Below are 57671 nucleotides of genomic sequence, written 5' to 3'. Positions count from 1 at the left end.
GTAGAGCATGAGAGGTGAATTAACAGGGACTCTCTCACCTTAAACCTTGACATTAATGTTAATGTCAAGGTTTATAATGATTTTGAAACGCAAAGGGGCGCTGAGGGAAGCGCAGAGGTACGCAAAGTAAAATCTTTGTATATGTTATTGGAGCGTTTTTAAAGAGGGGGATGTGGGTAAATGAGACTATTTAACTGTTACGTTTAAAATTGCACTAGGAGAAAAAATCTATGCTAAAGCGAATATATATTGATAACTTTCGCGGCTTGGTAAATTTTGAGATGAATTTTGACTCGATTAACCTGTTTCTTGGTGGGAATGGAACAGGTAAATCAACAGTTTTTGAGGTTTTGCGGAAAATTAAAACTTTTGTAAATGGTGACGAAAAAGTAGAAGGGATTTTTAAATCTGCTGACTGTACTCGCTGGCAGACTTTGCAAGTTCAGCGTTTTGAGCTAGAAATTGCTGGAAATGGTGGTAGTTATAAATATGAATTTGCTATTAGACATAATCAAGATAAGAGTCATGTTGAATATGAGCATCTCTGGTTTAATAATCAAGCTTTGCTGAAGTCTGAGGGTGGCGAAGTTCAACTTTTTAGCGATGATTATGAAGAGGTCGCAAAAGCTCCATTTCCTTCACCATTAGGATCTTTCCTATGGTTATTTACGGGAGATAGTGACAGTACAAAGTTGGCCTGGTTCACAAAACGTATGCAGCGATTCATTATTGTACAAATTATTCCTAGTCTTATGCTTGAGGGCAGTGAAAAGGAAGAAATTCATCTAACTTCGAGAATGGAAAATTTTGTTTCTTGGTATCGCTACATTTCCCAAGATCAGGGTAAAGTTGCTGAACTGATGAACATTCTAAAAAATATATTAGATGGGTTTGTAAGTTTTAAATTTGAACAGTTCAGTGAAAATTATCGAACTCTAAAATTAAGATTTTCAACAGATAAAGATAAAACAAACATTCGTAAGCCTGATGAGAAAATAGCAATCTTCGTGCCCAAAAGAAATATCGAAACTTGGATACATTATTTACGAACAGGAGAAGTTGTTGAAGAAGAAGCAGAAAAATCCAAATATCCAAAATTCCCTAAAAATGAGGCAATTTGTAAACCCGGTGTTGAACAATTAGCAAACCAATGTTCTCAAGGGAGTTTAGATGAAAAGGCACCGCCATCTCTTCAAGCGGCTTGTGAAGAGTTACAAAGACTTTTACCGTTATTAAATAACTTATGAATGCTGGTTGCTTAACTATTAAAGAACTTACCGATGCAGTTGGCGGCGGTTTAACTCCGCGCATGGTGCGACATTACCATCAATTGGGACTGCTACCGCAACCAGTGCGATCGCGCAGCAATTACCGTCTCTACACCAAAAAAGATGTTCTCAGATTGCAACGGATTGTCGCACTCAAGCAGCAAGGGTTTCAGCTAAACCATATCCGTCAGATTTTGGAGGTGGAACCAGAAGCCGAAACAACTGTTAACCTCATGGGACAACTTCAGCAGCAATATCGGGCGGTGATGCAACAAATTTCCCAATTGCGGCAAACTGCATCAGCATTAGAAGGATTATTGGGGCGCGATCGCCATTGTCAAATTATCCAGGCGGAAGTTTTGGCGCAACTCAAGTTACTCGATGTCGAAACTCAAGCCGGATTGGGGGGATTGGAAAATCTCTGGAGTGGCTTGGATGCCGAAATTCATACCCACTCGGAAGCTTTTACCGAATCGCTACAACGTTTACTACCTGATTTGTCTAACCGTTCGGAAATTGAACAGCACTTAATTTCTCAATTGGTTTTGGCTTCTGGCGATGTCAGTTTGGTATCCTTTATCAAATTGAGTCGAGGTGCGATCGCAGCTAGTCGAGAAGCCCTATCTTCAAGTTGTCAAATTGTAGTCGATACCCAAACGGTTGCTGCTGCTTTGGATCAAACCCGATTACTTCACTTGGGATGCCACATTGAAACCTTAATTGATAACCCCCATATTACCACTGCTACAGAGGCGGAACTTGCATTTTGGCAACATCGAGAATGGCGAGAAAAATTGCAGCAAGTAAGTCAGGGTTGCGTGCTGGTAGTTGGTTATGCTCCCTCAGTACTTCTGGAAGCATCAATTGCGATCGCTAACCAGAAAATTCAGCCCGCATTAGTAATTGGAATGCCCATTGGCTTTAGCCATGCTCCCGCAGCCAAGCGACAACTGATGCAACAAGCGATACCTTATATTACAGTTGAAGGGACTTTGGGAGGTGGCGCTTTAGCTGCAACTGCCCTAAATGCCTTGGTGGAGTCACTGATTGATAAGCCAGATTGTCATTGTTATCTCAAAGATGTAGTAGATTCTGCTGAGTACTGAACAATGAGTACTCAGTTCAGGGACAATTGTTGCAAATCCCTTAGACAGGAGGATACTCACTACTCAACACTGGCTCAGAACTCAGCACTACTGAAAATAATATTGTTAAATAATATTGAATTTGCTACACTTTACCAGTTTTAGTTATTCAATAATTCATAATTGCGGGCGGGACTAACTTGGTATAAGTTGCAATTTGACACTCCCTGGTTTAAAGATACAGGGATTCTTGGTTCAACGAGACCACTTAAACTAGATTCCTTGCGTTATCTAGCCCAGAGGTGGGACTCTCCACAAGCGTTAACTTTCCGAGTGCCCCTCGGTAGTTGCATTGCTGCAAGTCCTGTTTAGCTTGAAACAATTTGTTTCACAATTCTGAGTCGTCTAGCTCCTATGAATCTTTTACTTACTGCTAGGAGGAAACTAGAAAAATGCAGTAGAACCGCATAGATGAGGCAGTGCGGTCTTAGGGTTTCCCCAAGTAGAGCAACTGCCGTTCAGTTTTCAAGGTTCAGATTGCCGCTAGGCAGTTGGGTTTTTATACAGGTTGATTACCTTTCCTGTTATGCTCATTTTAACGCACAAAGACTACAATTAGTCGGACAATTAAGAATATAAATTATCATGCTATACAACCTACAGCGAAGTATAAATCAACGTAAGTGCGTTAGAAGTAATTAGAACTAAAGATAACTCAGATGTATAATTAGCGCGTCTCCTCCATAATCTTTAAAAAGAGAGCGACTTAGGATTGGCAGGCTTTCTATTTTTTACTTTAATCAAGGGCATATGTGGCAACAAGAAAAAAAAGATACTTCAATAGTCAGGCTGGTATTATGGGTTGCCTTAGCTACGACCCCGATCGCAGCAACTCTGGTGGGATCTGCACCGATGCTGGCACAATCTAAACCTGAAGCTCCCTCTTTTTCGCTGCCGCAAACGGTGCAGAATGGGACGACAGTGCGGATTGACGGTTCAAGTAGCTTGGCCCCAATCAACCAAAGCCTGAAAGAAAGTTTTGAAAAACAGTTTTCTGGCACAAAGGTTGAAATTGCTGCTAACGGCACTGATACGGCACTGAAAGATTTATTAGATGGCAAAATTGACATAGCAGCAATCGGGCGTGGATTGACACCAGCAGAAAAAGCCCAAGGACTAGAGCAAGTTCGCTTGCGCCGTGAGAAAATTGCGATCGTGGTTGGTGCAGATAATCCTTTCAAACAAAGCTTGACCAGTAGACAATTCGCCCGTATTTTCCGGGGAACAATTACAAATTGGTCACAACTGGGAGGGACTCCAGGGAAGATTCGGGTAATCGATCGCCCGAACACGAGCGATACTCGTGAGACTTTCCGTGCTTATCCAGCCTTCAAGGGTGCTAACTTTACTACAGGAAGCAATGCTACCCAACTAACTGAGGATAATACCGCAGAAATCGTCAAACAACTAGGCAAAGACGGCATCAGCTATGTGTTAGCTAATCAGGTGTCAAAGTTAAAAGATGTGCGAGTTCTGCAATTACATCAAACCTTGCCAAGCGATCCTAAATATCCTTTCTCGCAACCTTTAGTTTACGTTTACAAAAAAAATCCCAGCTTAACCACAGTAGATTTTCTCGGCTTTACCCTGGCACCCCCAGGACAACAAGCTATAGAACAAGCTAGAACTACTGAAGCAGAAGCGATCGCAACCAGCGTATTACAACCTGCTGTCACGGCTTCCCCTAGTGTCCAGACAACACCTGCTGCTACGCCTTCCCCTAGTGCGACTTCTGTATTTGGCGATCAGCCCTTTGTGGCTGCTCCTGAACAAAAGAGTCCAATTGTAGACAAGAAAACACCATTGTGGTTGCTGCTACCTTTGTTTTTTATTCCTCTAGCTGGAGGGTTACTATGGTGGGTTGTGGTAAAACGCCCATTGCCTACTGATGAGAAAACAGACAACTTACCAGAATCAAATCCTCATCCACCCAGTACAGAAGATGGAGAAACGGCGGCGCTAAATGCCAGCACAGCTCACTCTGGTAACGGAGCAATGCATGAGGAACAGCCAGTACCGCACTTTCAAGAGCAAGAAACCCCCGATCGCACTCCTTTCAACATCTATGCTCAAACACAATCCGACCTGACCGAGAACGCGACTCAGGGGACATCAAATTTCGTACAAGAGGCAACTAATGGTACTTCTAACCTCTATGAAGGCACAACATCAGGCGTAGCTACTAATGGATCAGAAAATAACAACTTGGGAGCCGCAGCTTTAACGGGTGGTGCGGCTCTAGCAACGGGCATCGGGGCAACTACCTGGTCTGCTTTTAGCAACAAAGAAACAGAAAAAGACGCGATTGATGATACAGTCGAGCTAAATAATTATATGGAGACAAACCCTCCTGAGTCCGATCAAGTTGCATGGGAGATAGAAGCCCCGGCAGCCGTAGTAAATAATTCATATCCTCACCTGGCTAATCTTCCAGAAGAGACATCTGATGTGGAACTGCCTTCATCTGACGTGACAGCCCCACTCCCGGAATTACCAGATGTGTCAGAAATAACATCTGATTTTGGATATTGGGACACAGAAGTTAGTGAAGATCGGATAGATGAGGAACTTCAGGCAGAATTGAACTGGCTAGAGAGTATCACCTCAACTGATGATACAGCCTCAGTAGATGAATTGTCTTTATCAGAGTCTGGCGAACTGGCAGCCGATGTGGAACCGTCAGAGGCAGAAACAGCCTCACTGCTAGATTTGCCAGAATTCCCAGAAGATGCCTTGAATGTGGTCGCGGACGAGGCCGAACCCACTCTCAATTTGCTAGAGGAGGAATCGCAAGCAGAACCGACTGTTGGGGAAGGTGTTGCTGAAGCTGACTCCACAGATTTTGCTGCTGCTGCGGCTTTAGCAGCAGGCGCAGGGATTGGAGCCTGGGCTACCACTTTGGCATCAGATGCCCAAGGACAACCTAATACTACAGTTGACAATGTGCCGATTGCAGCCGAAACAGCTATTGATTGGGGAGATGCAGAAGAAGAGAGCAGTATTCTGCTGACACCGCATACTGAGACATCGGCTCATGTCTCTTGGGAGATTTCCGAAACCAAAAAAGCATCGCTGCAACAGCAGGGCGGCTCTCAATTAGTAGTGCGACTGTATGATGTGACTGGGATAGATTTAAGTTATCAAAGTCCTCAGATTGTCCAGCAGTATGAATGTGAGGAGACAGCACACGATCGCTTTGTGGAAATTCCCATCAGCGATCGCGATTACATAGCTGAAATTGGCTATGTCGCTTATGGCGAACACTGGTTACTCATTGCCCGTTCCGCGATCGTTCATGTTTTCAGTTCTGTTCATCCAGATCCCATCGTTGATGATGTGCCGCTTGCGGATGAAACAGCTATTGATTGGGGAGATGCAGAAGAAGAGAGCAGTATTCTGCTGACACCGCATACTGAGACATCGGCTCATGTCTCTTGGGAGATTTCCGAAACCAAAAAAGCAGCGCTGCGGCAACAAGGCGGCTCTCAATTGGTAGTGCGGCTCTATGATGTAACTGGGATAGATTTGAGTTATCAAAGTCCTCAGATTGTCCAGCAGTATGAATCTGAAGAGACAGCACACGATCGCTTTGTGGAAATTCCCATCAGCGATCGCGATTACATAGCTGAAATTGGCTATGTCGCTGATGGCGAACACTGGTTACTCATTGCCCGTTCCGCGATCGTTCATGTCTTCAGTTCTGTTCATCCCGATCCCATCGTTGATGATGTGCCGATTGGGGATGAAACAACTATTGATTGGGGAGATGCAGAAGAAGAGAGCAGTATTCTGCTGACACCGCATACTGAGACATCGGCTCATGTATCTTGGGAGATTTCCGAAACCAAAAAAGCAGCGCTGCGGCAACAAGGCGGCTCTCAATTGGTAGTGCGGCTCTATGATGTAACTGGGATAGATTTGAGTTATCAAAGTCCCCAAATTGTGCAGCAGTATGAATCTGAAGAGACAGCACACGATCGCTTTGTGGAAATTCCCATCAGCGATCGCGATTATATAGCTGAAATTGGCTATGTTGCTGATGGCGATGCCGAAGGCGGTAAACTACGCTGGTTATTCATCGCCCGTTCCGCGATCGTTCGTGTCTTCAGTTCTGTTCATCCAGATCCCACAGTTGAAGAAGAGAGCCGTATTGTGCTAACATCGCGCACTCCCCAGTGGGCTGATGTCTCTTGGGAGATTTCCGAAACTAAGAAAGCAGCACTGCAACAACAGGGCGGCTCTCAATTGGTAGTGCGGCTCTACGATGTGACTGGGATAGATTTAAGTTATCAAAGTCCTCAGTTTGTCCAGCAGTATGAATGTGAAGAGACAGCACACGATCGCTTTGTGGCTATTCCCGTCAGCGATCGCGATTACATAGCTGAAATTGGCTATATTGCTGATGGCGATGGCTGGTTATTCATCGCCCGTTCTGCGATCGTTCGTGTCTTCAATCCTGTCCATCCAGATCCCACAACAGATCCCACAGTGGAAAATGTAGCGTTAACAAGCGAAACAGCTATTGGCTTGGTAGATGTAGAAGAAAAGAGCAGTGAAGAAGAGAGCCGTATTGTCCTCAGACAACGCACTCCCCAGTGGGCTTATGTTTCTTGGAAGATTTCCGAAACTAAAAAAGCAGCGCTGCAACAACAGGGCGGCTCTCAATTGGTAGTGCGGCTCTATGATGTGACTGGGATAGACCTGAGTTCTCAAAGTCCTCAGTTTGTCGAGCAGTATGAATGTGAAGAGACAGCACACGATCGCTTTGTGGAAATTCCCGTCAGCGATCGCGATTACAGAGCTGAAATTGGCTATGTCGCTGATGGCGATGGCTGGTTATTCATCGCCCGTTCTGCGATCGTTCATGTCTTCGGTCCTGTCCATCCAGATCCCACAGTTGAAAATGTAGCGTTAACAAGCGAAACAGCTATTGGCTTGGTAGATGGCCAAGAAAATAGTAGTGAAGAAGAGAGCAGTATTGTGGTGACACCCCGCACTCCCAAATGGGCTTATGTCTCTTGGTACATTTCCAAGACTCAGAACGAAGCGCTGCAACAACAGGGCGGCTCCCAATTGGTAGTGCGGCTATACGATGTGACTGGGATTGACTTGAGTTATGAAAGTCCGCAGCTTGTCCAGCAATATGAATGTGAAGAGGTAGCACGCGATCGCTTCGTGGCTATTCCCGTCAGCGATCGCGACTACATGGTTGAAATTGGCTATATTGCTGATAGCGATCGTTGGTTACTCATCGCCCGTTCACCTAATGTTCGGGTTTTCAGTCATGCTCAGGAAGATTTTTGGTTTGTGGCAGATGCTGAGTTGATTATTCACGGAGCAACCCAACCAAACACAACCGTAAACATTGGTGGTCATACCATCAAAATCAAACCCGATGGTACTTTCCACTTACGTCTCCCCTTTTCAGATGGTTTAATGGACTATCTGATAACGGTAGCTGCTGATGGGGAATCGACTAGAACTATCCATAAGAAGTTCTCCCAGGAAACTTCAGAAAGCTAGTAATTACCTTGATTTATCCCCTCTAACCTTATTCTCCCCTTTTAGGGGGAATGGGGAGAGGGTTATTCAAAGTCTCTCTCCTTTTAGGAGAGAGAAATAGAAGTGAGGTTTTCCAGATTATGCTTATACCATATCTTTGTGAGGCTGCGCCAAACCCTTTTAACTTCTTTCTTTCTTTCTTTCTTTGTGACGGCAGTCGCTACAACGGGGGGAACCCCCGCAACGCGCTGCCTCTCCTTTGCGTCCTTCTCCCAAGGGGAGACGCTAACGCGAATGCGGTTCGTTTTTCTTTCTTGTACTTATGGTTTAGCGCATCTTCATACAGAATTGGTATTAATTGCCCGGACATGATATGACTTGGGCGAACTTTGAGGAAAGTATCAGAAGTTCCTGTAAAGACAAAGGTTGGAATTTTGGGAATCGCCATAATAATTAACTCTTAGATTATTAATAATTTAGAAAATTTAAACCTAAGAAGAGAGCCGCTACAGTTCCGGCAACAGAAATTTCTCCCTGAATAATTTTATCTAAAACTGATTCTACGGGAATTAATATAACTTCAATCTCTTCGGTAATATCTAGTTGTTGCTCTCCAACTTGGCTCACATTTTCTGCTAAAAATAAATGTATTTGATTCGTATCTTTACTCGGCTTATCGTATAGAGTTCCGATTTTTCTAAATTCTTGGGGAATATAACCAGTTTCTTCTGTCAGTTCTCTAATTGCTGCTACTTCTGCACTCTCTTTTGTGGGATCGAAATTCCCAGCTGGCAGTTCTAATAAAAATTCACCTACGGCGTGTCTATATTGCCGGACAAAAATAATTTCTCTACTACTATTTATAGGTAAAACCATCGCAACATCAGGCTTAATACTGACAAAATAATCATCGATAATTTGACCATTGGGCAATTCTATTTCATCTTGCCTGACCTTACACCAGTAATGATCTAAGACCATTTTTGATTTTAAAGTTTTCCATTTTTTTAAGTTGATCATAAATTAAGTAACAAATAAAATTTTGGATAAAAACTCTGTAATGAATGTAAAAAAGTATAACAGACACGTCCGATAATCTAAACTTTGAACTTACACTGACTTTTGATATAACATAAGATGCGGAATAACTATGCAAATAAATGTAAATTTATTTACAGCAAAAAAAATTGTAGGTTGGGTGGAGGCTTTGCGTAACCCAACATCCTGATATATGTTGGGTTGCGCTCCGCTCCACCCAACCTACGTCTACTTACACTGACTTTTGTCATAACATAAGATGCGGAATAAGTATGCAAATAAATGTAAATTTATTTACAGTCAACAAGAGATTTCCGTTGACCATTAGTCGCGGCACAACGGCACAGACAACGAATGTATGGGTGCGGATCTCACATGATGGCATCGAAGGCTGGGGGGAAGCATCGCCATTCGGTGTAGGTAATCATCGGCAATCAACTGATACGATCAAAGATGCTTTAGAGCAAGTTGTGCCACTATTGCAAACATTCAGCCCCTTACAGAGACAGCAAATTGAGCAAGTTTTAACACAAACTCAGGTTCCTTCTGCTGCAAGAGCTGCCTTGGATATGGCAATGCACGACTGGTTGGGTAAGCGCGTCGGATTACCCTTGTGGCAAATTTGGGGACTCGATCGCAATCAAATAGTCCCGACTTCAGTCACAATTGGGATTAATTCGCCTGAAGGTGCCAGGGCGAGAGCGCGAGACTGGTTACAATTTACTGATGTCCGCCTTTTCAAAGTCAAGCTAGGTAGTCCAAATGGCATAGATGCAGATAAAAAAATGCTATTAGCAGTGCGAGAAGAAGCACCATTACCAGAATTATTTGTTGATGCCAACGGGGGTTGGAGTTTATCAGATGCGATCGCTATGTGCAATTGGCTGGCTGATTTAGGTATAAAGTATGTAGAACAGCCATTACCACGGGGGCAGGAACCAAGTTTAGCAAAACTCAAACAAAACTCTCCCCTGCCCATCTTTGTCGATGAAAGTTGCTTCATAAGTTCAGATATTCCCGATTTGGCAAATTACGTGGATGGCATTAATATCAAACTGATGAAATCAGGGGGACTAACCGAGGCAATGCGAATGGTACATACAGCGCGAGCGTATGGATTGCAAGTAATGTTCGGTTGCTATTCTGACAGTTCGCTAGCTAATACAGCAGCATTACAGCTAGCACCACTAGCTGATTATTTAGATTTAGACAGTCACCTGAATTTAATCGATGATCCCTTTACGGGTGCATTGCTAAAAGAAGGAAAAGTTTTGCCAAACGATTTACCAGGTTTGGGGGTACAACAGAGTGCGTCTACCACTTAATCAACGAGTAGCTATCTTGCTGCATGAAGGAACTACTGGGACTCACGGCAAAACAGGGCTAGCAATTTTACGCTACAGTGAAGCCCCAATCGTAGCCGTAATCGATCGCGAGTCTGCTGGCAAATCCCTACCAGAATTAACAGGCATCAAGCGTGATGTGCCAATTGTGGCATCGGTAGCCGCAGCCCTGGAGTACAAGCCGGAAGTTTTGGTAATAGGCATTGCTCCAACAGGTGGTGTCATACCAGATGATTATTGGCATGAAATCAAAGACGCTCTAGAAGCTGGAATGTCGCTGGTGAATGGTTTACATACACCAATGGCAAACATACCAGAGTTAAATGCACTGCTCAAACCAGGACAATTGATTTGGGATGTACGGAAAGAGCCAGCTAATATAAGTATTGCTAGTGGAATAGCACGCACCCTTCCTTGTCGGCGGGTTTTGACAGTGGGAACCGACATGGCGATCGGTAAAATGTCAACTAGCCTAGAGTTACATTGGGCGTCAAAATTACGGGGCTGGCGTTCTAAATTCCTGGCCACAGGCCAAACTGGGGTGATGTTAGAAGGGGACGGTGTGGCTTTAGATGCCGTGCGGGTAGACTTTGCCGCCGGTGCTGTGGAACAAATAATCATGCGCTATGGCAAAAACTACGACATCTTGCACATTGAAGGACAAGGTTCACTGCTACACCCTGGTTCAACAGCAACTCTACCCCTGATTCGTGGTTCGCAACCAACCCAACTGGTGTTGGTACATCGGGCGGGACAAGTTCATGTACGTAATCATCCTCATGTACTAATTCCACCTTTACCAGAAGTGATTCGGCTTTATGAAACTGTCGCTAGTGCCGGTGGTGCCTTTGCAAGTGTTCCGGTAGTGGGTATAGCACTTAACACAGCCGATCTAGATGAATCTGCGGCTGAAGAAGCGATCGCGCAAACCATCGCAGAAACTGGGCTACCTTGCACCGATGTCGTGCGCTTTGACGCCAATGTGCTATTGGATGCAGTGATGAACAATTAGGTTTTGGTTAATAACAAAGATGTAGTGCAATAATACTATAGGACTAGTGTTTGATTTTTGAAATGCACGTAGGGACCCTCTAGGCTAAAATAGTGCATTAGACGTAGACGTAGGTTGGGTGGAGCGCAGCGCAACCCAACTGATTATCAGGATGTTGGGTTACGCAAAGCCTCCACCCAACCTACAATTTTTTTGCTGGAATTGATTTTTTCATAATACAGATAACGTTACCATAACCAGGATTTCCAGTTAGTCCTTGTAAATTATTATGCTCTATATCTTCAAGCGATCCAAGCTTACTTGTCCATTTACCAGTAGGTAGTTGTCTAGCAACATGAGTTGGTATTTTATTGGAATTAGTATATATAGCTATTTTTTTAAATCCCTCTTCTAAAACATCACCTTCACAGACTTCATAGCCAAGCATTTTATATACTTCTTGAAAGGCTTCAAGCGTTTCTTCTCTAGGAATACCTGGTGGCCAGTAGTATTGATGTTGAATATCTGGCCACCACCATGTTTCATCATCTTCTGCTGCCCAAGCAATACAGTTGTAATCAATTGTATCTGGACTGCTAAGTTTGTATCCATAGACAGTGAGGTTAGGATAATTACGCTCAATGTTTTCTGTAACAAACTTAACCCAAGCGTTATTACCTACCACGTGTAGCCTCTTTGCCGACCCCACTCTAGCCAAGCTTTAGTCATCTCCTTTACCTTTCCCCTATATTCTGGAGGTACAGGATCTTCTCTGCTGATGGATTTTAATGCCCAAAACCAGTGTCCAGATTTATTTTCCAGTTCCCTAAGTAAAAGTGGGATTACAGGTTTTCCCATGCCGATAATTTGCTGGTATGCAGGGTGCATCGACATTTGGCTAGTAGATGATATCCCAAAAGTTTCTTCACGCCATTGCTTAACAAGCGCTGTAAACGTAGCTTCTATTTCTGAGATTTGCAATTCTTCCATATTGCTGCTTATCACTAAGTTAATTTTAGGCGATCGCAGTCTACCTTTTGTGTTTAGACAGAAAGCTCAAAAATTCTTCTACTACTGCCCTTGGTTGGTTGTAGCATTTCTCCGCAGGGTAGTGTTCAACGCAGAGAATTCCTGATTTTTTAAACCAAGCATCCTTTTCTTTATCCTTCTCATACCTGTCTGGGTGAAAAGAAATCTCTAATATTCCGAATGTTCCGTCTAAACACACTAAAAAATCTACTTCCCGGTGATCTTCATAAATATTACCTGTTTCATGCCTGACAGCTAGAGGTAGTGGAAAGAACAATACACCTTTCACTTCTAACTCTTGTGCAATTCTAATTTCAGACTGCGACGCAAATTTCATCTCATTATAAATGATAGGCTCTCTACCTTTTCGGGCAAAAGCTTTCTCTGTAATAAGTCCTTGATTCAAGTCTTTTGATTTGGCTATCAGAAATTTAATAGTCTTCTGCCAATTCTCTTCTACATCTAGTAACTTAACTCTGTAGTGGATGGGAAAATTAGTCATATTAACCCAAATGTGACCATAAGCAATGGTCACAAAATGATGTCTGAGAATTTCCTGTGTTTTTTCTTCCTTTGTGACTAGTGAGTAGAGATGAAGTGGCAGATAGACTAAAAGTCCTGAAGTGGACAACTTATTTTGATATTCATCCCATTCAGTGTCAAATTCTAATTCAGCATCAACAATAATTGCTGCATAGTCGTTCCAGTAATCATTAATTAAAGCTTGAACCCAAGTTCGATGTAATTTTTCTAACAATTCCGAATCTTGCATCAAAAAATATTTCAAAACATACAAATTAATACATACTATATCCCTAACCTAATCCAGTTACAAAATTGATTTCATAAAAAATCCCCCACCATTGCGGCAGGGGATTTTTATTACTTATCTACAAAACTAGCAGCCGAATTAACCGAACTTACCAGCAGTAGAAGCAATCAAGAACGCGGCGTAAGTCACGATGTAGCCAACAGTGAAGTGAGCTAGACCAACTACACGAGCTTGAACAATCGACAGAGCCACGGGCTTGTCTTTCCAGCGAACTAGGTTAGCTAGAGGAGTGCGTTCGTGTGCCCAAACAAGGGTTTCAATCAACTCTTGCCAGTAACCTCTCCAGGAGATTAAGAACATGAAGCCAGTAGCCCAAACTAGGTGTCCAAACAAGAACATCCAAGCCCAGACAGACAGGTTATTCACGCCGTACGGGTTGTAACCGTTAATCAACTGAGCAGAGTTAGCCCAGAGGTAATCGCGGAACCAGCCCATGAGATATGTAGAGTTCTCATTGAACTGAGCGACGTTGCCTTGCCAAATACCTAGATGCTTCCAATGCCAGTAGAACGTAACCCAACCAAGGGTGTTCAGCATCCAGAATGTAGCGAGGTAGAAGGAATCCCATGCTGAGATGTCGCAAGTACCGCCACGACCGGGGCCGTCGCAAGGGAAGGCATAGCCGAAGTCCTTTTTATCGGGCATCAGCTTAGAACCACGGGCATCCAAAGCACCTTTGACCAAGATCAAGGTGGTGGTGTGCAGACCTAAAGCGATCGCATGGTGTACCAAGAAGTCGCCAGGGCCAATTGTCAAGAACAGGGAGTTAGTACCAGCATTGATGGCATCTAACCAACCTGGCAACCAAACGTTAGCGTAGTTTGGCCATGCTGTGTAAGCAATACTATCTGGGTTAGATAGTAAGGTGTCTAAACCGTACAGTACCTTACCGTTAGCAGCTTGGACGAATTGAGCAAATACTGGCTCAATTAAGATTTGCTTTTCAGGAGTACCGAAAGCAACTACTACGTCGTTGTGGACATACAAACCAAGGGTGTGGAAGCCCAAGAAAAGGGATACCCAGCTGAGGTGGGAAATAATCGCTTCTTTGTGCTGAAGTACACGTTCAAGAACGTTACCCTTGTTTTGCTCTGGGTCGTAATCACGTACCCAGAAGATTGCACCGTGAGCAAAAGCACCAAGCATCAGGAATCCAGCAATATACTGGTGATGCGTGTACAACGCTGCCTGAGTTGTGTAGTCCTTCGCAATAAATGCGTAGGAAGGCATGGAGTACATGTGCTGCGCTACCAGGGAAGTAATAACACCTAACGCTGCTAAGTGCCATCCCAATTGGAAGTGCAAGGAGTTGTTATAGGTGTCGTAGATACCTTGGTGAGGTAGGTTGAACGGACCTTCAACAGGAATGCCAAAGAAACTCTTGGCATTTAAGGCTTCCTTGAGACTGTGACCAATCCCAAAGTTTGTCCGGTACATGTGACCAGCGACGATGAATAAAACTGCGATCGCTAGGTGGTGATGAGCTATGTCAGTCAGCCACAAAGCTTCTGTCTGAGGATGGAAACCACCCAAGAAAGTCAGAATTGCAGTTCCTGCACCTTCGGATGTGCCGAACACATGAGCAGGAGTGTCAGGATTTTGAGCGTAAACAGCCCAGTTGCCTGTAAAGAATGGTGTCAAACCGGCTGGGTGGGGTGGGGTATTCAGGAAGTTATCCCAACCTACGTGCTGACCGCGAGCTTCGGGGACAGCAACGTGAATTAAGTGACCAGCCCATGCCAAAGAACTAACACCAAACAAACCTGCTAAGTGGTGGTTCAAGCGATGTTCAGCGCTCTTAAACCAGGCCAAGCTGGGACGGTACTTGGGTTGCAAGTGCAGCCAACCAGCGAACAAGAATACAGCCGCGAATAACAGCAAGAACACTGAACCGTTGTACAGTTCGCCGTTCGTCCGCATTCCGATGGTATACCACCAATGGTATAGACCAGAGTAGGTAATGTTTACCGGATTGCTAGCGCCAGCTTGGGTAAAAGCTTCGATCGCGGGTTTACCAAAGTGGGGGTCCCAAATCGCATGGGCGATGGGACGGATGTGAAGGGGATCTTTAATCCACTGTTCAAAGTTACCTTGCCAGGCTACGTGGAACAGGAGGCTGGATGCCCACAGGAAGATGATTGCCAAGTGACCGAAGTGAGTTGCGAAAATCTTTTGGTAAAGATTTTCCTCTGTGATGCCATCATGGGTTTCAAAATCGTTGCCTGTAGCGATCGCATACCATATCCGACGAGTCGTCGGGTCCTGTGCGAGATCCTGGCTAAATTTTGGAAATTTTGTCGCCATAGGTTAAACAAATCCTCTGACCTTTAGCCATCAAATACCAGCTTTACAGGAGTTAGGAGTAGAGACGCGATTAATCGCGTCCTTACTGGAGTTAGGAGTTTTGAATCTAAAAATTACTTCTTAAACTCAGCACTCAGCACTCATAACTCATAACTCAATTCTGCTGATTTCTACCCTACTGAAAGGATGTGTGCATGGAAGAACGCCCAAGTTGTGGCAATTCCTCCTAAGAGGTAGTGAGCTACCCCTACAGCCCGTCCCTGAATAATGCTCAGAGCGCGAGGCTGAATTGCTGGTGCTACTTTCAGTTTGTTATGCGCCCAAACAATGGACTCAATCAGTTCTTGCCAGTAGCCGCGACCACTGAACAGGAACATCAAGCTGAATGCCCAGACAAAGTGAGCGCCTAAGAAGAGTAGACCATAGGCAGATAGCGCACTGCCATAGGAATTGATGACTTGTGTAGCTTGCGCCCACAAGAAGTCACGCAACCAACCGTTGATGGTAATAGCACTTTGGGCAAAGTTACCACCAGTGATGTGAGTCACATTCCCGGCTGCATCTACGGTTCCCCAGACATCTGATTGCATCTTCCAACTGAAGTGGAAAATTACAATCGATATGGAGTTGTACATCCAGAAAAGTCCGAGGAATACGTGATCCCAACCAGAGACTTGACAGGTACCGCCACGACCAGGACCGTCGCAGGGGAAGCGGAAGCCCAGGTTAGCTTTGTCTGGAATCAGACGAGAGCTACGGGCGTATAGCACACCTTTGAGCAGAATTAGGACGGTGACGTGAATGGTGAAGGCGTGAATGTGGTGAATTAGGAAGTCCGCTGTGCCCAAAACAATGGGTGCAGCTGCCACTTTTCCGCCAACAGCCAAAATACCGCCGCCAAAGACATAGCTAACTGGTTCTAGGGCATTAGGTGCAGTTGTACCAGGAGCCAAGGCGTGGATATTTTGTATCCACTGGGCAAAAACTGGCTGCAATTGAATCCCTGTATCAGAGAACAAGTCTTGAGGACGACCCAATGCGCGCATTGTGTCGTTGTGGATGTAAAGTCCAAAGCTATGGAAGCCGAGGAAAATAGACACCCAGTTTAGATGGGAAATAATCGCATCCCGGTGACGAATTACCCGATCCAGCACGTTGTTTTGGTTCACAACTGGATCGTAATCTCGCACCATGAAGATTGCAGCGTGAGCCGCTCCACCCACAATCAAGAAGCCACCGATCCACATATGGTGAGTGAATATGCACAACTGTGTAGCGTAATCAGTTGCCAAGTATGGATAGGGGGGCATCGCGTACATGTGATGCGCGATGATGATGGTCAGCGAACCCAAGAAGGCCAGGTTAGTAGCCAACTGAGCGTGCCAAGAGGTGGTCAGATTTTCGTAGAGACCTTTGTGACCTTCACCGGTGAAAGGACCTTTGTGGTTTTCTAGGATCTCTTTAATGCTGTGACCAATACCCCAGTTGGTACGGTATTGATGACCAGCAATGATGAACAGGACTGCGATCGCTAAATGGTGATGGGAAATATCAGTCAACCACAAGCCGCCTGTTACTGGGTTCAGACCGCCCTTGAAGGTGAGGAAGTCAGCATACTGACCCCAGTTCAAGGTGAAGAAAGGTGCTAAACCAGCAGCAAAGCCAGGGTACAACTCGGTCAACAAGTCTTTGTTCAAGATGAACTCGTGGGGCAAGGGTATGTCTTTGAGAGCAACGCCTGCATCCAAAAGCTTGTTGGTCGGTGCGGATACGTGGATTAAGTGACCTGCCCATCCCAAGGAACCACAACCTAGCAATACTTGCAAGTGGTGATTTAGCATCGACTCCACATTCTGGAACCATTCCAGTTTGGGAGCGCGTTTGTGGTAGTGGAACCAGCCGGCAAATAGGAATAAGCCTGCTAATACCAAGCCACCGATCGCAGTTACATAAAGCTGGAAGGAGTTTGTAATCCCCCAGCCACGCCATACTTGGAACAAACCGGAGGTGATTTGAATACCGTGGAAACCACCGCCAACATCACCGTTTAAAATGTCTTGTCCAACAATAGGCCAAACGACTTGGGCACTAGGCTTAACGTTCAACGGGTCGGTTAGCCAAGCTTCGTAGTTGGAAAACTTCGCGCCGTGGAAAATCATCCCGCTCAACCAAATTGTCACTACGGCTAAGTGGCCGAAGTGGGCTGAGAATATCTTCCGGGAGATGTCTTCTAAATCGCTTGTATGTGTATCAAAATCATGGGCGAGTGCGTGCAGGTTCCAAATCCATGTGGTGGTTTTTGGACCTCTGGCTAAGGTTCTGTCAAAGTGTCCAGGTTTTGCCCATGCCTCGAATGAGGTTGGAACCGGGTCGTTATCGACGATTACTCTTGCCTTCTTTTCCTCTCGCTCCGGAGGACTTATTGTCATTCGACCTCCTCTCTTGATCAGGAATGAGGAATCATGGATACCACAAAGTAAAGTTTAGTCGCATACTCCAGAATTTTTTTGCTGAAGCCGCGATGAAGACCCGATGTGGATTGTTGTTTCTCGTTGAATTATAGAGTCTTCACTTGTACTTTGTTGGAGATATTTTAACAATAATTCAAACTTGCTCGAATATTGCTGAAATTCCTGCGTAATCTGGCTTTTAACTTCAAACTCTTTGTCCAAAAGTCAATAAATTCTCCATTTAATTTACAAACTATAACAATTCTTAAAATTTATGGTTTGGCTCTATGTAGCCGATGTTCCAGCTTTTACTGGTGTTACTCGTGAATATTTGTGTCATATTTCAATTGTCATAAGTAAAAAGCTGTAAATAAGATGATTTTTTTTAAATTTCCACTAGACGCTGTAGGGGCAATTCATGAATTGCCCCTACTAAAAATCAGGGTTTCGGCTATTGTTTGCGTATGTCCTGACAGGAACACTTATTGGATGTGAGGCAGATTTCACCTTTTGGGCTATGTTCCCTATGGACAGTTTGAGCCAAAATAATCTAGTCAATTGTCGAAGACTATCGCTGGGTGCAACGCATGAACTCGTGGCAGAAAAGGGTATTAGAAAAGTTCCTCCCTGAGAGGTTCTCGATTCTCAGGTGGGTAATGACATTGTTGCTGGTATTAAGCTTGACCAGCTGTGGCGAGAAAGCTGGCAGCCAGGAAGTATCTACTGGCTATAGAGAAAATCCCCCACAGATTTCTCAAATTTCCAAGCAATTTTCGGAAATTTCCCCACCTGCTGTTATTCAAGAACTGCGATCGATTTTGGAAGTTTATCAGCCACAAGTGACAATTGTTACTCCACAACCTGATGAAGTTTTCCAAGATAACAAAGTCACAGCCAGCTTTCAGGTAAAGGATTTACCAATATTTAAAGACCCAGAATTACAACTTGGGACTCATCTACACGTAATTCTGGATAATCAACCTTATATTCCGGTTTACGACCTGAATCAGCCCTTGGTTTTGCCAGACTTATCCCCAGGTACTCATACCCTGCGCGTCTTTGCCTCCCGTCCTTGGGATGAAAGCTTCAAAAATGAAGGCGCTTATGCCCAGACAACATTTCATGTCTTCACCAAAACCGACGATAATAATCCCGATCGCAATCTACCCCTGCTAACTTACAACAATCCTCAAGGTAGCTACGGAACAGAACCAATCTTACTGGACTTTTTCCTAACTAATGCGCCCCTCCACCTCGTCGGGAAGGAAAACGCTAACAACGAATTTAGTGATTGGCGCATCCGTTCCACAATTAATGGTGAAAGCTTTATTTTCGATCGCTGGCAAGCAGTTTATCTCAAAGGCTTCCGTCCAGGAAAAAACTGGGTAAAACTGGAATTTCTCGATAACCAGGGAAATCCTCTCAAAAATGCCTTTAATACTACAGTTAGATTGATTGACTACCAGCCAAAGGGTAAAGATACTCTGTCGAAAATTACCAGAGGAGAACTTACAGCAGATGAGGTGCGCGGCATTGTAGACCCGAATTATAGGCTTGCACCTAAACCTACACCCACGCCATCGGTTGAAAAAACACCCCAAATACAACCGAAGGTAGAAAAACAGCCTATTCCTGAAACTGAAGTTCCAAAAGAATCCAAAACACAGCCAGAACAACCAAAATTAGAAGTTCCAACGGCTGTACCATCTCCCACCTTGTCCCCTACACCACCAGAGATTATTGAGTCTCCGATACCAGAACTACAGCCAGAGGTAACGCCAACTCCTGAATCAACGCCGTTACCTGAAAAGGTTATACCTCAGCCAACAAAACCTAGATTTGGTGGATTTTTTAACCGTGGGGCTGGTAAAGTCCCCACACCACAAACACCAATTGCACCATCTCCTAGTTTGCCACCCACGCTGCCAGAGATTATTGAGTCTCCGACACCAGAAATAATTACGCCAACACTAGAACCACAGCCAACGGTAACGCCAACTCCTGAATCAACGCCGTTACCTGAAAAAGTTGCGCCTCAGCCAACAAAATCTAGATTTGGCGGATTTTTCAACCGTCGAACGGGCAAGACACCTACTCCACAAGTAACAATTGCACCATCTCCTAGTTTGCCACCGACGCTGCCAGAGATTATTGAGTCTCCAGCACCAGAAATAATTACGCCAACTCCTGAATCAACGCTGTTACCTAGAACAACCGCTCCCGATTCAGAAAAACCAGAATCAACCAAAAACACTCAACTGCAACTCTTGCGCTAAAGTTTCAACAAATGCGATCGCTCCTACAGGATTTCCGATATTATCCAAGGCTGGACTGTAACAAGCGATCGCTCCCTCACTTGGTACTATTGCTACAAGTCCACCACCAATCCCTGATTTCATCGGTAGACCAATTCTGACTGCAAACTGGGCAGAAGCTTCGTATAGTCCACAAGTTAACATCAGAGCGTTGACAATCCGGCGGTTTTGTGCTAGCAAATAGCCATTTTCAAAAGCTAGGAGTTTTCCTAACAGGGCTAAATCTTCAACTCGCCCACATATACAGCATATTTCCTCGTAGGTGTCAAGTGCTGTTTCAATATTTTCTAGATGACCGGCTTCGGCGAGATAATTAGCGATCGCTTGATTAGCTGTTGAAGGTGTTAATCGTACTGAGGCCAGCATTACCTGATCTAACCTTAATTGGCAACCTGCTAATTGGTTGAGCCATTGACAAAATAAAAAAGTGCGTTGATTAGCGTCCTTTCCTGGTAATTTATCAGAGAGGGTAATTGCGCCACTATTAATCATCGGATTGCGGGGGTGGCCGCGATCGCTAACTAATTGTTCTAAAGAATTGAAGGGTGCATCCGATGGTTCCACCCCAACCCACCCAAAAACTGTTTCTGCGCCAAAATGTTCTAGCAGATAAAGTAGAGAAAATGGCTTAATCACGCTCATTAGCGGGAAAACACAAGCTTTATCCCCAAAACTGATGGTTTTACCAGATTTACAGCAGATGTGAACTGCAAACCAACCAGGATCAGCTTTAGCTAATTGGGGAATGCGATCGATAACTTTTCCGTGTTCAGCTTTAGTTTTCGCTTGTTGTACCCAAGCTGACAACTCTGTAGTCGTTAGTCTGTCAAGTCTTTTCAAAAGTGATATCCGGTAAAACCATTTCTAGTTTATAAACTCGCTGTAATATTTTCTATCGTTACTGATGGTAGATTGATAAGAGTTAACAGTATATCGACAACTTCACTAAAAGAAGCTGCACTCTTTAAATTTGCTGATTCTACATAACCAAATCCATAGGAGGCGTGAATAAAATCAACCCCTGCTTTCATAGCTGCTAATCTATCACTTTCTGTATCTCCAACATAAATTGCCTTTTTCAAGCTATTACGCTGACAGATTGCAATAATATTTTCAGCCTTGGGTTTTTGAGTTCTGCCAAAACACTCTGAGTCTACAAATATATCCCTAAAAGTTTTGTTTGTATTACTACTGCTTAAAGGCATAGAAAGAAATACCTGTAAGTACCAATACTCACAATTGCTAACTAAAAACAAGGGAAACTGACTGGACAAAGTATCTAAATATTCTGAAACTCCCTTGTATAAAGTTCCACCTCTAGTTTTTATCTCTTGCTTTTCACAGTCTTCTATTAAAAGAGAAAACTTATCAATATTTTCCTCTTCTATATCTGGAAAAATATTTTTTATACATTCTCTAAAAGGAAGACCACTTACCCTATTAATATCATCCTCAGTAATAGGAGTTCTCGGAATATTACCAATCTTAATTGCTTGATTCCAAGCATCTGCACATATACTAGATATATTCCAAAGAGTTCCATCAAGATCAAATATTACCCCAACCATATATAACTCCTAAAAGAAACTAAGCAATTTCAATCCCTATGCTACTAGTAGTCTGTCAATAAATAATTGATGGAAAAATTACCTGTAGAGACGGCGATTTATCGCGTCTATCTACCCGTCAAAATGAATTTGACAGACTACTAGCCAATGTCAAAGGCAGATTTCAAAGCATATCTATTTTACCAATCATTTTGTTCTAAATTTAAAGTTAAACGAATAAGCTAACTTTAGCAAAGGATACTTTATGATTCCCCGTGTCAGAGCGCCAGAATTACCACAAGATTACTATTGGCTCAACACCGAGAAACCCTTATCTATTAAACAATTAAAGGGTAGAGTCGTAATTTTAGACTTTTGGACATACTGCTGTATCAATTGTCTGCATATTCTACCAAACCTGAAATATTTAGAACAAAAATATAAAGATATTCTTACCGTTATTGGCGTACATTCTGCCAAATTTGACAACGAAAAGGAAACAGAAAATATTCGCCAAGCTATCCTGCGCTACGACATTGAACATCCAGTTGTAGTTGACAGTGGTTTTCGGATTTGGCAAGAGTATACAGTGCGTGCTTGGCCTACGTTAATAATTATTGATCCAGAAGGTTACGTGATTGGTCAGATTTCTGGTGAAGGAAATCGTGACACTTTAGACGAGTTGATTCAAAAGTTAATTCACCAACACAAAGGTACAATTAATTTCCAAGAAATCAGCTTGACTTTAGAAAAACAGCGTCAACCATTAATCACACCTCTAGCTTTTCCTGGTAAAGTTCTAGCTACTCCAACAGGTTTGTTCATCGCTGATTCTGGACATCACCGCTTAGTTATGAGTAGCTTTGACGGGGAAATTCTGCACTTAATTGGTACTGGAAAATCAGGTTTAATTAATGGTGCTTTTCACGAAGCGCAATTTTTTGCACCGCAGGGAATGGCTTATGATGCCGAAAATGAGATTCTTTATGTTGCTGATACAGAAAATCATATCCTGCGGCGAGTTGATTTAAAGCGTCAAGTAGTGGAAGCGATCGCGGGAACTGGTGAACAAAGTCGCAATATCCGTCCTCATGGCGGTGCTGGTTTAGAAACCGCGCTGAATTCCCCTTGGGATTTAGTGAAAGTGGGAAATACCTTGTTTATTGCAATGGCTGGACCGCATCAAATTTGGCAAATGGATTTGGAAACTGGCATTATCAAAACTTATGCTGGTACTGGTGCTGAAGCGTGTATTGATGGTTCACTTACTGAATCTGCCTTTGCTCAACCTAGTGGTATTACTAATAATGGGCAAGAATTATATATTGCTGACAGTGAAGTTAGTTCAATTCGTGGTGTGGGAATTGTAGAACCGTACCAAGTGCGAACTATTTGCGGTAGTGGGGATTTATTTGGTTTTGGTGATGTAGATGGACAAGGTGAAGATGTCCGTTTGCAGCACTGTTTAGGAGTGGAATACGCCCAGAATTTTCTGTGGGTGGCAGATACGTATAACCATAAAATTAAATTAGTTAGTTCCACTGGAAATTGCCAAACAGTTTTGGGAGATGGTTCTGCTGATTTACAAAATGGTCAAGGTAAGAATAGCCGCTTTTTTGAACCTTCGGGATTGAGTGCTATGGATTCATATTTATATATTGCTGATACCAATAACCACGCTATCCGCCGCGTAGATTTGGATACTTTTGAGGTGACAACGCTAGAGTTTCTTGGGTTATGTGCGCCAGATGTTTGTATTCCGCCGAATTTATAAAATGATAACCTCACGTAAAGGCGCAAAAAAAACTCTGGGACTATAAGTGAAATTTTAAAGAGAGAGAACTAATTAAATAGTGCTACTACTGATTAAAGTTTTAAAGGGATGAATTCCAAATTTTTGCTCTGGATTAGAAATTTATCTGCCTTGATACCTTTAGGTGTAATTATAAAATCACGTAAAGGCACTGAGAAAAACTCTGCGTGTCTACGTAATATTTCTCTAATAATGTTGTAAAGCGATGATATTTAGCGGGTTAAATAACAGTATTTTCACTGATAGTACTGTTAATAATTGTGGAGTAAAATAGTTGATTAGTTTAAACTATCATGCGGATACTTACTAAATTACTAGGATTAATATTCACTAACTTGATTAGGACTTACGCATCATACATATGTACTATACCAAATTTTGGCTTTTGAGCCATATTTAACACCCAACACAGTCAATATGCGATCAAATCAGAATTATGTTCAGCGCCTGAAACATTGATTTTGCATAACACATATTATGGTTAATTTATAGAGTGTGTAAGTCCTATTGATGTCAACAAAATTGTAGAATAAGCTGGGAATAAGCTTAAGTTAACAAGCTGGTATTGTCCACTCTGAATTAACTACATGAATAATAAATTCATCACTCTAGACTGTGACGATGATGTTGTACTTTTGCAGAAAGACACTTTTAAAGTCAGCAGATTAAAGGAATTAGTTCGGGAACAGATTTATAGCAAGTGGGAACGTCATAGTGCTTTTGATCACATGACTCAAAAGACTACCACTCAAATTTCTGAGTTTTTAAAACAAATATCTGTTGCTCAAGACATTATCAAAATAGATGAAATTCAATTGAATTTGATTATAGATTGCCAAATACTTAAAATTAGTGGTAAAGGCTGGCAGAAAGGAAAACTAAAAATTCAAATATACATATCAAATGTGACGACAAATAAATATACATTATGCCTTGAATTTTGTGCTGATCAAGCCAATGAATCCGAATCACCTTTAGATGATATTCGTAAAATGATAGAAGCAAGATGAATACTATCTTCCACATCACCAAACGCCAACAATGGGAACAAGCAAAAAATCTCGGTACATATCGCGCTGATTCGTTAGACAGGGAAGGCTTTATCCACTGTTCCAAATCAACGCAAATACTCAAAGTTGCAAAGAGATTTTTTGATAATCAAAAAGAATTGGTAATACTTTTTATTGATTCTGATAAAATCCAAGCTGAAATTCGTTATGAACCTGCTGAAATAGGCGAATTATTTCCTCACATTTATGGTGAGTTAAATATTGATGCTGTGTATCTGGTGATTGATTTTGAAACTGGGGAAGATGGGTTTTTTGAGTTGCCGCCAGAAGTTATAAATTTAGAATAACGAACCGCAAAGGACGCAAAGAGCGCAAAGGAAGAGAGATGAGAAGTCAAGGATTTGCAGGCAAGAGATGAGTATAGGGATGGTGTGGTGATAAATTTTGAGAGAATTAATGCGATCGCTCATCTCAAATTTGAGTAAAAATGAAATTATTTAACAACTAACATTCTATGGTTACTCTTCAACTCAAACAAATTCGAGTTCCACCAGGGCAAAGAATAATACTGGAAGATGTTAGTTGGCAAGTATTTGAAGCAATTCTCAAGGAGTTAGGAGAACATCGCGGGAGTCGAGTAGCATACAGCCAAGGAACGTTAGAAATTATGGCTCCATTACCAGAACATGAGCGAGCTAAGGTAATCATCGGAGACTTGGTGAAAGCTTTGCTAGATGAACTCGATCTCAATTGGGAGTCTTTAGGTTCAACTACCTTTAAGCGAAAAGATATCAGTGCAGGTATTGAACCCGATGATTGTTTTTATATTCAAAACTATAAGCTAATGATTGGGAAAGACAGGATCGACCTAACTGTTGACCCTCCTCCTGATTTGGCGATTGAAATTGATGTCACCTCTAAAACCCAAATTAGTGCCTACAAAGCCTTGAAAGTACCTGAAATTTGGCGATATGAAAGCAAAAACCGAGAAATTAGCTTGCTGCAAGGTGAGCAATATGTGAAGTCTCTCATCAGCCCCACATTTCCTAGTTTTTCGATCGCGGAACTTATTCCCCGATTTGTGGAAATGGCGCGAACCACAGGAATGAGTTCAGCACTTAAAGCGTTTCGACAATCGGTAAGAGAACAACTAGGGCGAATAGAATGAGACTGTTGGCGAATTGATCGGGAGTCTAACCCATCAGCCCCAATGCACCTTAATTTCTTTAATTTCAGTGCGTTTCAACGCACTTTAGCTATTAGCCCGCAATTTATTGCAGGGCGGGAAAGCAACGCAAAGCCGAGGTTTTAAGGGTGTGGGGTTTAATTAAAGTACGGGGAATTAATCTAGAGCAATTGTGACCGAATTTAATTTACAAATCCCAGAAAATAGCGATCGCTTATCAACTCCACTGGAGGATGCTGCACCTAGCTTGCTTCCCCTTGGGAGTATGATACACTGCGTCAACACTTCATGCGATCGCCTTGACCGTTACCTTTCCCAAGAATTACCAGATTTATCCCGTTCCCGCATCCAACACTTAATCGAACAGGGTAACGTCCAACTTAACGATAAAGTTTGTACATCTAAGAAGATCAATGTCAAGGTAGGCGATCGCATCACTCTTAAAATACCAGAAGTCCAACCTTTAGAACTACTTGCAGAAGATATCCCCTTAGATATTCTCTACGAAGACGACCAGTTACTTATTCTCAACAAACCAGCAGGCTTAGTTGTCCATCCTGCGCCCGGTCATCCAGATGGCACTTTGGTAAATGCCCTATTAGCACATTGTCCCAATTTACCTGGAATTGGCGGAGTTCAGCGTCCGGGAATCGTCCATCGATTAGATAAGGATACTACAGGGGCGATCGCGATCGCTAAAACAGATATTGCCCATCATCATCTACAAGCACAACTCAAAGCAAAAACTGCACGGCGAGAATACTTGGGCGTAGTTTACGGTGCGCCAAAAACTGAAAGTGGCACTATAGATTTGCCCATTGGTCGCCATCCCCAAGACCGCAAGAAAATGGCGATTATACCCGTTGAACAAGGCGGACGATCTGCCGTTACTCATTGGCAAGTATTAGAACGTCTTGGTAACTTCACCTTAATTCACTTTCAATTAGAAACTGGACGCACCCATCAAATTCGCGTCCACAGCGCCAAAATGGGTCATCCCATTGTCGGCGACCCGGTTTATAGTTCTGGTCATTCAGTGGGGGTAAATTTGCCCGGTCAAGCACTACACGCTTGGCGGCTAAAATTGCAGCATCCCCTATCTGGGGAGTTGATTGAGGTGACAGCTACTCCTCCCGCCCACTTTACAAAACTTTTGGAGATGTTAAAAAGACGAATTACTCTATAAAACTAACGACTAGTACCGCAAGGCGGAATTCGTAATTCGTAATTCGTAATTCGTAATTAATTGTTTGCAAGGGTTTGAGACATTTCAAATGGGTGGCTTATTTACGCCGTGCTGTACTAGCGTGCATCAGATATGGTATAGAGTTTTTCATTGCTACATCTTACCGTACTCGTACACCCAATTTTGTATCCCAATGGAGGGGTTTATCTGCTTTTTGCAGGGGAGATTCTGGAATTTGACCTACTGACACGCCGTATTTCCAGTCTGGTGGACAGATAGCAATGTAACGTGCATAACCTCCCAAGCCACCTTTGAATTTGGGATACCCAATAGCGACCAACGCGCCTGTTTATGGCACCTGATCTAGATTTGCAACACCCTCTGCTTGGGTATATCCATTTTTTAACAGCCAAGCTTCTCCTTCGAGTGTTGGGGTGCTGTCTGTATCCAGGGCTTCATGTCCGTGGAAAAGAATTTTGCGGCTAAGGTGCAGAAATTGCAAAGCTTCTAGCTTCACCCCAGGAAACTTAGTTCTTGTGGCTAGTTTGGGGTTTGGCCATTCTTTAGACCAATCAGAGCGAACAAACACAACTGAGCCTTGGGGAATCCTACTATGCTGACGTTCCCAATTCTGAATATCTTTGACATTTAGGTGGTAATTGGGGTCTTTGGCAACTTGATCTTGGATCGGAATTACTACTAGAGGACGAACAGCAAAGGTCGCTGGCAACTCATCGATAGCTGGATAATCAGGGTTCCAGTGAGCAGGTGGATCTAGTTGGGTTCCTAGCTGGTCGGTGGATAAATCGTAATGAGTTGCTTCAAACCCATCCTTTTGGTAAGTGTATGGCTCACCCGTTTTTGGGTTGATAGTAGGCGCAAACTTTGATGAACCAAAACCTGACCATACAGGAATTGCCGGAGCGATGTCTACGACGGGCTACGCCTACGCATGAGTCAAATCAACATTATTTGGCTGACTTGAGCGACTGCTGATAAACTTGCCACAGGGGAGGCTCACGTCTGGCCTGTACCGCGTTTACAGACACCAAACCAGCACCAAACAGAACTATTAAACAAACAATTGGCCAGAAAGTTTTTTTAAATAGTTGACGCAAAAATCTATCTAAAATTCTGACTACAAAAGAGCTAACACTAAAGATAACTTGGCTCATACATACAAAATAACCAATTCCCAATGCCCAATGCCCAGTGCCCAATGCCCCTTAACAACTAGCGTGCATCAGACATGGGATAGAGTCTGTTTCACTTAGTTATACCTAAATAAAACTCCTACATAACCCAGGACTCATGCACGCTATAAAATGATCAAATGGATGTACTAGCCAGCCACCGAGCAAAAATCGTTATTTAATTCCTGCCAGTTGCCGATAAGGTACAGACTTTTCGATATCGATGTTGAATGACGAGATCCGTTGGGGAGCATTGCCAGTTGCATTGATACTTTTTGCCAAAGCCAAGAATAGAGCTGGATCGCCAGCCTTGGGCTTTTGCTCTTGTGGAAGGAATCTGCGTACTTCTACCTGCCAAATGATTTGGGGGAAACCCAGTTTGGTACGGTGGTAATCTTCGTATCGCGGAGATTTGATGTTGAATGGCAACTCACCCGCAGATTGAGATGGCAGTATCCGACGGCGCTGATAAGGCACTGTGGAGTATCCAAAATTGCTCAGGTACTCTTCAGTGTTGAGTACTTCATCAACCAAGCCGACAATACCTTTGGTCGCAACTACAATTGACCAAGCGATTTTTTCCCGCTCGTTGTATGGGTCGCGTCCTAGAACACGCTGGATTACTTGCTCAACAAAGCGATAATTATTGTTGAGGTCGTAGAAGCTTCTCTTAAAGGTATCGGAAAGCAGCAACCCGCGAATAAAGTCCCGCACTGTAATTTGTCCATTGCGGAGTTGGGACTCTAAATATGTTTCGCGATCGGCAGCAAAGGCATAAAAGAAAATTTGACGATATGCTGCTTCGATCAGATCACCTAAATCTGACGGGGACAGTATATTGTCTGTATTAAAAATCCTGGGCTGTTCATCACCCGGTACTTCATACCCAGCTACACGCTGGTTTTGACTTGAAGGTTCATATTCTAACAGAGGAATTGCCACTCTAAAGCCTCCACGTTCTTAATTAAAGTTAATAACTTTTAATCATATATTAAGGGAGTAGTTGTATCAGAACTTCAGATTCTGATAAAATTTCACGAAACTTAACTAAGGGGGTTTTCAGTATTTCGTATTTCGTAGGAAAAACGATTAGCCTGCTAAATTCAACTCATAGCTAATCAAAAAAGGGAGTTTGGCTTCCAGCTTAATGACTACGTAAATTACTAAAAACATTGTTCATATATTTTCAGATTAGAAGATTCAGTTTCACCTTTTTGAACTGAAGCAATAATTTTTAACATTTAGCAAAAGAAATTAATAGGGCATTGGGCATTGGGCATTAGGAGCATCTCAGTGAAAGCAAATATACCAGATGAAAAACAAGATTCTTGCTCCCTCTCCGAACCCACGGAGAGGGTTGGGGTGAGGTTTTACAAGGCTTTTTACACTCATTGAGATCCTCCCTTGGGCATTGGGCATTGCATTAGTTATTCTCCCTCACGATATCTGCTGCCTCCTGCCTCCTGTCTCCTTCAGCGACCTATCCAAAATTCCAGAGGATCTATGGTTGATTTACAGTAAGGCCAGCTACGCAAAGTTGCTTCCATCCCTGCCTCCCAGTAGGGTGGTTCCAATCCCAGTCCTAAGCATAGATGAGATAGAATGCTAGCAAATTGCTCATTGTGACCAAAGTCTCCTAGATGGGCATGGGCGTATTCATGAATGACTACACCAAACCAGTCTCTAGGTGCAACTCGACCGACATCTACCAAAATGGTGATTGGGTTTGTGAGAATGTTGCATAGCCCATCGATGCCGAAGGATTGAGCTATGGGTACTGCAAAAATTTGGATCTGGCGACGCTCTTGGGGATGAAAGCACTCATGACAAACTTCTAGATAGGTGTTGATCTGAGCGTTTACGCTGTTAATATTCTCGCCGATCCAAGTGCAAATGGGGATGCGATCGCGCTTATTTTCAAACACATCCACCATCCCCGGTTCTAGGGCTAGCCCCTGTACCAGATGCAGATAATCTCGCCCACGAGTAAAAGCGTCGCTCTGCTTGAGATTATTCACCAGCCCAAAACAGAATAAAACTGTGTTTTTTCTCGAACATCCTCCCCAAGTCTTTCTGTTACTTCTGCTGTGCTGGCAACATCAACAGAAGTTTCAATGCGGCTTTCTGTACAAAATGATGCCGTGCTGAAGCCGCCAAACCGTTTGACTGTACTGGTTCGCATTCGCATATTTGGGCTGGCAAACCAGAATCGCTCAATGGAACTCATTGTTTCGTATTCGGTTGTCAACACTAGTCCATCTTCATCATCCATGTGAAAAAGACCGACTACAGGCATAATTTCGGCGTAGCCTCTTTCGCGGAGTAATTTGCCAGCCCTGGGGTTATCGCCATCAGGGACGATCGCAAATATGGTTTTCCCCTCATGGTTATCCTCACCCTCTCGATCCCAAGCCATTGTGCCTAGCCAACGCACACGCGACCCTCCGACTGAAAGGCTGGGGTCAATCTGATGATACTGACACAGTTCAATGATTTCTGGATGATCGGCATCCAGAGTTTCTACTTGTATATCCGATTCTCCCGTCTCTGAGCGCTTGAACGCCAGATGATGAGTTGCACGTTGCGATCGCCACTTACCTGCACTTAGCTGAAAAAATTCCATTGCGTCTATCAATCTTCTGACTCCTATTTATTACTCCTGCGGATGATCTTTACCTTGTTTTTTCTTTTTAGAGTTGTTGGTATCTAAACATTCTAAACATTACAGCCATTCGCGCCCAGCTTCAATAAATTCCCTACAAAGGGAGAAGCAGATGTGTTTTCCGTAAATTGTAAACTTTCATTGTGAGGTTCTTATATAGCTTGACAATGTAGACAGTTTAATATCTCAGTGCTATAGTGATAAAAAAGCGATGTATATCACAGACTACGCCTTCGCAGTAGCAGTAACAATAAATACCCTTCGATCCAGTCAATCCGAGGAGTGAATGATGGACTTGCCAATCGAACTAACCTTAGAGCAACAGTTTCGCTTACAAAATTTGAAAGATCAGGTAAAGGATTTGAGTCAAGAAGAGGCTCAGAATTTTTTGTTAGAAGTTTTACGGCAGATGATGGTGAAAGATAATTTGGTTAAACATCTACTCAAACAAGCTTGATCGAGTAAAAACAATATTTTTCCTTAAGACTTACGCTGTGGCAGAGTTCCATTCAAATGCGTAAGTCTTAATTTTTTGGGCATAGGGCAATTCAATTTTGGATTTGGGATTGACGATTTTGGATTAAATTTCAACTCTTTAATCTAAAAGCGTTCGACTGACTTGTACTGAGCGTTGTCGAAGTATTGACTTTTCACGGTATGTGGAAAACCTCACTTCTATTTCTCTCTTCCTTTAAGGAGAGAGACTTTGAATTTTCCCCCTTCCCGTCGCGGGAAGGGGGTTAGGTCAATCGTTAGCTTTTTCACATAAGTGAAAAGTCAGGTCGAAGTATTGTGCATAGGAAAGAAGCTTTATAGGCGGGGTTGCTCTTAGCAGAGAGGAAAACTCTTCTCCCTTGCCCCCTGCTTATTCTCTAGTCCCGATGCCCCATGCCCAATGCCCAAGTAAAATATTACAGATTATTACTTTGTCTCTCATAGTAAAGACTAGGGTACTATCGATCCCCTATGTTTTTCTTTGGCTACTCACAGTTAATCTGATCGAGAGACGCCAGAAATAATATCCGCCATTTGTGAATATTAAGGAGAACTCATGGTTCTTGATGCTTTTTCCAGAGCTGTAATTACGGCTGATGCCAAAACCGCTCCTATCGGTGGTACTGACTTGGCAGCCCTTAAGTCTTTCATTGCTGAAGGCAACAAGCGCCTTGATGCAGTGAATGCGATCGCCAGCAACGCTAGCTGTGCAGTTTCGGATGCGATCGCAGGTATTGCTGCTGAAAACACAGGTTTGCTGCAAGCTGGTGGTAACTTGTACCCCACTCGCCGGACTGCTGCTTGTCTACGTGATGCCGAAATTATCCTGCGCTATGTTACCTATGCGCTGTTGGCTGGCGATCCTTCCGTATTGGACGATCGGGCTTTGAACGGTCTGAAAGAAACCTACACAGCTTTGGGCGTACCTACTGGCTCTTCTGTACGGGCTTTCCAAATCCTGAAGGCGATCAGCGTCGCTCACATCACCAATACCAACACTGAAGCTAACGGTGGTAAAAAGTTCCGCAAACTGGAAGTCGTTCAAGGCGACTGCTCTGCTCTAGCTGCTGAAGCTGCTAGCTACTTCGATCGCGTTATTTCTGCTCTGAGCTAATTGCTCATGGCTAAAGGCTATTAGCCAAGCAAACTGAAATTAAAACTCGATCAAATCTAATCTGGAGTATAAAAAGCAATGAAATCAGTTATCACTACGGTTATTGGATCTGCCGATGCAGCAGGTCGTTTTCCCAGCACCTCTGATTTAGAATCCGTTCAAGGTAGCATTCAGCGTGCTACTGCTCGTCTAGAAGCTGCTGAAAAGTTGGCTTCTGGTATCGATGCTGTAGCTAAAGAAGCTTATGATGCTGCCTTCAAGAAATATCCTTACCTAACCCAAGAAGGTGAAGCTGGCGACACTCAAGTTAAGAAAGACAAGTGTTTCCGCGACATCAAGCACTACCTACGCTTGATCAACTACAGCTTAGTTGTGGGCGGTACTGGCCCTCTGGATGAGTGGGGTATTGCAGGCGCTCGTGAAGTTTATCGCTCTTTGGGTCTGCCCACAGCTCCTTATGTTACCGCGTTGACTTTCACTCGCGATCGCGCTTGCTCTCCTCGTGACTTGTCTCCTCAAGCCTTAGTTGAGTTTCGCTCTCTTCTCGACTACGTAATCAACTCCCTTTCATAATAATAGGGATTGACTAGATGTAGACGAGCGATCGTCATACTCTAAAACTCAGGGACTCTCAGTTTGTTGCTTTGCCTATATCTGGTTGAGTGACTTACTAAGAGTCCCTCAGTTGTAATTAACTGTGAACAGTTATATACCAATACGCTTGAGTTAGCGCCAAAAACCTTAAACTGCGTAGGTTGGGGAGCCACTGCGCCCTTGCGGTTTCCCGACTTAAAGTAAGTGGCGTTAGTTATACCAGTTCTCAGTTGAGTGAAATACAGACCTAACCCCCAGCCCCTTCCCTACTAGCGTTGGGGAGTAAGATTCAAAGCCTCTCTCCTTTTAGGAGAGAGGAATGGAAGTGAGGTCAAAGTGTATTGCATCCAAACGAAAACTGCTATATATAGTGCTTCTCGGTTGAGTTGAATACAAATCTAACAAGAATAGCCCCTTAAGAGCTAGCGTTGGGGAGTAAAATTCAAAGTTTTTCTCCTAAAAAGCTACAGTGTACACACAAATCTTTTGTAATCCGATTGCATCGGCTGGCAATGCCATTGCATCGGGTGACAATGCCATTGCATCGGGTGACAATGCCATTGCATCGGGTGACAATGCCATTGCATCGGTTGACAATGCCATTGCATCAGCTGACAATGCCATTGCATTGACTGACAATGCCATTGCATTGGCTGACAATGCCATTGTGGGATTGAAACAAGAAAATTTTATTTTATGACAATAGATTCTTTATTTGAACAGTTGAAACACCCCAACCCCAATCTGCGGGAACGAGCCATGTGGGAACTGGCTGATGTCCGCGATCAAAATACTATTCCTCGCCTGATGAGTATTTTGGATGAGGAAGATGTCACTTACCGTCGAGCTGCGGTAAAGGCGCTGGGTGCTATTGGTATAGATGCTGTACCGCTACTGGTAGAATCATTAGTAAATAGCGATAATGCAACTATTCGGGGTAATTGTGCTAATGCCCTGGCACAGGTTGCTGCAAACCATCACGATGTTCCTTTCCCAGATGAGGGCTTACAGGGATTGAAAACAGCGCTCAATGATCCCAATGCCGTTGTTTATATTGCATCAGTCATGGCGCTGGGTGAGATTGGTTCTCCTGCCTTTGAGATTTTAACTGAAGCTTTGAAAACAATAGATAATGTTGCGCTGGCTGTGACGATCGTAAATGCACTCGGTTCAATGGGTGATATCCGAGGAGTGGAAGTGCTGACGGCATTGACAAATGATGAATCTGTTGATCCATATGTTCGAGAATCAGCAGTGAGTGCTTTGCCTCGATTAGATCAGGTAATTAAGTATAAGAGAGGTTAGCGATCGCTCTTAAATGCAACTACTTGATGATGCCCACCAAGTCAGCTTGATGAGTATTACTGACTTCCATAATGTGTTGGAGAATTTCATGCGGTGCAGATTCATCCATTGGATAGTTCTCTGCCTCATACGCTTCAATCAGCATTACTATCAGCTTATGCAGAGCTTGCTCTTCTGGAGTCCGGTTCTTGCAAAACGTTAGGCGCTCTGCCACAGCTAGGACGCGATCGTACTCCTCTTCCGTCTCAATCACCTTGGGAGCGACTTCAGATAATAGACTACTATAAGCAGCTTGGTCAAAAGTAAGGTTCTCTAGACATATCTATCCATCAATCAACAAAAAACTAATTGCTGCTGAAATACTCTCAAAATGAGAGGAAGATGTCAAGTTACCCCGTGTGCGACTTTATCTCAAACCTAACCCCCAACCCCTTCCCTACGAGGGAATGGGAGCAAGAATCAAAGCCTATCGACCTTTCGGGGAGAGGAATGGAAGCGGGGTTCCAAGAATAAGTCGCACATCGCGTCAAGTTGTAAATCTGAATCGCCCTATTCCCAAGCATCCTCCTCCAACTGTCTCTCAATTTGAGAAATTGCCAATTTGAATACTGCCTGAACCACTGCTTCCCCTTCTTTAGTTAATGCAACTTGCAGAGGTTCTAAGGCAGTGCGATCGCCAATTTTCATTAATGCCAGAGCCGCCGCTTTTCGAGTTTCACAATCGTCATGATGCAGTAACTCGATGAGGTTGGGAATTGCTGGACGATAGGTGAGGCTACCCAAAGCTGCTGCTGCTTCACTCCGCACAATTTCAGATGCATCGGTGAGGGCGTTAACTAAAATATTAAATGCTCCTTCTTCGGTGCCTTCTTCAGCAATTTTAGCGATCGCACCCACTACCGCAGCCCGAACTTCAGCCGAGTCTGAGTTAATTTCTCGATATAAATGCTCTTTCGCTTCTGCGCCAATAAATCCCAACGCCCATACTGCATGACCTTTGGCACTTTCTGGATACTCGGTTGACGCTAAGATTTTCAGCAATGCTGGCACAGCTGCCTCACCTATTTTAGCCAGCGCTCCCACTGATGAGCCTTTGACCACCGTATCTTCATCATTTAACAGGGCATTAACCAAGATTGGAACTGCGATCGGGTCAGCGATCAGTGTTAGAGTTTTAGCGCTAGCTCTGCGTACAACTGGGTTTGGGTGATTTGTCACAGCTTCCATTAATAAAGGGGTCGCTGGTTTACCGATTTTACCCAACGCTTCTGCAAAACTCAACCTAACCATCCCCCGTGAGTCTCCCATACTCTCAACCATCCGCTTGAGTAGCTCTTGGTCATCCGGGTTGAAGGTGTTTAAGCCTAATTGCTCACTAACTGCTGCAAATAAAGCATCAGTTTCTACATGGGACAGATTTAACGAATCCTCCCCGGATTGAGTTTCGGAGTTGAGCATATAACTTACAGCTAAATTATCTAGATGAATGACTATAGCGGTTCTCGCTTGAGTGAGATATAAGAACCCCACCCCCAACCCCCTCCCCGCAAGCGAAGAGGGGACTATGATGTACTTGATGTGATTAGGAAATGCTATAGTTGCTGACACTCAGGGCAGCCTGTTGATTACGAAGTTCTTCGAGGGCAGAATCAATTTTGGCAAGCTCAGGCTCCAGTTTTGCCATGACGTTTACTCTCATCAACTTAGCCCGTTTTGCTGTTTCTGTAGTTTCTTGGACTAGACGTTCCCGATATTGCTCAAGTTCTGCAATAACTTCTGCGACATTTTGAGCGGTTACGTTATCGGTTGTTGTGAGTTCTGAGGTTTCATCCATAACTTTTGTCTCCTTAATGCTTGTTTATATAAATGATATGTGGTCAGTATTCCAAAGAATGTTTGTATTTGGTGACTTGCTAAAGACCACTACTTAGCTGTTACATACAACTGCACTATTGGCAAGAGGCAACTAATTAAATAGTTGACAAATGTATATATTCCGATCTTCTCAGATTGCGTTACCACTGGTAAAGCTTTTTGACGCAAATCTTCAAAAGTCGAACCCAACTCAGCCTTCGATCTAAGTTCTGATTAGTCTTTTAGGCTTTTTTGATTGCAAGTGCGTAGGCATAGCCAGTACTTCGGCAAGCTTAGTAACCATCGTAGGCATCGCGCTAGCATAATTTAGCATCGTGCAAAAACCGCTCAAGAGGTTTCCTCTACTGGGAAAATATCTCCCCGCAAGTAAGACTCAAAGTTTTTCTTAAAGTATTGAATGCTCGTCACATTCGGCTGATCATTTTCTGTTGGCATAAATTCATAAATTAGTACTTTTTCCCTCAGCAGCTTGGCCAAGCTAGGATGAAGCTACTCAAAAGAGCGATCGCACTTTTTTCCGCGACTTCACAAAATCGCGTTGCTCCCGCGCTATATTAGCTTTACTGTTTATCCAAATCACATCATTTATGACAAATAGAAAAACAATTCTTCAAGAACCAGAAAAGGACTTACTAATTGCATCTACTCGGCGTTGCGCTCTTTGCTTTGGTTTTGATGGAGATTTGTCTCGAAAAAAAGGACAAATTGCACATATCGATCAAGATTCGTCGAACCGGGATGAAGCCAATCTCGTATACTTATGCTTTGAGCATCATGATGAATATGACAGCAGCACAAGTCAGAGTAAAGGCATAACCCAAGCTGAGTTAAGAGAGTACAAGAAGCTTTTAATGGCTGCAATCACTGCGGGTAAACATCTACAGTCTAATGAATCTAATCAAAGTGGCGATAAGGTTCAAGAATTCAAAAATACTGGCTCTGGAACACAATTTAATAATAATACAGGTATTGGTTATCAAACCATTTATAACCACCAAGCATCAGAATTTTCCAACAAAGTTAGGAATGGTACTAGCACTACTTACCGAAGCAATCCTGTAACTGGGACGGATGAAATCATTGGTATAAAGCTTGAGTAAACAATTGACAGCAGGCTAATAACTTCATTAAGTTTACCTCAACCTAAAGACAATTCATCAAGGGCGATCGCCATCAAAGCTCACACAGCCCAATCTCTACACGGTAATTCTGCCTGTTGCAACACCGTTACCATCGCCTTCTCCTGCTTGTCTGGTGGATAACCATATTTCCGCAGCAGGCGCTTGATTAACCAGTGATTCAGCTTGCTTCAATAGAATACGAGCAAGCGCATAGGGTTTACAGCCAAGATTCAATAGTCAATGTTCTCACTTGTTGAATTCTCTGAAAGTCACTGTCGGCTGATACAACGGTAAGACCGTATTGTAGAGCTACAGCAGCAATCCAAAGGTCATTTTCATCAAAGCCTAAATCAGTTATTTTAGTTTTTCTCCGCTTGCTTTTCTCTTTTGGTGCAAATTGATTGAATAAAGCGGCTTTGAGTTGTCCGTAGATAGTAGCAGTAAATCCATCAATATTGTGAATGTATATACCCGTTAGAAAACGGTTAATGAGGGCTAAGTTACTTTCCCTGTGTTGAGAACGTTCTGCCATGTCTATCAGTTCGCCTTGAACGATGACGCAGGTTGTAATCACAGAATTTTCCATCCCCGCAAGGCGATGAAGCACATTGGCATTACCAAGTATTGCTTGACTACAGTGATTTGTATCTAACAGGTACATTATTCAAAGGGGTTGTCGTAATCAAATTTGGCTTTGCCGCGAGTGGCATAAACTAGCTCAAGACACTCTTGTAAATCATCGCCTGACCATTGACCAATCGTTTTCAAGTGTTCTAACAGTGAGCGACCTGTGGAATTTACTATAGTGTGATCGGTAGAATCTGCTACAGATGAAACAGGCTGTGTTTGGGTTTCCTTCGTTTTCAAAAAACGTAAAAAGTCTAGCGTTTCAGTCAGAATGGGATCTGAGGTGGATTCAATTTCTTGGAGAAGCAATTCTTTGATAGTCATAGGGGTATCTCCTCTACTGCATGGGAAATCCAGGAATAGCTGCATCAGTCTTTTTCATTATCGCAATAGTTTCTAGTCTAAACTCGAGTGAAAAGCAACTGCATTTTTTGATAGTTCAATCCATAAACATCATTTACCGCTATTTCCCAGTCCCCACTCCCTAGTACGATAGTAAGCGTGACCTCTGAGCAATTATTCAAGAGCCATTTATAGATCAATGGATAAACGTTTTTTTAAAATGTTTGGGCTAACAGAAGAACAAGCGATCGCAATTATCGATACACCGCTAGAACAACTCGAAGACGCTTCTGATAAATATATTGCTGTTTCCCATCTGATTAATTATCCCACTGAGCAATCGATCGCGGCTTTGGTACGGGCGATTGAAACTAGTAACCCTGATGAGTTAGACCACCGCATTGTCAGACGCAAGGCTGTGGAAAGTCTGGGGCGATTGCAGGCTGAATCAACTTTACCTGTAATTCGGCAGTGCCTCAAAGATGATGATATTTATACTGTTGAAAATACCGTGTGGGCGATTGGGGAAATCGGCACTAAAGATCCAGTAATTCTGGAAGAGGTGGCGCAACTGCTCGATAAGCCAGGTCAAATCTATCGGGTGATTATTCACACCCTAGCTAACGCTGACTATCAGCCGTCTCTAGAACGTGTACAGAAATTTACCCAAGCTGAGGATGAACCTACCCGTAGTGCTGCGATCGCTACAGTTTGTCGTTTCACAGGTGACTATTCCCAAATCACTGAGGTGATGGCGCTGCTACAAAGTTCCAACGTCAATGCACGGCGCAGTTCCATTCAAGACCTGATTGATTCACGCTATTACAAAGCCATCCCAGCGATCGCCCGTTGTCCTGTATCTCTAGTGTTCCGGTTGCGAGGATTGCGGATGCTTTTGGATGCAGGCGTTCCCAGTGGTGAAATTACCTTTACAGAAATTCAACCTTACTTAGAGCAAGTACTATACGATCATCCCAACGACCTTGATTTAGTACATGAGTATGACCTTACCCCTGTACTAGATTTTGTGATTAACGAACTCTACGAAACCGATTTTGGACGGTGTTATTTAGCGACAAAAACCTTACTCGAAATCTATCCACAAGAAGCACCAGCAGCACTCCTAGCAACTTATTCCGACAAGGGATATAACGATTATGGCGCTCATTATCATGTGATGAAACTTTTCGGCTGGCTGAAATATGCTCCCGCCTATGATTTGTTAGTAGAAAACCTGCACAACCGCGAACCCCAGTTTCAGAAATCCCGTGCGGCTTGTGCGATCGCTCTTGGTGAATTGGGTGATTCACGAGCAATTCCTGAACTCAAAATTTGCCTAAATACGCCGATTTGGGATTTGAAATATGCTTGTTTATTAGCGCTAGACCGCTTAGGAGACTCGTCCGGTCGGGAAATTTGCGCTGGCGATCGTGATTGGTTAATTAGGGCGAAAGCGACGAGTTAATTAATAGTTTGGAGAGACGCGATTAATCGCGTCTGTACAGGAGTTTGGAGTTCTAGTCTCAATACAGTTCAGTTAAGCATTTCTTCCTTCTGTTCCTTCTCTTCCTTTGCGACGGCAGTCGCTACAACGGGGAGCCACTGCGGTGGACGGGTTCCCCGGCATAAAGCAAGTGGCGTGGGAACCCCCGCAACGCGCTGCCTCTCCTTTGCGTCCTTTGCGGTTCGTTAAAAAATTGACTTTGACAAAGAGTTATATTCATGTCCCGGTAATTAAGCATAATACCCGAAACCCCACCCCGCCAAAGCTACGCTTTAACTCCCCTCCCCGCAGGCGGGGAGGGGTTGGGGGTGGGGTTCTTTATCTTTACGCCCCTAGCACTTCAGGACTTACTACTAGTGACTGCTTCGTTTAAAACTAACTCTGGTTCTGGTGTCTCCTCTTCTTCTGGCAAACCGTAAATTGATCTATACAACTTCACGTACTGCTTGGCAGATTGATACCAACTAAAATCTTGACTCATGCCGCGTTTTTGTAGTTCTTGCCATTGCGGTTTGAAACGGAAGCCTTCCCAAGCCCGGATCATACAGGTAAAAAGGTCTAGCGGTTCATAGCGGTCAAAGCAATAACCAGTACCTGCGGCATTTTCGGGATCATGATGGGTTACGGTGTCAACTAATCCACCTGTGCGGCGAACAATCGGTACAGAACCATAACGCAAAGCCATCATTTGACTAATACCGCAAGGTTCAAAACGACTAGGCATTAAGAAGGCATCAGTACCAGCGTAGATCCGGCGAGACAGGGCATCGTTATATAGTAAGTAAGTTGCCATGCGTCCGGGAAAGCGGGATGCTAATTGCCACATCTGAGTTTCATAGTAGCGATCGCCTGTCCCTAACAGCACAAACTGTGCATCTGTATAAGAAAGGAAGCGATCGAGGATTTGTAATATCAAATCAATGCCTTTTTGTTCCACTAATCGGGTAACAATCCCAATTAAAAAGGCTTTGGAATTGACTTCTAACCCTATTTCTTGTTGCAAAGCAATTTTGTTGGCTTTGCGTTTTTCTAAAGTATCAGCAGTAAAAGTTTGAGCAATGTATTTGTCATTTTCTGGGTTATAAACCTCAGTATCAATACCGTTAATAATCCCAGATAATTTACCGCTAATGAAGGACAGCAAACCTTCTAATGTTTCGCCATAAGTTGGTGTCTTGATTTGCTCCGCATAAGTCGGCGAAACTGTATTTACCTTATCGGCAAATTGCACCGCCGCCGCCATTACATTGTGTCCTTGCATATACCAGGGACACCAAGTAATTTTCTCTAAATACCAACGCCACGGCCCTTGATAAGCCAGATTATGAATGGTAAATACTGTGCTGATATCAGGATCTTGGTGCATCCACACGGGAATCATCCCCGTATGCCAATCGTGACAGTGGATAATTTCTGGTTTCCAGTAATTCCAGGCAAACTCGGCTGCACCATTCGCAAACAAGGTGAACCGCCAGTCTTCACCTTCTCCAGAATAAATGTGGCGGGGTAGGAAGGCGGGATGTCCAAATAAGTACAAGGGAACATCAGTACCAGGCAGAATGCTTTCATAAACAGCAAATTCCTGGAACATGGCAGATCCTCGCCAGATGGGTTCTTTAGGAATTTCCATTTTGTCTGGCAGGAAGCCATAGTAAGGCAAGAATATCCGCACATCATGCCCCATTTCTCTCAAGAATTTGGGTAATGCCCCGACAACATCACCCATTCCTCCTACTTTGGCAATGGGTGCTGCCTCTGCTGCAACAAATAGAATCCGCATGGTAATTTTTGCTTCCCTGAGTCTATATTCTCAAACGATTTCGGATTTTAGATTGCCGATAGCGCCACAAAGAGCGAGTCCGCAAGCGTCTTTTAGATTGACTCTGCCCACAAGGGACGGGGCATCAACCAAAAAATTCTTTTAATCCAAAATCCAAAATCCAAAATTGCCGCACATTTTTAGTGCAACGGCGATCAATTCTTATCTAATCACATCGGCTTGCCTAATTGCTTAGGAACCGCGCTGAATCACCGCAAAAATTTCTGACAAAATTTCTTGCGCTCCCTGTTGTCGCAACAATTCTGCTAGTTCTATGCCTAATGCTTCCGCGTTGTTGGCAATTCCAGTGACGGTATCTTTTACGAACTTTTGACCATCTACACTGGCAACTATCCCTGTTAAGGTCAAATTTTCACCAGATATTTCTGTATTTACACCAATAGGTACTTGACATCCGCCCTCTAGAGAGCGTAGAAAAGATCGTTCGGCGAGACAGCGATCGCGCGTTTGGGGATGTTCGATCGCTTTGAGTAGAGATAGCAATTCACTATCATCAGCACGGCATTCTATCCCTAAAGCTCCTTGTCCAACGGCGTGGAGGGAGATTTCTTTAGGTAAAACTTGATGAATGCGCTCGCTCATTCCCAATCTTTCTAACCCTGCTGCTGCTAAAATTAGGGCATCGTATTCGCCTGCATCCAGTTTTGCTAACCGTGTAATCAAGTTTCCCCGGACATCTTTAAATGTAAAGTGGGGGAAGTGGTGGCGTAACTGTGCTAACCGCCGCAGCGAAGATGTACCAATTACCGCACCTTCTGGCAATGTATCGATTTGTTTATCTTTGTGCTTTTCATGCACAACTAATGCATCTGCTGGGTTTTCCCGTTCAGTAATTGCTGCTAATGTTAACCCTTCTGGTAAGTGAGTCGGCAGATCCTTGAGGGAATGAACCGCGAAGTCAATCTCCTGATTGAGCATTCCGACTTCAAGTTCTTTAGTAAAAAGTCCTTTATCGCCAATCTTAGCTAATGCAACATCCAAGATTTTATCGCCTTGGGTAGACATGGTATGGACTTCAAAAGTGATATCAGGAAAGCTTTTCTGGAGTTGCTCTTGTACCCAGTAGGTCTGAACCAGAGCAAGTTGGCTTTTGCGTGAACCAATCCGAATAGTGCGTGGGGGACTAGAAACTACTGAAGTCATAAAACAATATATCAAACGAGGCGATAAATTCACTCTCATCTAGACTACCGTAGTCAGGGACTCATAAGAATTTTGGGTTTTCGATTTGGGATTTTAGATTACAATTCTTTACCAAAAGCTGGTTTTAGGCGATGTCTACGATGGTCACTGAGCTTTGTCGAAGTGCGGGCTATTCGGCGTCGCAACTTGGGTAGCAAGTTGCTTCATCAACTCAATTTTCCCAGATTCCTATAGGCGGGGTGCGATCGGATCTAAGTCATAAGAAGAATTCAGCTTGTTCAAGATTAGCGATCGCGCGGATTTTCCCCGATGAATTGAGAGCTTAGGCATCACGTTTGGGAATTCTTCCAATAGAACACTCATCAAATCGTAGACAAAATTGCTGTATTCTCCGCGACAAAGTTGAGCTTTGAGTGAGCATTGGAAAATTTCCATTTTTCAGTCCACTCAACTTGCTTATGATATACATTGTAATTACACTGTAAGTATGAGCGAGTTGAGATTTGAGTGGGATGAGCGAAAGGCTAGGTCTAATGAGCAAAAGCACGGTGTATCATTCAATGAAGCAGAAACCGTCTTCTATGACGAGAATGCCCGCTTACTCTACGACCCTGAGCATTCTTTAGAAGAGGATCGTTACATAATCTTGGGAATGAGTGATTCACTACGCTTGTTGCTGGTGTGTCATCTGTATCAGGAAAGTGAGGAGGTTATCCGCATCATCTCGGCTCGTAAAGCTACTAAGCGAGAGCATCAACAATATCAGAGTTTTTTCTCATGAAAGAAGAGTATGATTTTTCTCAATCTGTCAAGAATCCGTATATTAAAAAGCTTAAGAAGCAAGTGACAATTCGACTTGAGGAGGATGTCGTAGATTACTTCAAAGTTCTTGCTGAAGAAACTGGTATTTCCTATCAGAGCCTGATCAACCTTTATTTACAGGATTGTGTAAAGTCGCAGCGCAAACCCTCGTTGGAGTGGGTGAGCAACGCTTAACAAATTGGATTCCTATAGAGGCGATCGCCTTGTTGTATCCAGCCAGTGCCGAACGTTGATAAACTCGATCTAGTACTTTCGGAGTGGCAGAAGTCATGAGTGTTGCAAAATCTGCATTCCTAAGCTTAGAGGAGTTTCTGAAGTTACCAGAAACAAAGCCTGCAAGTATTTATATTGATGGTGAGATTATCCAGAAACCAATGCCGAAAACCCGCCACTCCCGACTTCAAGCTAAGTTGATTAATGGGATTAATGAAGTCACAGAGAAAAGGCAAATCGCTTATGCTTTTCCAGAGTTGCGTTGTACTTTTGGTGGTCGTTCAATTGTTCCAGATGTGGCGGTTATTCGTTGGCAACAAATTGAGTTTGACCATAACGGAGAACCTGTAGATGATGTGCTAATTGCTCCGAACTGGACAATTGAAATTATTTCTCCAAATCAGAGTTCCAATCGAGTTACAAGCAATATTTTACATTGCCTAAAATATGGTTGTCAGTTGGGATGGTTAATTGATCCTGATGACCGCTCAGTTCTTGTATTCAAACCACATCAACAACCAGAATTTTGTCATAGAGAAGATAGTTTGACTGTTCTAGATGGTGTTGATTTAGAGTTGACAGTTGAACAGATATTTGGCTGGTTAAAGATGAAAGCAGAGTGAGCAAGCCGCTCTATTAAACTTACGAGTGTGATGCGTAAAGCCCCCGGAATAAACCGGGGGATATAAGCGAACGGCTGAATTTATTCAGCCATGATGAGGGTCATTGATATACTCCAAAACTCTTTGAGTACTAATTTTACCAGTCGTGTCAAACATATAAGAGTGCGTCCAAAGAGAAGGTAGTCTCATTAGTTCTGGGAACTCTTGTCTTAAATATCTTGATGAGCGACCTTTGAAAGCCTTGACCACCTGAGCGATTGAATGATGCGGGTCGTACTCCACTAATAGATGTATATGATCTGGTGCAATTTCTAAAGCCTTAATCACCCACTTCTTATCGTTGGCAACAGACTGAAGAATTTGAATACAACGAAGCTTCAAATCCTCCTTGTTGGCAAATACTCTCCTACGTCTACATGGTATCCAGACCAAGTGAACAGTTGCTAACCCTAAGCAGTGATTGTAATGATTATATACAGATTTCATGTAGATGACTATTGATTGTCTACATAGATAATGGTACTATAAGACGGTAAAACCATTTTATTTTAGTGATGCAAGTACGCTGGAACTACAAACTACAACCAAACATTGGGCAGAATGCTCTGATGAGTGAGTGGCTTGTAAAGAAAGCGGAAACATCGGAATTATTGTTTGGCAGAACGTCGTCGGGGTTTTGAATCAAACAACCAGCATTCAGATCAGCCCGTAATGTACAGTTATGGTGCGTTCTGCGATATTCAAAGTCATATTGAGTACGGTTCATTCTGTCCCCTGACAAGTCCTGTAGTTAAGCATGGGGTGATGTCATCTAATACGTTAACCAAACAGGATGGAAAGTGGTTAACTGTTAGCGGCGTTCAGTCTGCCAGAACAACAGAACTGAGAAGTGAAAACTCAAATTATTCAAGAATTTATTCAGGGGTATTGCAAGGGAACCTAGCCAAATTAGATGCTGCAAATCTTGGATTCTTCCAGCACAAGCGAGGTTTCCCAGCCTTTCGTAAAGCCTCAAACTTTAATAGTTTTCAGTACAAACCGGGAGCCGCAAAGTTAACAGTCAGCCGCACATCTAAGAAAAAGCGTTGTTATTCTCATGTCTATCTCCCCGGTATAGGGGATATGCGATATTTGGATAGTCGAACTATCCCCCCTGATACTGATATCAGAACTATTACGGTGATGAGAGAGGCAGACGGGTGGTACATGAGCGTGTTGCTAAATCTACCAGAATCCCTGCCAGAAGTTACGCCGATTGCTGATATTGCAACTGGGGTTGGCGTTGATATGGGGATTAACAAACTCATTGCACTATCTGACGGCTCTTTTGTTGAAAATCCCAGATTTGCGACAAATAAGAAAACTCGCCGTCAGCTACGAATTAGGCAACGGCGAGTTAATCGTAAAATCAAAGGTTCCAACAATCGGAGAAAAGCTGGAATTGAGGTTGCAAAACTTCATAAAAAGATTGCAGATAAACGTAATGATTATCAGTGGAAAGCAGCAAATATTGTAGTTAATACAGCTGATGCAGTTGTTAGAGAAGACTTAAATATTGCGGCGATGAAATTACGCTGCAAGCCACGCCGCATTAAAGGTCGATTTATGCCCAATGGTCAATCGGCAAAGCGTGGATTAAACCGATCTATCTCTGATGCTAGTTGGGGCGACACATTTTCTAAAATTGATTGGTTGGCAGCAAAATCTGGCAAGCCAGTCCTTGCAGTTAATCCAAGGCACACGTCCCAAGAATGTTCAGCTTGCCATCATGTCAGCAAATTGAATCGAGATGGTGAGAAATTTGTGTGCCAGGAGTGTGGGCATATTGACCATGCTGATACTCAAGCAAGTCGAACAACTTTGCGTAGAGCTAATTTGATATTCGTCAGCAACAGACGTAAAAAGCCGACGCACCAATCGTTAGTGCCTACTCCTGGACTGGGAGAAAGTAACGCCCTTTTATGCAACGATGCCGCCAGTAATGGCAAACGGCATCAGGCGGGGAACCGGATATCTAAGGCATTGCCTGAAAACCGGATATTGGCCGAGCAATTGTGTTTGCAATTATTCGATTAAGAATCCCCGTCTCTTTAGAGCGGGGAGTGTCAATTCTCTAATATATCTCCAAATATAGTCACTTCTTGATTTTCCATAGATTGTACCAATGAAGATACAATCTATTCTCTACCAATTTCGTAAGACTTGTCTAGTTCTGGGTAGAAATTATCTCACAGTTTCTATCCCTTAAAATAATTCGTAATTCGTAATTCGTAATTCCTAATTAACTTTTGTGACGAAGAGAAGTTTGTGGGGACGGTTTCCGACTCGCATTACTTCGGGGGATTTCACCCTGACACAAAACGTGCTGCCTGTCTTGCTGGGGAATTAAACCCCCAAACTTCGTTAATACCACTGCAAAAGAAGCTTATATTAGTCCGCAACTTGTCCAACAGTTGATAACCTTTGATAAACTTTAACAAAATCACTGTTAAAAAATCTAAAAATTTTAGATAAATGTAGTTTTTTAGATATTTGCAAAGTGTCGGGGAGTCTAGTAGATGAAGATATTGGTACTGAGTTGGGAGTTTCCACCAAGGATTGTTGGGGGAATTGCACGGCATGTAGCGGAGTTATACCCGGAACTGGTAAAGCTAGGGCATGAAGTCCACCTGATTACGGCGGAGTTTGGTCAGGCATCGATGTATGAAGTAGTTGAAGGAGTAAAGGTGCATCGGGTGCCAGTCGGACATAGTAACGACTTTTTCCACTGGGTAGTCAATCTCAACCTGAGTATGGGAGATCATGGTGGTAAGTTGATTTTAGAGGAAGGGTCTTTTGATTTAATTCATGCCCATGATTGGTTAGTCGGAGATGCCGCGATCGCTCTCAAGCATAATTTTAAAATACCACTAATTGCCACAATTCACGCCACAGAATACGGGCGCTACAACGGTATTCACACAGACATTCAAGGCTATATAAATGGCAAAGAAATCTTGCTGGCTTACAACGCTTGGCGGATTATCGTTTGTAGCGACTATATGCGCCAAGAAGTAGAACGAGCGCTACACAGTCCTTGGAACAAAATCGATGTCATTTATAACGGTATCCGAGCCGAAAAGAAACAGCATCACGTAGATTTTCATGCTCAGGATTTTCGCCGCCAATTTGCCACAGACGACGAGAAAATCGTTTACTACCTCGGTCGCATGACCTACGAAAAGGGTATACCTGTATTACTCAATGCCGCACCCAAAATACTTTCTCAAATGGGAGGTAAGGTTAAATTTGTAATCGTTGGTGGCGGCAATACTGACCATCTCAAGCGCCAAGCCTGGAATTTGGGAATTTGGCATCATTGCTATTTTACAGGTTTTGTTTCCGATGAATACTTAGATAAATTCCAAACTGTCGCTGACTGTGCCGTTTTTCCTAGTTTTTACGAACCCTTTGGAATTGTGGCTTTAGAAAGCTTTGCTTCTCGTGTTCCTGTGGTAGTTTCTGATACTGGTGGTTTTCCTGAAGTGGTGCAACATACCAAAACAGGCATTGTGACTTGGGTGAACAATCCCGATTCTTTAGCTTGGGGAATTTTGGAAGTGTTGAAAAATCCAGGTTATCGGCAATGGCTGGTGGATAATGCTTATGAGGATTTAGAGCGGCGCTTTAGCTGGCCGAAATTAGCCAAGCACACTGAACAAGTTTATCAGCGAGTTGTCCAAGAGCGATCGCAAATTCCCTGGTGAGAGGCCACGGGCGAGGTAGTCTCTTTGAGATTAGCTTAGGCGATCGCCTGATGTTCATAAATAACATCCTCTAAGTCTGATACCATTTTCTGTAATTTCCTGCTTACTGAAAAAATCAGTCGAATAGAAATTAAGTACTTAGATAAGGAAAAGTGAAATGGGACTTAGCGACGGACTTTTGAACCCGACCAAAAAGGCTATGGTCATAGATGACTGTTGCAACATGATAGAAGGACAGCTTGCATCCAAGTCAGGTATGAGCGGCATCGCTTTAAAAACTGCCTTCGCCGCCCTGAAAGGGGTCAAGCCAGGGTATATCCCCTACGTGGTTGAGCAGATATTGCCGCAGTGCTTCACAGCACTTGATCCCATCTGGAGTCAAGGCGTAGAGAAAGGCGATCCAATTGAACACCTGAGTGCGAATCGCACTCATACGGCAGACGCGCTACTGGGTGTCACCGATGCGAGAGTCAAGAACGCAAAGCGCCAAATCGTCCGAGGAACCTATGAAAAACTTCGCGGTTCCGCTAAAAAGCACGTAGAAGAAGCAGTTCCAGAGTTAGCAAAAGTAATCGATAATTACACTAAGGTCTGAACCAGAAGGGAAAAATTATATTGAAGAAGAATGCAGAATCCAGAATTCAGCAATCTTTCAGTCGGGGATTGGGACCCGCACTTCGACCCTTCGGCGCAGGCTCAGGGCAGGCAAGCTCAGTGACCACCACTGAATTGTTGCACCACCAAATCGTAAATTTGGTGTGGGTGCAAAAACGCCGGTTATTCATCCGCTTTTTCGGTCAAAATTCCTTCTGAATTCTGACTCCTGACTCCTGAATTCTGTTCGATAAACGTATGCCGCCGTTCGATGCGTCGGTGGCTGGCATACGGGGCAGATATTATATCGTGTCCGGTTAAAGACTTATTTATCAATTTAATTTCCTGATATATACCGAGTAAGCTTGAAACAAAAAATAATCAGAAACTATCTGAATTATTGTTTTAATCGGCTTACACCTGATGAAAAAAGTTACCGTTTATCGATACCGTACTTATGGACTAATTGGGTTAATATCTTTAACCGTCGTATTAAGTACAAGTACATCCGCTCTAACACAGTTAGCAGGCGATTCCCCAATTGAGCAAACTCCTATCCCTGCTTCTAACTTAATCTGGCCGACTCAAGGGTTTATCTCTCAAGGCTTCCGCAAATATCAACATGAAGGAATTGATATTGCAGGGGCAGCTGGAACTCCGATTGTTGCTGCTGCATCCGGCATAGTTGTAAAAGCAGGTTGGGATGATTGGGGATTAGGCAATGCCATAACTATTAAACATCTCGACGGTAGCCTTACTGTTTATGGTCACAATCGCCGTTTGTTGGTGAGCAAAGGTCAACAGGTCATTCAAGGTCAAATTATTGCCGAGATGGGATCTACAGGCAATAGTACAGCCCCTCATCTGCATTTTGAAGTTCATCCAAATGGTCTAATAGCAGTTGACCCCCTTCGTCTGTTGACATCCTTAACTGCAAGTGTTGGTTCTGGTTCTACAGTTCAGCAAGTGGATAACCCGAACCGCCCAGTCTCGCCACCTCCAGTAGCACAGCAAGTTTCACTTTCACAGCCAATTCCCATAGATTTTGCACCTGTTAACACTGATATTAAATGCAATGGAGTTACCATCATTGAGGGTGAGACTGCAAGTATTCGTGTAAAAGTCTGTGAAGAGAATGGTCAGTTATTTTATATTGGGCAGTTGAAGCAAGACCCAAGCAAGCCTATAAAAATAGCAGCTTTGAATATTGGTAAAGGCAGATATCGAGCAGATAATGGTAGTTTTTATTATTTAGTTAGCTCTAAAAAAGTGGAAGTTTGGCGAAATGGCAGTCAGATACGTTCTGACAGTTTTTATAGTTTAACGAAATTGCCATAAAGTCCCCAATTACAGCAGGAGTTAGGAGTCAGTAATGAAAAAGGCATTTTATCTGGTTTGTAGACCAAAACACTGGATTTCACTAATTAGCAATCCCCTATATTTATGCATTTTATCGCTTATTTCAATCTTGAATAGGAATTTTAGTTGATTACCGCAAATCAGGAATATATTCAAAAAACTGGACGTATACGGCAACGTGATAATCTAGTGGTTAATTTTACAGATTGCAAAGATAACTTACTTAAGTTACCCTAAATCATTAGCACCGTCCCCCACAGTGATAATAGTGTTTCCCATTAGGGAAGCTTCGCTATTAAGGATTTGAAATCGGAAGTTCTACCCTATTTATCAAGTCAGACTACCAATGCAAACCAACAAGAAATCAAATCCAAGCGATTCACCGCAAGTATCGTGTCAAACACATCGTCAAAACATTCTGCCCACTGCCCCATTACCAGAATCTATTAGTAAAAATATTGAGACAATAATCGCATTGCACAAACGTCACGAAAAAGACATACCACAACACCAGAGGGTTGTAGAAACGGTAACTGGCTTTTTTGGTCGTCCTGCATTCCTATATAGCATCTTGCTTGGGATTATTCTGTGGGTAACACCCAATATTTTGCCACGACGTTTAGCCATACCAAGATTTGATCCTGTTCCATTTCCTTGGTTACAATTTTCACTGACTGCGGGTTCATTGTTGGTGACAACAGGGGTGTTGATTAAACAAGAGCGACAAGAAAAGTTAGCAGAGCAACGGGCGCAGCTTAGTCTTCAACTCAACCTGCTCTCTGAGCAGAAAATCGCTAAACTCATCGGTTTGGTTGAGGAATTACGCCATGATATTCCTAATGTCAAAAATCGCTCTGATCCGGAGGCTGAAATGATGAAGTCCCCTACTGACCCGCACGCAATTATAGATATATTAGAAGAGACTTTGGCAACCGAGTTAGCAAGTTTCTCGAACCAAAAAACATCAATTGAAGAATAATAAAGCAAGCGTAGTCAAAGAAGAAGTACTGAAAGAAGCAACTTCTTGCTCGCACCTGCTACTGATTCCAATTAACCAGTTCCCCATCCACGATCGCAATCCCCCACTGTGGAAACTTTACTTCTCTGTTTCTTGACAACTATCACCGAAGCTCAGTCATCAGTCACCCCTTCACCAACACCAACCCATTCGCGCACTTGGCAAAAAAACTAGTCTGATTACTTAAAATTTTTCCTTAGCAGCTAACATCTGTAAAATCTTTTCTACATGATCCAACTCTCCAACGATTCGCCGAATTGGGTGAGGCCAAACTTTGACAAGGGTAGGAGTTGCAGAAACCTGATTGAGTTCTGCTTGTTCTGGATGAGTTAAAACATCAATCACTTTCAGAGTATAAGGATGTCCGAGCGATCGCTCTAACAATTCATGTAGATTCTGAAGGATGCGTTCAGTAGTACTGCTATGTCCTGCAACAAACAAGCGCAGAACATAACCTTGTGCGATCGCTTCCTTTTTTTGTACTATTACTGGTTGGTGGTATTTTGGCACAGGTTCAGAAAGGTCTAGACGGACAATTAAATCGTGATCCTCCCAAAGCTGCGGGAATGACGAACGATAAGTTGTTAACACCATGCGATCGCACAAACCTTCCTGCCAGGGAGCTGCTTGCCATACTAACTCCCCTGTGCCAAAAATGGAATTAAGCAAAGTTTGATGTCTAATTACAGCCGGATAAGCTTCAGCAAAAGTTCGCACTTGTTGAGTGCGCGGATCTAACCAGTGGTCAATAGTCGCAGTATAACAAGGCACTAAAAAGTGCGGCGGCTCTGGCAAATCTAGGATTTCTTGCAAAGCCGAGCATAAATGCAAGTGCCATCGACCTTGCTTGCTAGGATCGATGCAATAAATTAAATCCCCTCCAGGTGTAAATAGCGCAATGCCTTTAAACAACTGGGGTGTAGATAGTTTGTTTGTCGTCAAGTTATTCACAGAGGCTAGGAAGCTAAAAGTAAAAAATTCTCTCTTTTACCTTTTACCTTAGCTATAACCGCAACCAGGATCAGCGAGAAAATTGGGAACCCATTAAAATAATTCGTAATTCGTAATTCGTAATTAAGTTTTGTAATGAGGATTTTACCCCAACACAAAACTTACCGGTTATAGAACCGGGGGACTTAAACCCACGGAACTAGTTAAAATTGGCGTAAATCTCGTTATAAAGACTGCAAGGAAATACTCTTGCGAAGAAGAATTCCAAACCGCTCCTACATCGCTAACACTTCTCTACCCTGACTTTTCACGTTATGTGGAAAACCCCACGAAAAACCTAACCCCCTAACCTTCCCATCGCGGGAAGGAGGGGGAAAATTCAAAGTCTCTCTCCTTTTAGGAGAGAGATTTAGAGAGAGGTTTTCTACATACCGTGAATAGTCAGTTCTCTAGCAGAAACGCAAGGGACACTATCGAGCGTCGATACGAGCTTCAGCCGTACTTCTACGGATAAACCACGCTACGCGCAGCATCTCCGACAGGAGAATCGATTGAAACTCCCACTCCCAATACGGTTCGGTTAAGGTGCATAGTCCTTAGAGATCCCCCTTAGTCCCCCTTAAAAAGGGGGAAATAGAGCCATTATTAGCCCCCCAATTTATCGGGGGGTTGGGGGGATCAACTCTTATCCGAACCGTATTGCTCCCACTCCTAACTCCTAACTTTAAATATTTGATTACCTATGACGAAAGATGAAGTCTTAGCGGCTAATGCAGCTTTTTATCGAGCTTTTGAAAGAAAAGATATTGAGACAATGAGTGCAGTATGGTCACAAGGAGCTGGTAGTTTTTGTATTCATCCTGGAAGTAATATACTGCGAGGTTGGAAGGAGATTCGCACTTCTTGGGAACAGATATTTAAAAATACCGCTTATATCGAAGTTAACACAGATATAATTGCTACAGAAGTAAGTGATAATATCGCCTACGTTGTGTTGAGAGAAAATGTGTTTCAAGTGGTAGGTGGGAGAAGACTTGAAGCACAATCAACAGCTACAAATATATTTCAGTTTCTTGGTGGCAAATGGTATTTAGTTCATCATCATGGTAGCCCAATTTTGCGGTAGATTAACTACTAACCAATGCCCAATGACTAACGACTAATCAAATCTTGAAACCGCTGATATTCTCGAATATTGTCAAAATCAGGATCAGTTTTTGCTATGTCTCGCCATTCAGGATTTAGATTGATAGCTTGTTGCAAATTCTCTATTGCCAAATCAATATTCCTTAGCAAACCATAACAGCAAGCTTTGTTGTACCAAGCATTGTTCTTATCGGGTTTAATTTTGATGGCTTGCTCGTAAGAGGCGATCGCTTCTTCTAATCTTGCCAAATTAACTAGCGCAATGCCCCGGTTGTACCAAGCATTGTGCTTATCGGGTTTAATTTTGAGAGCTTGGTCATAAGAGGCGATCGCTTCTTCTGATTTTCCCAAACTTACCAGCGCATCGTCCCGGTTGTTCCAAGGATAGTATTCGTCGGCTTTGATTTTGAGGGCTTGGTCACAAGAGGCGATCACTTCTTCTAATCTTCCCAAATTAAATAGTGCAAGGCTCCGGTTGTACCAAGCTTGGTGGTCGTCGGGTTTGATTTTGAGGGCTTGGTCATAAGAGGCGATCGCTTCTTCTAATCTTCCCAAATTAAATAGCGCAACACCCCGGTTGTACCAAGGTTCGTGGTCGTCGGGTTTGATTGGCACGATCATTGCTCCTTAATCGCAGTGTAGTTCTTCTTAGCATTTGGTATTAAGCCCTTAGCTTATAAAAATAACTGCTGATTCAGCCATGTTTTAGTATTGGTGTAGCGATCGTATAGCGTTTCCTAATCAGATAAGGTACATCATAGCCCCCTCCTCGCTTGCGGGGAGGGGGTTGGGGGTGGGGTTCAGTACCTACTCAACCAAGAAGCGCTATAGTTAAGTTTTTGACCTCTGAACTCGGAACTTTAACCTTTGAACTCCGAACTCCGACCTTTGAACTCCGAACTCCGACCTCTGAACTCGAAACTCCGACCTTTGAACTCGAAACTCCGACCTCTGAACTCGGAACTCCGACCTTTGAACTCGAAACTTGGTATTCAGAACTGGAAACTTGGTGTTCAGAACTCGGAACTTCGTGTTCAGAACTCGAAACCCAACCAGAAGCGCTATAGTTCAGCCTCCCAACTCCCAACTCCCAACTTCAAATGACAAATGACAAATGACTAATGACTAATGACTAATCAACTCCACTGCATCTCGTCCATCGCAATTTTGTAAGTAAACTTTGACAATTTCTTCTTTAGCAGTAGGCAACTGCTTGCCAATAAAATCTGGGTGAATTGGTAATTCTCGATGGCCTCTGTCTACCAACACAGCTAAACGAACCACTTCTGGTCTACCGTACTCGTTTACAGCATTCAAAGCAGCGCGAATAGTCCGTCCTTTGAAAATCACATCATCTACGAGTACAACCGTTTTCCCTGTCAGGTCAAAAGGAATGTTGGTTTTCGCTGGAGTTCGCAACCCAATTTGGTCGAGGTCATCTCGATAAAATGTAATATCCAAAGCACCCACCGAAACGGTTACACCTTCAAGCGTCTCAATCTGACGCGCCAACAATTCGGCTAATAATACACCCCTGGTATAAATACCGAGAAGCACTAATTGAGACAAATCACGCGTCCTTTCCACAATTTGAGAAGCAAGGCGAGTCAAGGTACGACGGATTTCTTCGGATGAGAGAATTTCAACTACTTTGGCAGACATAGCTATAGACTGATACCCCTGAATGATGAATGATATTAGAAATTGGGGGAGTGGGGAGTGGGGAGTGGGGAGTGGGGAGTGGGGAACATGAGAATCTTAATCACTTCCCTACTCCCTATTCCCTACTCCCTACTCCCTATTTTGGAAGTATTAAGAATATAGCGATCGCTATTCCTAACCATACCAAAAAACAATATCGAGTCAGCTGCAAAGCATTCTGAATAGAAGTTGCAGTAATGGGATAAATAGCATCTCCTAGCAGTGGTTTGTACTTCGCTACCCCGCGATACCAATTTATACCCCCCAGCTGCACACCCAAAAAAGCAGCATAAGCGCACTCACTCCAGCCAGAATTGGGACTAGGATCATTAATTGCATCCCGACGACAAATTCGCCAAACGTGCATCGGTTTACCCGATAACAGCGCCAAAGTCACAACTGTTAACCGACAAGGTAGCCAAGTCAAATAATCTTCCAAGCGCGCACAGAACCATCCGAAATAAGTATAGGGTGCTTCTCGGTAGCCCACCATTGAATCAAGGGTACTGCTGGCTTTATATGCTAAAGCCAAGGGAGTTGGCCCCACAACTGGCACAAATACACCAACAATTGCATAAAAAAGCGGAGCCATTACCCCATCAGTGGCATTTTCTGCAACCGTTTCTAAAACGGCTCGGAAAATTTCTGCTTGTGAGAGGTTTTGGGTATCTCGACCAACGTAATTACTTAAAATCTTCCGAGCATTTTCCAAATCTCCCACTATTAAAGGTTGTAAAACAGCCATTGCTGCTGTTCGCAAACTTCTGCCAGCAAAACAACTAGCCAAAAGAATACTTTCCATTGCAATTCCCAACAACGGATGAACCCATCTGGCAATTTGAATAACCCAGAAGCCAACAAGACCGCTACCAATTATTAAAATAATGCCTAGTAGAATTCCAGCTAGGCGTTGTGTTAGAGAATTTTGACACAATTGAAGAAAAAATTTGGTCAGGCGAGAAATTACCCACCCCATAACTTGTACTGGATGAGGCCAATCCCAAGGGTCGCCAATTAAATAATCTAAAAGTGCCGCAATTATTAAGATATAGATGCTATTAGTCATAAGTTACGAGTCAAGGGTCAAAAGTCAATGGTCAATAGCCCAAATATTGACCGTGCCAATTTTGGATTTTAAATTGCCGATTTTAGATTTTTTTTGGTTCATGCTGGCCTAACGTTCCGTTACGCGCTTTCACCCCTTGTGGGTGAAACAAATCCAAAATCCAAAATCCAAAATCCAAAATCGATTGACCATTGACTAAACCACAAAACTAGCTTCTTCCCCAAGAGAAGCTTGCCAACTACGAGCATCGTAATAAAGGTCTGCCAGAGTAATACTGTACAAAGCTTCTTTGAGCTTTTGGTTGAGTCTCTGCCAAAGGCTAAATGTTACCCAATCTTCAGCTTGTGCAGGTGCTGGGGTGTGATGGGGTAAATGGCTAGTCTCGCCAACTGCTTCTAAAATTTGTCCTATAGATATTTGTGCAGGCTCTCTTGCCAATTGGTATCCGCCGATGCTACCACGAATTGATTTCACTAAAGACGCACGACGCATTTCTATTAGTAGTTTTTCGAGGTAAGGAGCTGGGATATCTTGGCGTTTGGCGATCGCTCTCACAGATACAGGGCCATATCTTGGCTGTAAACTTAAATCTAGCAACGCCTTTACACTATAGTGTCCTCTGGTAGTTAGTTTCATTTTGGCAAGCTTTGTTGTTTGTCCTTTGTCCTCTGTCCTTTGTAAATAACCAATGATTAATGACCAATGACTAAGGATCAGTTTTGCTTATCATTCCGTGACTCAGTTATCATCCTCAGCAACGAGACAACCTTTTGAGCGTTAGTTTAGAAAACTTAAAACTTGTTATAGTCTAGCAGTGATTCACAAACTATATATATAGTTATCAGCATTGCCAGCATTCTCTAAAATAGATTGTGTTGGAAATATTGTTAATCACATAACAATTGTGCCGATGAGTGTAATATACTTGGCTAGGTTGAGATAAAAACTAAAGGATTATGTTCCTATTAGCTCAACCTCAGCTAAAATAAAATCGATTCCAACACTTCAAACATTCGTTTTCGACCTAAGTTGATGCCTAAACTGAAAAAAATTGAACCCCTACTCGGTGATGAACTGCTCAAAAAAGTCAAAGAGCTAGAGAGTGAGAGCAAAGAAGACAAAGCCAAAAAGTGCGGCTACTATACCATTACCAAAAACGGTATAGAGCGCGTCAATATGATGAAGTTCTTAAATGCCCTAATTGATGCCGAAGGCATTCAGTTGGACAGTACACCCAGCGCTAATGGGCGTGGTGGTCGTAGTGCTAGCTATAGAATTAGTGTGCAATCGAATGGTAACTTACTTATAGGTTCAGCTTATACAAAACAGATGAATCTGAAACCAGGAGATGAGTTTCTGATCACTTTAGGCAAAAAGCACATTCGTCTGAGACAGGTAGATCCAGAAGATCGGGAAGATGATGAAGCCATAGAAGCCACGGCTTAATAAATGGCCATTAGTCAATTGTCATTTGTCCTTTGTGAAAACCAATGACTATAAATGGTCATTAGTCAATTGTCATTTGTCCTTTGTCCTTTGTGAAAACCAATGACTATAAATGGTCATTAGTCAATTGTCATTTGTCCTTTGTGAAAACCAATGACTATAAATGGTCATTAGTCAATTGTCATTTGTCCTTTGTCCTTTGTGAAAACCAA

Annotated in this window: 63 protein-coding genes and 1 pseudogene (1 of these 64 running past the window's edge); 31 read left to right on the top strand and 33 right to left on the bottom strand. The window is 43.2% G+C overall.

Annotated features, from left to right (window positions below; genetic code table 11):
* On the bottom strand, positions 1-9 hold the beginning of the coding sequence (locus V7K27_RS18690; RefSeq protein ID WP_334949580.1) for a heavy metal translocating P-type ATPase. The gene continues 1998 nt to the left of window position 1, outside the view; 9 of the gene's 2007 nt are visible here — the first part of the coding sequence; its start codon is at positions 7-9; the stop codon falls past the left edge of the window.
* A gap of 221 nt (positions 10-230) precedes the next feature.
* Here V7K27_RS18690 and V7K27_RS18685 point away from each other — a divergent pair, with 221 nt between their 5' ends.
* The 3 genes from V7K27_RS18685 (at position 231) to V7K27_RS18675 (ending at position 7936) form a co-directional block, all read left to right on the top strand.
* Positions 231-1247 carry an AAA family ATPase gene (locus tag V7K27_RS18685; RefSeq protein ID WP_334949579.1) on the top strand — a complete coding sequence of 339 codons (1017 nt, stop codon included), beginning with the start codon at positions 231-233 and terminating at the stop codon, positions 1245-1247.
* Positions 1244-2374 carry a precorrin-8X methylmutase gene (locus tag V7K27_RS18680; RefSeq protein ID WP_334949578.1) on the top strand — a complete coding sequence of 377 codons (1131 nt, stop codon included), beginning with the start codon at positions 1244-1246 and terminating at the stop codon, positions 2372-2374. Before V7K27_RS18685 ends, V7K27_RS18680 begins: the two co-directional genes overlap by 4 nt.
* Positions 2375-3163: 789 nt before the next feature.
* Positions 3164-7936, top strand: coding sequence for a DUF4912 domain-containing protein (locus V7K27_RS18675; RefSeq protein ID WP_334949577.1), 4773 nt, complete (start codon positions 3164-3166; stop codon positions 7934-7936).
* Between the two features lie 447 nt (positions 7937-8383).
* On the opposite strand, the gene V7K27_RS18670 is transcribed toward V7K27_RS18675, so the two are convergent.
* Positions 8384-8935 carry an NUDIX hydrolase gene (locus tag V7K27_RS18670; protein WP_334949576.1) on the bottom strand — a complete coding sequence of 184 codons (552 nt, stop codon included), beginning with the start codon at positions 8933-8935 and terminating at the stop codon, positions 8384-8386.
* Between the two features lie 290 nt (positions 8936-9225).
* Between V7K27_RS18670 and V7K27_RS18665 the strand changes: the two genes are divergently transcribed.
* A complete protein-coding gene (locus V7K27_RS18665) occupies positions 9226-10278 on the top strand; it encodes a dipeptide epimerase (RefSeq protein WP_334949575.1) in 1053 nt (350 codons plus the stop codon).
* Positions 10262-11308, top strand: coding sequence for a DUF1611 domain-containing protein (locus tag V7K27_RS18660; RefSeq protein ID WP_334949574.1), 1047 nt, complete (start codon positions 10262-10264; stop codon positions 11306-11308). The genes V7K27_RS18665 and V7K27_RS18660 overlap by 17 nt, the downstream gene beginning before the upstream one ends.
* 181 nt (positions 11309-11489) lie before the next feature.
* Here the strand turns inward: V7K27_RS18660 and V7K27_RS18655 are convergent, their stop codons facing one another.
* The 5 genes from V7K27_RS18655 to psaA form a co-directional block, all read right to left on the bottom strand.
* Positions 11490-11972: a DUF7689 domain-containing protein gene (locus tag V7K27_RS18655; protein WP_334949573.1), complete on the bottom strand. Its 483-nt coding sequence runs from the start codon at positions 11970-11972 to the stop codon at positions 11490-11492.
* Positions 11966-12277 (bottom strand): hypothetical protein, encoded by a 312-nt coding sequence (locus V7K27_RS18650; protein ID WP_334949572.1) that lies wholly within the window; start codon positions 12275-12277, stop codon positions 11966-11968. The genes V7K27_RS18655 and V7K27_RS18650 overlap by 7 nt, the downstream gene beginning before the upstream one ends.
* Before the next feature lie 40 nt (positions 12278-12317).
* Positions 12318-13073 (bottom strand): hypothetical protein, encoded by a 756-nt coding sequence (locus V7K27_RS18645; RefSeq protein WP_334949571.1) that lies wholly within the window; start codon positions 13071-13073, stop codon positions 12318-12320.
* A 153-nt stretch (positions 13074-13226) separates the two neighbouring features.
* Positions 13227-15452 (bottom strand): photosystem I core protein PsaB, encoded by a 2226-nt coding sequence (gene psaB, locus V7K27_RS18640; RefSeq protein ID WP_334949570.1) that lies wholly within the window; start codon positions 15450-15452, stop codon positions 13227-13229.
* Between the two features lie 170 nt (positions 15453-15622).
* A complete protein-coding gene (gene psaA, locus V7K27_RS18635; RefSeq protein ID WP_334949569.1) occupies positions 15623-17881 on the bottom strand; it encodes a photosystem I core protein PsaA in 2259 nt (752 codons plus the stop codon).
* A 608-nt stretch (positions 17882-18489) separates the two neighbouring features.
* Between psaA and V7K27_RS18630 the strand changes: the two genes are divergently transcribed.
* A complete protein-coding gene (locus V7K27_RS18630) occupies positions 18490-20178 on the top strand; it encodes a hypothetical protein (protein WP_334949568.1) in 1689 nt (562 codons plus the stop codon).
* Here the strand turns inward: V7K27_RS18630 and glsA are convergent.
* The gene (gene glsA, locus V7K27_RS18625; RefSeq protein ID WP_334949567.1) at positions 20143-21057 is read right to left on the bottom strand and encodes a glutaminase A; all 915 of its coding nucleotides are present in this window, start codon (positions 21055-21057) and stop codon (positions 20143-20145) included. The two genes, V7K27_RS18630 and glsA, sit on opposite strands and share 36 nt — an antisense overlap.
* 29 nt (positions 21058-21086) lie before the next feature.
* Complete coding sequence (locus tag V7K27_RS18620) at positions 21087-21785, bottom strand: HAD family hydrolase (RefSeq protein WP_334949566.1); 699 nt, start codon at positions 21783-21785, stop codon at positions 21087-21089.
* A gap of 244 nt (positions 21786-22029) precedes the next feature.
* Between V7K27_RS18620 and V7K27_RS18615 the strand changes: the two genes are divergently transcribed.
* The 6 genes from V7K27_RS18615 to V7K27_RS18590 all read left to right on the top strand — a co-directional run bounded on the left by V7K27_RS18615 (position 22030) and on the right by V7K27_RS18590 (position 26959).
* Positions 22030-23538, top strand: coding sequence for a thioredoxin-like domain-containing protein (locus tag V7K27_RS18615; protein ID WP_334949565.1), 1509 nt, complete (start codon positions 22030-22032; stop codon positions 23536-23538).
* A 626-nt stretch (positions 23539-24164) separates the two neighbouring features.
* Positions 24165-24587, top strand: coding sequence for a KGK domain-containing protein (locus V7K27_RS18610; protein WP_334949564.1), 423 nt, complete (start codon positions 24165-24167; stop codon positions 24585-24587).
* Positions 24584-24934 (top strand): DUF952 domain-containing protein, encoded by a 351-nt coding sequence (locus V7K27_RS18605; RefSeq protein ID WP_334949563.1) that lies wholly within the window; start codon positions 24584-24586, stop codon positions 24932-24934. The genes V7K27_RS18610 and V7K27_RS18605 overlap by 4 nt, the downstream gene beginning before the upstream one ends.
* Before the next feature lie 54 nt (positions 24935-24988).
* Positions 24989-25072: an AtzG-like protein gene (locus V7K27_RS18600; RefSeq protein ID WP_442947628.1), complete on the top strand. Its 84-nt coding sequence runs from the start codon at positions 24989-24991 to the stop codon at positions 25070-25072.
* A gap of 29 nt (positions 25073-25101) precedes the next feature.
* On the top strand, positions 25102-25755 hold the full coding sequence (locus V7K27_RS18595; protein WP_334949562.1) for a Uma2 family endonuclease: 654 nt from the start codon (positions 25102-25104) through the stop codon (positions 25753-25755).
* Positions 25756-26038: 283 nt separating this feature from the next.
* Positions 26039-26959 carry an RluA family pseudouridine synthase gene (locus V7K27_RS18590; protein ID WP_334949587.1) on the top strand — a complete coding sequence of 307 codons (921 nt, stop codon included), beginning with the start codon at positions 26039-26041 and terminating at the stop codon, positions 26957-26959.
* Positions 26960-27119: 160 nt separating this feature from the next.
* On the opposite strand, the gene V7K27_RS18585 is transcribed toward V7K27_RS18590, so the two are convergent.
* The 6 genes from V7K27_RS18585 to V7K27_RS18560 all read right to left on the bottom strand — a co-directional run bounded on the left by V7K27_RS18585 (position 27120) and on the right by V7K27_RS18560 (position 30784).
* Positions 27120-27299 (bottom strand): hypothetical protein, encoded by a 180-nt coding sequence (locus tag V7K27_RS18585; RefSeq protein ID WP_334949561.1) that lies wholly within the window; start codon positions 27297-27299, stop codon positions 27120-27122.
* Positions 27300-27308: 9 nt separating this feature from the next.
* Positions 27309-27830, bottom strand: a complete 522-nt coding sequence (locus V7K27_RS18580; RefSeq protein WP_334949586.1) for a cyclase family protein — start codon at positions 27828-27830, stop codon at positions 27309-27311.
* Between the two features lie 97 nt (positions 27831-27927).
* Positions 27928-28179, bottom strand: coding sequence for a hypothetical protein (locus tag V7K27_RS18575; protein ID WP_334949560.1), 252 nt, complete (start codon positions 28177-28179; stop codon positions 27928-27930).
* A gap of 147 nt (positions 28180-28326) precedes the next feature.
* Positions 28327-29094 carry a phycobilisome rod-core linker polypeptide gene (locus tag V7K27_RS18570; RefSeq protein WP_334949559.1) on the bottom strand — a complete coding sequence of 256 codons (768 nt, stop codon included), beginning with the start codon at positions 29092-29094 and terminating at the stop codon, positions 28327-28329.
* Positions 29095-29624: 530 nt separating this feature from the next.
* Positions 29625-30170, bottom strand: a complete 546-nt coding sequence (locus V7K27_RS18565) for a hypothetical protein (protein WP_334949558.1) — start codon at positions 30168-30170, stop codon at positions 29625-29627.
* Entirely contained in the window at positions 30167-30784 is a 618-nt protein-coding gene (locus V7K27_RS18560; RefSeq protein ID WP_334949585.1) for a phycobiliprotein lyase, read from the bottom strand. Before V7K27_RS18560 ends, V7K27_RS18565 begins: the two co-directional genes overlap by 4 nt.
* 316 nt (positions 30785-31100) lie before the next feature.
* Here V7K27_RS18560 and V7K27_RS18555 point away from each other — a divergent pair, with 316 nt between their 5' ends.
* The 5 genes from V7K27_RS18555 to V7K27_RS18535 all read left to right on the top strand — a co-directional run bounded on the left by V7K27_RS18555 (position 31101) and on the right by V7K27_RS18535 (position 34322).
* Positions 31101-31271, top strand: a complete 171-nt coding sequence (locus tag V7K27_RS18555; protein WP_442947627.1) for an NblA/ycf18 family protein — start codon at positions 31101-31103, stop codon at positions 31269-31271.
* Between the two features lie 594 nt (positions 31272-31865).
* Positions 31866-32423 carry a bleomycin hydrolase gene (locus V7K27_RS18550; protein WP_334949557.1) on the top strand — a complete coding sequence of 186 codons (558 nt, stop codon included), beginning with the start codon at positions 31866-31868 and terminating at the stop codon, positions 32421-32423.
* Between the two features lie 78 nt (positions 32424-32501).
* Positions 32502-32996: a bleomycin hydrolase gene (locus V7K27_RS18545; protein ID WP_334949556.1), complete on the top strand. Its 495-nt coding sequence runs from the start codon at positions 32502-32504 to the stop codon at positions 32994-32996.
* 490 nt (positions 32997-33486) lie between these two features.
* Positions 33487-33717: a hypothetical protein gene (locus V7K27_RS36520; protein ID WP_442947626.1), complete on the top strand. Its 231-nt coding sequence runs from the start codon at positions 33487-33489 to the stop codon at positions 33715-33717.
* A complete protein-coding gene (locus V7K27_RS18535; protein ID WP_334949554.1) occupies positions 33714-34322 on the top strand; it encodes a HEAT repeat domain-containing protein in 609 nt (202 codons plus the stop codon). Before V7K27_RS36520 ends, V7K27_RS18535 begins: the two co-directional genes overlap by 4 nt.
* Before the next feature lie 19 nt (positions 34323-34341).
* Here V7K27_RS18535 and V7K27_RS18530 read toward each other — a convergent pair whose 3' ends face one another.
* The 4 genes from V7K27_RS18530 to V7K27_RS18515 form a co-directional block, all read right to left on the bottom strand.
* Positions 34342-34575, bottom strand: a complete 234-nt coding sequence (locus tag V7K27_RS18530) for a helix-turn-helix domain-containing protein (protein WP_334949553.1) — start codon at positions 34573-34575, stop codon at positions 34342-34344.
* A 296-nt stretch (positions 34576-34871) separates the two neighbouring features.
* The gene (locus V7K27_RS18525) at positions 34872-35852 is read right to left on the bottom strand and encodes a HEAT repeat domain-containing protein (RefSeq protein ID WP_334949552.1); all 981 of its coding nucleotides are present in this window, start codon (positions 35850-35852) and stop codon (positions 34872-34874) included.
* A gap of 52 nt (positions 35853-35904) precedes the next feature.
* A complete protein-coding gene (locus tag V7K27_RS18520) occupies positions 35905-36156 on the bottom strand; it encodes a hypothetical protein (RefSeq protein WP_334949551.1) in 252 nt (83 codons plus the stop codon).
* Between the two features lie 368 nt (positions 36157-36524).
* Positions 36525-36674: a hypothetical protein gene (locus V7K27_RS18515; protein WP_334949550.1), complete on the bottom strand. Its 150-nt coding sequence runs from the start codon at positions 36672-36674 to the stop codon at positions 36525-36527.
* Between the two features lie 110 nt (positions 36675-36784).
* On the opposite strand from V7K27_RS18515, the gene V7K27_RS18510 reads away from it, so the two are divergent.
* On the top strand, positions 36785-37297 hold the full coding sequence (locus tag V7K27_RS18510) for a hypothetical protein (RefSeq protein ID WP_334949549.1): 513 nt from the start codon (positions 36785-36787) through the stop codon (positions 37295-37297).
* A gap of 80 nt (positions 37298-37377) precedes the next feature.
* Here the strand turns inward: V7K27_RS18510 and V7K27_RS18505 are convergent, their stop codons facing one another.
* The 3 genes from V7K27_RS18505 to V7K27_RS18495 form a co-directional block, all read right to left on the bottom strand.
* On the bottom strand, positions 37378-37473 hold the full coding sequence (locus V7K27_RS18505; RefSeq protein WP_334949583.1) for a type I restriction enzyme endonuclease domain-containing protein: 96 nt from the start codon (positions 37471-37473) through the stop codon (positions 37378-37380).
* A 62-nt stretch (positions 37474-37535) separates the two neighbouring features.
* Positions 37536-37979, bottom strand: coding sequence for a type II toxin-antitoxin system VapC family toxin (locus V7K27_RS18500; RefSeq protein ID WP_334949548.1), 444 nt, complete (start codon positions 37977-37979; stop codon positions 37536-37538).
* The gene (locus tag V7K27_RS18495; RefSeq protein WP_334949547.1) at positions 37979-38269 is read right to left on the bottom strand and encodes a DUF2281 domain-containing protein; all 291 of its coding nucleotides are present in this window, start codon (positions 38267-38269) and stop codon (positions 37979-37981) included. The genes V7K27_RS18500 and V7K27_RS18495 overlap by 1 nt, the downstream gene beginning before the upstream one ends.
* Positions 38270-38486: 217 nt before the next feature.
* Between V7K27_RS18495 and V7K27_RS18490 the strand changes: the two genes are divergently transcribed.
* Positions 38487-39752 carry a HEAT repeat domain-containing protein gene (locus V7K27_RS18490; protein ID WP_334949546.1) on the top strand — a complete coding sequence of 422 codons (1266 nt, stop codon included), beginning with the start codon at positions 38487-38489 and terminating at the stop codon, positions 39750-39752.
* 379 nt (positions 39753-40131) lie between these two features.
* Here V7K27_RS18490 and glgA read toward each other — a convergent pair whose 3' ends face one another.
* From glgA to V7K27_RS18475, 3 genes are all read right to left on the bottom strand, one after another.
* A complete protein-coding gene (glgA, locus tag V7K27_RS18485; RefSeq protein WP_334949545.1) occupies positions 40132-41571 on the bottom strand; it encodes a glycogen synthase GlgA in 1440 nt (479 codons plus the stop codon).
* A gap of 231 nt (positions 41572-41802) precedes the next feature.
* The gene (hemC, locus tag V7K27_RS18480) at positions 41803-42774 is read right to left on the bottom strand and encodes a hydroxymethylbilane synthase (protein WP_334949544.1); all 972 of its coding nucleotides are present in this window, start codon (positions 42772-42774) and stop codon (positions 41803-41805) included.
* Positions 42775-43002: 228 nt separating this feature from the next.
* Complete coding sequence (locus tag V7K27_RS18475; RefSeq protein WP_334949543.1) at positions 43003-43209, bottom strand: hypothetical protein; 207 nt, start codon at positions 43207-43209, stop codon at positions 43003-43005.
* 52 nt (positions 43210-43261) lie between these two features.
* Here V7K27_RS18475 and V7K27_RS18470 point away from each other — a divergent pair, with 52 nt between their 5' ends.
* Entirely contained in the window at positions 43262-43555 is a 294-nt protein-coding gene (locus tag V7K27_RS18470; protein WP_334949542.1) for a BrnT family toxin, read from the top strand.
* Entirely contained in the window at positions 43552-43770 is a 219-nt protein-coding gene (locus V7K27_RS18465) for a CopG family antitoxin (RefSeq protein WP_334785465.1), read from the top strand. The genes V7K27_RS18470 and V7K27_RS18465 overlap by 4 nt, the downstream gene beginning before the upstream one ends.
* Here V7K27_RS18465 and V7K27_RS18460 read toward each other — a convergent pair.
* Positions 43700-43867, bottom strand: a complete 168-nt coding sequence (locus V7K27_RS18460; protein ID WP_334949588.1) for a hypothetical protein — start codon at positions 43865-43867, stop codon at positions 43700-43702. The two genes, V7K27_RS18465 and V7K27_RS18460, sit on opposite strands and share 71 nt — an antisense overlap.
* On the opposite strand from V7K27_RS18460, the gene V7K27_RS18455 reads away from it, so the two are divergent.
* Positions 43866-44432 carry a Uma2 family endonuclease gene (locus tag V7K27_RS18455; RefSeq protein WP_334949541.1) on the top strand — a complete coding sequence of 189 codons (567 nt, stop codon included), beginning with the start codon at positions 43866-43868 and terminating at the stop codon, positions 44430-44432. The genes V7K27_RS18460 and V7K27_RS18455 overlap by 2 nt on opposite strands.
* A gap of 84 nt (positions 44433-44516) precedes the next feature.
* Here V7K27_RS18455 and tnpA read toward each other — a convergent pair whose 3' ends face one another.
* Positions 44517-44918, bottom strand: a complete 402-nt coding sequence (gene tnpA, locus V7K27_RS18450) for an IS200/IS605 family transposase (protein ID WP_334949540.1) — start codon at positions 44916-44918, stop codon at positions 44517-44519.
* A 156-nt stretch (positions 44919-45074) separates the two neighbouring features.
* Here tnpA and V7K27_RS18445 point away from each other — a divergent pair.
* The 3 genes and pseudogenes from V7K27_RS18445 to V7K27_RS18435 form a co-directional block, all read left to right on the top strand.
* Positions 45075-46508: pseudogene (locus V7K27_RS18445) on the top strand (RNA-guided endonuclease InsQ/TnpB family protein); the annotation flags it as partial.
* A gap of 482 nt (positions 46509-46990) precedes the next feature.
* Positions 46991-48178: a glycosyltransferase family 4 protein gene (locus tag V7K27_RS18440; protein ID WP_334949539.1), complete on the top strand. Its 1188-nt coding sequence runs from the start codon at positions 46991-46993 to the stop codon at positions 48176-48178.
* Positions 48179-48335: 157 nt separating this feature from the next.
* Positions 48336-48773, top strand: coding sequence for a DUF6918 family protein (locus V7K27_RS18435; protein ID WP_334949538.1), 438 nt, complete (start codon positions 48336-48338; stop codon positions 48771-48773).
* Positions 48774-48955: 182 nt separating this feature from the next.
* Here V7K27_RS18435 and V7K27_RS18430 read toward each other — a convergent pair whose 3' ends face one another.
* The gene (locus V7K27_RS18430; RefSeq protein WP_334949537.1) at positions 48956-49108 is read right to left on the bottom strand and encodes a hypothetical protein; all 153 of its coding nucleotides are present in this window, start codon (positions 49106-49108) and stop codon (positions 48956-48958) included.
* Between the two features lie 87 nt (positions 49109-49195).
* On the opposite strand from V7K27_RS18430, the gene V7K27_RS18425 reads away from it, so the two are divergent.
* The 3 genes from V7K27_RS18425 to V7K27_RS18415 all read left to right on the top strand — a co-directional run bounded on the left by V7K27_RS18425 (position 49196) and on the right by V7K27_RS18415 (position 51246).
* Positions 49196-50110, top strand: coding sequence for a M23 family metallopeptidase (locus V7K27_RS18425; RefSeq protein WP_334949536.1), 915 nt, complete (start codon positions 49196-49198; stop codon positions 50108-50110).
* A 367-nt stretch (positions 50111-50477) separates the two neighbouring features.
* Entirely contained in the window at positions 50478-51110 is a 633-nt protein-coding gene (locus tag V7K27_RS18420; protein ID WP_334949535.1) for a DUF1003 domain-containing protein, read from the top strand.
* Positions 51100-51246, top strand: a complete 147-nt coding sequence (locus V7K27_RS18415; RefSeq protein ID WP_334949534.1) for a hypothetical protein — start codon at positions 51100-51102, stop codon at positions 51244-51246. Before V7K27_RS18420 ends, V7K27_RS18415 begins: the two co-directional genes overlap by 11 nt.
* A gap of 86 nt (positions 51247-51332) precedes the next feature.
* Here the strand turns inward: V7K27_RS18415 and V7K27_RS18410 are convergent, their stop codons facing one another.
* Complete coding sequence (locus V7K27_RS18410; RefSeq protein ID WP_334949533.1) at positions 51333-52100, bottom strand: circadian clock KaiB family protein; 768 nt, start codon at positions 52098-52100, stop codon at positions 51333-51335.
* Between the two features lie 742 nt (positions 52101-52842).
* Here V7K27_RS18410 and V7K27_RS18405 point away from each other — a divergent pair.
* Positions 52843-53226: a nuclear transport factor 2 family protein gene (locus tag V7K27_RS18405; protein WP_334949532.1), complete on the top strand. Its 384-nt coding sequence runs from the start codon at positions 52843-52845 to the stop codon at positions 53224-53226.
* A 26-nt stretch (positions 53227-53252) separates the two neighbouring features.
* On the opposite strand, the gene V7K27_RS18400 is transcribed toward V7K27_RS18405, so the two are convergent.
* Positions 53253-53861, bottom strand: a complete 609-nt coding sequence (locus tag V7K27_RS18400; RefSeq protein WP_334949531.1) for a tetratricopeptide repeat protein — start codon at positions 53859-53861, stop codon at positions 53253-53255.
* Between the two features lie 224 nt (positions 53862-54085).
* Between V7K27_RS18400 and V7K27_RS18395 the strand changes: the two genes are divergently transcribed.
* Positions 54086-54313 (top strand): hypothetical protein, encoded by a 228-nt coding sequence (locus tag V7K27_RS18395; protein ID WP_334949530.1) that lies wholly within the window; start codon positions 54086-54088, stop codon positions 54311-54313.
* A gap of 58 nt (positions 54314-54371) precedes the next feature.
* Here V7K27_RS18395 and pyrR read toward each other — a convergent pair whose 3' ends face one another.
* The 3 genes from pyrR to V7K27_RS18380 all read right to left on the bottom strand — a co-directional run bounded on the left by pyrR (position 54372) and on the right by V7K27_RS18380 (position 56649).
* On the bottom strand, positions 54372-54914 hold the full coding sequence (pyrR, locus tag V7K27_RS18390; RefSeq protein ID WP_334949582.1) for a bifunctional pyr operon transcriptional regulator/uracil phosphoribosyltransferase PyrR: 543 nt from the start codon (positions 54912-54914) through the stop codon (positions 54372-54374).
* A gap of 130 nt (positions 54915-55044) precedes the next feature.
* Entirely contained in the window at positions 55045-56013 is a 969-nt protein-coding gene (gene cbiB / locus V7K27_RS18385; protein WP_334949529.1) for an adenosylcobinamide-phosphate synthase CbiB, read from the bottom strand.
* A 195-nt stretch (positions 56014-56208) separates the two neighbouring features.
* A complete protein-coding gene (locus V7K27_RS18380) occupies positions 56209-56649 on the bottom strand; it encodes an Rrf2 family transcriptional regulator (RefSeq protein WP_334949528.1) in 441 nt (146 codons plus the stop codon).
* 396 nt (positions 56650-57045) lie between these two features.
* Here V7K27_RS18380 and V7K27_RS18375 point away from each other — a divergent pair, with 396 nt between their 5' ends.
* The gene (locus tag V7K27_RS18375; RefSeq protein WP_334943702.1) at positions 57046-57459 is read left to right on the top strand and encodes an AbrB family transcriptional regulator; all 414 of its coding nucleotides are present in this window, start codon (positions 57046-57048) and stop codon (positions 57457-57459) included.
* Positions 57460-57671 lie beyond the last annotated feature (212 nt).

The organism is Nostoc sp., assembly GCF_036919575.1.
In the GTDB taxonomy this organism is placed as follows: Bacteria; Cyanobacteriota; Cyanobacteriia; order Cyanobacteriales; family Nostocaceae; genus Nostoc.
This window is presented reverse-complemented; position numbering and strand designations above follow the sequence as displayed.

Excerpts from the sequence above, each read along its gene's own strand:
- glgA (WP_334949545.1), bottom strand. The coding sequence starts at position 41,571 with ATGCGGATTCTATTTGTTGCAGCAGAGGCAGCACCCATTGCCAAAGTA.
- V7K27_RS18665 (WP_334949575.1), top strand. The coding sequence starts at position 9,226 with ATGCAAATAAATGTAAATTTATTTACAGTCAACAAGAGATTTCCGTTG.
- V7K27_RS18465 (WP_334785465.1), top strand. The coding sequence starts at position 43,552 with ATGAAAGAAGAGTATGATTTTTCTCAATCTGTCAAGAATCCGTATATT.
- V7K27_RS18675 (WP_334949577.1), top strand. The coding sequence starts at position 3,164 with ATGTGGCAACAAGAAAAAAAAGATACTTCAATAGTCAGGCTGGTATTA.
- V7K27_RS18495 (WP_334949547.1), bottom strand. The coding sequence starts at position 38,269 with ATGACTATCAAAGAATTGCTTCTCCAAGAAATTGAATCCACCTCAGAT.
- V7K27_RS18680 (WP_334949578.1), top strand. The coding sequence starts at position 1,244 with ATGAATGCTGGTTGCTTAACTATTAAAGAACTTACCGATGCAGTTGGC.
- V7K27_RS18375 (WP_334943702.1), top strand. The coding sequence starts at position 57,046 with ATGCCTAAACTGAAAAAAATTGAACCCCTACTCGGTGATGAACTGCTC.
- V7K27_RS18500 (WP_334949548.1), bottom strand. The coding sequence starts at position 37,979 with ATGTACCTGTTAGATACAAATCACTGTAGTCAAGCAATACTTGGTAAT.
- V7K27_RS18520 (WP_334949551.1), bottom strand. The coding sequence starts at position 36,156 with ATGGATGAAACCTCAGAACTCACAACAACCGATAACGTAACCGCTCAA.
- V7K27_RS18685 (WP_334949579.1), top strand. The coding sequence starts at position 231 with ATGCTAAAGCGAATATATATTGATAACTTTCGCGGCTTGGTAAATTTT.
- V7K27_RS18650 (WP_334949572.1), bottom strand. The coding sequence starts at position 12,277 with ATGGAAGAATTGCAAATCTCAGAAATAGAAGCTACGTTTACAGCGCTT.
- V7K27_RS18590 (WP_334949587.1), top strand. The coding sequence starts at position 26,039 with ATGATACACTGCGTCAACACTTCATGCGATCGCCTTGACCGTTACCTT.
- V7K27_RS18420 (WP_334949535.1), top strand. The coding sequence starts at position 50,478 with ATGCAAACCAACAAGAAATCAAATCCAAGCGATTCACCGCAAGTATCG.
- V7K27_RS18555 (WP_442947627.1), top strand. The coding sequence starts at position 31,101 with ATGATGGACTTGCCAATCGAACTAACCTTAGAGCAACAGTTTCGCTTA.
- V7K27_RS18605 (WP_334949563.1), top strand. The coding sequence starts at position 24,584 with ATGAATACTATCTTCCACATCACCAAACGCCAACAATGGGAACAAGCA.
- V7K27_RS18440 (WP_334949539.1), top strand. The coding sequence starts at position 46,991 with ATGAAGATATTGGTACTGAGTTGGGAGTTTCCACCAAGGATTGTTGGG.
- psaA (WP_334949569.1), bottom strand. The coding sequence starts at position 17,881 with ATGACAATAAGTCCTCCGGAGCGAGAGGAAAAGAAGGCAAGAGTAATC.
- V7K27_RS18535 (WP_334949554.1), top strand. The coding sequence starts at position 33,714 with ATGACAATAGATTCTTTATTTGAACAGTTGAAACACCCCAACCCCAAT.
- tnpA (WP_334949540.1), bottom strand. The coding sequence starts at position 44,918 with ATGAAATCTGTATATAATCATTACAATCACTGCTTAGGGTTAGCAACT.
- V7K27_RS18610 (WP_334949564.1), top strand. The coding sequence starts at position 24,165 with ATGAATAATAAATTCATCACTCTAGACTGTGACGATGATGTTGTACTT.
- V7K27_RS18550 (WP_334949557.1), top strand. The coding sequence starts at position 31,866 with ATGGTTCTTGATGCTTTTTCCAGAGCTGTAATTACGGCTGATGCCAAA.
- V7K27_RS18405 (WP_334949532.1), top strand. The coding sequence starts at position 52,843 with ATGACGAAAGATGAAGTCTTAGCGGCTAATGCAGCTTTTTATCGAGCT.
- V7K27_RS18475 (WP_334949543.1), bottom strand. The coding sequence starts at position 43,209 with ATGGAAATTTTCCAATGCTCACTCAAAGCTCAACTTTGTCGCGGAGAA.
- V7K27_RS18615 (WP_334949565.1), top strand. The coding sequence starts at position 22,030 with ATGATTCCCCGTGTCAGAGCGCCAGAATTACCACAAGATTACTATTGG.
- V7K27_RS18595 (WP_334949562.1), top strand. The coding sequence starts at position 25,102 with ATGGTTACTCTTCAACTCAAACAAATTCGAGTTCCACCAGGGCAAAGA.
- V7K27_RS18620 (WP_334949566.1), bottom strand. The coding sequence starts at position 21,785 with ATGGTTGGGGTAATATTTGATCTTGATGGAACTCTTTGGAATATATCT.
- V7K27_RS18490 (WP_334949546.1), top strand. The coding sequence starts at position 38,487 with ATGGATAAACGTTTTTTTAAAATGTTTGGGCTAACAGAAGAACAAGCG.
- V7K27_RS18435 (WP_334949538.1), top strand. The coding sequence starts at position 48,336 with ATGGGACTTAGCGACGGACTTTTGAACCCGACCAAAAAGGCTATGGTC.
- V7K27_RS18630 (WP_334949568.1), top strand. The coding sequence starts at position 18,490 with ATGAACTCGTGGCAGAAAAGGGTATTAGAAAAGTTCCTCCCTGAGAGG.
- V7K27_RS18545 (WP_334949556.1), top strand. The coding sequence starts at position 32,502 with ATGAAATCAGTTATCACTACGGTTATTGGATCTGCCGATGCAGCAGGT.
- V7K27_RS18470 (WP_334949542.1), top strand. The coding sequence starts at position 43,262 with ATGAGCGAGTTGAGATTTGAGTGGGATGAGCGAAAGGCTAGGTCTAAT.
- cbiB (WP_334949529.1), bottom strand. The coding sequence starts at position 56,013 with ATGACTAATAGCATCTATATCTTAATAATTGCGGCACTTTTAGATTAT.
- hemC (WP_334949544.1), bottom strand. The coding sequence starts at position 42,774 with ATGACTTCAGTAGTTTCTAGTCCCCCACGCACTATTCGGATTGGTTCA.
- V7K27_RS18380 (WP_334949528.1), bottom strand. The coding sequence starts at position 56,649 with ATGAAACTAACTACCAGAGGACACTATAGTGTAAAGGCGTTGCTAGAT.
- V7K27_RS18425 (WP_334949536.1), top strand. The coding sequence starts at position 49,196 with ATGAAAAAAGTTACCGTTTATCGATACCGTACTTATGGACTAATTGGG.
- V7K27_RS18455 (WP_334949541.1), top strand. The coding sequence starts at position 43,866 with ATGAGTGTTGCAAAATCTGCATTCCTAAGCTTAGAGGAGTTTCTGAAG.
- V7K27_RS18510 (WP_334949549.1), top strand. The coding sequence starts at position 36,785 with ATGACAAATAGAAAAACAATTCTTCAAGAACCAGAAAAGGACTTACTA.
- V7K27_RS18460 (WP_334949588.1), bottom strand. The coding sequence starts at position 43,867 with ATGACTTCTGCCACTCCGAAAGTACTAGATCGAGTTTATCAACGTTCG.
- V7K27_RS18670 (WP_334949576.1), bottom strand. The coding sequence starts at position 8,935 with ATGATCAACTTAAAAAAATGGAAAACTTTAAAATCAAAAATGGTCTTA.
- psaB (WP_334949570.1), bottom strand. The coding sequence starts at position 15,452 with ATGGCGACAAAATTTCCAAAATTTAGCCAGGATCTCGCACAGGACCCG.